Source organism: Pedobacter glucosidilyticus (genome assembly GCF_002483235.1).
Lineage (GTDB): Bacteria > Bacteroidota > Bacteroidia > Sphingobacteriales > Sphingobacteriaceae > Pseudopedobacter > Pseudopedobacter glucosidilyticum_B.
This window is the reverse complement of the sequence record NZ_DLHN01000027.1, coordinates 78,724-136,394: the sequence shown is the minus strand read 5'-3', so window position 1 is coordinate 136,394 and position 57,671 is coordinate 78,724. Positions and strand designations below refer to the sequence as shown.

The following is a 57,671-nucleotide window of genomic DNA, read 5'->3' as shown; positions in this document are numbered from 1 at the left end:
TTAATTTCAGGTCGTATAGCGGATAAGATTGGAACCCGAAAAGCTATGTTAATTTTTGTAGCTTGGTGGTCTTTAGCAAATATGTTTACAGCGGCTGCAAAAGGTGTGACCTCCTTAGGAGTTTATAGATTTATGTTAGGATTAGGAGAAGCCGGAGTTTGGCCAGCAGCGAGCAAAGCTGTATCTGAATGGTTTCCTGCAAAAGAAAGGGGAATTGCTATTGGTTTATATACCATGGGTGCTACAATTGGGGCAACAATAGCTCCATATCTCGTTATTCCATTGGCAACCCATGCCTATACGGAAACCATGCCTGTTGTAACGGGAATATTAGGCCAAGGCACAGGTTGGAAGTTAGCATTTATTTTAACGGGCTTAGCGGGATTAATTTGGTTAATACCATGGCACCTTACTTATGCAAAACCAGAGAAAAGCACCCTTATTACTTCTTCTGAATTAAATATGATTCAAGCTGCTGAAGCTAATGAGAATCCAGATGATTTGGTAGCTAAAAATGCATGGTCGTGGAAAGCAGTATTAATGTTTAGAGGAACTTGGTTATTATTAATTGGAAGATTAATTACTGACCCAGTTTGGTATTTCTATCAATTTTGGTTTCCAAAATATTTAAGTGCAGATAGAGGGTTAAGCCAAGAATCGTTAAAGATAACATGGATTATTTATGCAGCGGCGGGGATTGGCAGTTTATTAGGTGGACTGCTTTCTGGTTATATCATTAAAAAAGGAGGTAAAGCTCCAAATAGTAGAATGTGGGTAATGTTAGGTTGTGCATGCATTATGCCATTATCCCCTTTTATTGCCAATGTTACAAATCTAAATCTTTCTATAGTTTTAACGTTTTGTACCGTCTTGGCTTCTTTGGCGTGGCTTACTAATATTGGCTCTTTGGTGGTAGATGTAGTTCCTAAACATTCTTTAGGAACTGTTTTTAGTGTAGTTGCGGCTGGAAGTACTATAGGAGGTATTATCATGAATATGATGGTTGCAGCTATGGTATCTCAAGACAATTCAACTTCTGCAGGCTTTTTAGACCAAGGGCTTCATGTAATGTTTAGTCCCTTTTTAAGTTTAGTACAAGGAAATGGTTATTTACAATGGTTTATAATTATGGCTTTTTTACATCCAATAGCTTGGCTAGTTTTAAAAGTTGGAGGGGTTCACACTTTGTCAGCCTTAAAAAAGTAAAATAAAGATTTTAGGTAACTTTTAATAACTTTATATTTATACACTATTAAAAGTTACCTAAATTATCTAATGAATTAAAAAAAAACTTATTTTCAAAACATCGGTTATAAACGTATACAACAAAGCGTTTACTGGAATGTTATTAATAGTAAATATTTTACTGTATCATTTGTTATTTGGATTAAAAGGTTGACCACAACTTTTACCATCATATCTTTTTCATCGGGCTTACTTTCGGTAATCATCAGCGTTAATGCGACTAAGGCATTATCTGCTATACGCTTTGAATCATCCTCTCGGTACAGAATCTTATTTTTTTTCCAAAAACCATACAAACATGTAAGCAGCTATGGATCAAGCGTAAAAGTTGGGGAGAGACATTAAGCATATATTTTAGCTAGTCTAAAAAGGAAGAACTTCACATTTCTTACGCCTCTGAACTGCGATCGGCAGCTATTCGTTTGTTACCGTCGGAAAAGGAATGATTCTTAACTACAAAATATAATAGGTTAGCTGCTTTTTCTTCAATGGTTGGATAAAATTCAACGCCGCTAAAAGACTAATAGATAGTTCCTATTAATCCTCAGAAAGAATATCCTTGTCATTGCCGAACAACGAAATACCACCAAATTTTTCTTTCAAATCCTTGATGGCCTGCATAGCTTCTTCGTAGGGCGCTAGTAAATCTTCATTATTAATCAATTTTCCCATACAGCCTTATAAATTAAACCCAGAGGAGAAACAATAGGGGAAATTGTATTAAATTTGGTAGTAAATAATGATACAATTTGAGACCACCTTTGTCTACTTCTTCCTTCAATAAACATCGGTTTTCTTTTTGAAAACTTTTGTTTATCTTTGTTATTCATGAATGTCATCAACCGTAAGACAATTATTTATTACACGGAAAAATATCCGCAAGCTAAAACGCAGTTGTTGGTTTGGTATAATGAGATTCTAAAACAAAGTTTTGGGAATTTCAACGAATTAAAAGCGGTATATGGTAATGCCAGTTTGGTAAATAACCAACGGGTAGTTTTTAATATCAAAGGCAATGATTATAGGTTGGTGGTCTCTATTAATTTTAGGCAGAATGCTTGTTACACTATTTGGTTTGGTACACATAAGGAGTACGATAAAATAGATGTAACAACGGTTTCTTACAATCTTAATTTATAAAGCAATGAACTGGAAATTGATAAAAACAGAAGAAGAACACCAAAAGGCAGTTGATAGGGCTATGGAAATATTCCATGCGGAACAAGGTACGCCAGAAGATGATGAATTAGGTGTATTACTGCTTTTAATCAAAGATTATGAGGATAAAACTGTAACAATGCCCGAAATAGATGTCTTGGAAGTCATCAGAGATAAAATGAATGAGCAAGGCTTGAAAAATAAAGACCTTGAACCGCTTATTGGCAGTAAAGGTCATGTTTCTTCTGTGCTTTCAGGTAGAAAGGAAATTACGCTGAGAACGGCTCAAAAATTAAGGGATTTCTTCAATCTGCCAGCAGAATTATTTTTAAAAATCGGATAATTATTTGGGCTCCAAAACAAAAAATCCCACAAATTTTCATTTGCAGGATTTTAATCCGTAGCCCAAAAACTACAAAACTCGAACTCCTTTATAAATGATTTATGCCTTGTAGCGCATCTAGATGATGAGTTTAATTTAATTCTCATGTCATTAAAAGGGTGGCTATTCCAACCAGTCTTCAGGAATCAATTTTGTTCCATCTCTCCAAATTTCTAATACATGACTTGAGAATTTGTTAGTTTTTAAATAAGCATGATCTGTTACGATTACTTGAAATTTACCTTCAAGGGAAGTTGTTGAATCTATGATAAAGTCGAACATCTGACGTACTGCTATTTCATCAGCACTTTCTACAATCTCTCCTGTGTTATTTATATCTTTTTCAGGTGGAAAATATACTTGTGATGGCTGGTCAAGCATTAAAAAATGAGGAACTGGACGTTGTGCTTGTATAAAATGCTGATGCAGTGCAAAATGAACAAGCAAATGATAAGATACCCAGTTGGCCCCACTACCCATTTGAGCTAATCCAATCGGCTTGGTTGCAGTATCTGCAAAAAGCGTAAGCTTATTAATATCAAATCGAATTGGTGAATCTTTGTATTCCACATCAAGGCGTTCAACCCATTTTGTCATTTGTAAATTTATCTTGCTAAGAATTGATACTAACTTTTCATCTTTAGTCTCTTTATCAATGCCTGATAACAAGGTGTCTATTTCATTTTTTAATCCTTCAATTTTTGTATCAATGCTTTTGTCTTCAGTAAAATCTACGCTTTCTAAAAATAGACTTACACGTCCTATCACTTTTCCTCTCCTAAGATTTAAATCCCTAAGCGTCCTGGCGTTTTCACGTTCATTATATAATGCAGCAATACCTTGTTCTGTCTTAACTATTTCAGCTTTAAGAGCTTCTTGTTGTTCAGCCAATGTCTTTAAATATTTGTTCAAACGTGGTTTTTCTCTTACAGTAGATTCCAGACTCCTGTTTAGTAAATTTAGTGATTGCTGTATAGCTGATACACTTGGTATTTCTACATCAAGTGAATTATTGCATAATGGGCAGGTAGCATAATCATGATCAGTCTCCCCATAAAGACCAATTGTTTCCAATCTTATTTTATGATGCTCAACTTCATCTGAATAAGAAAAATTGTTATCTACAAAACTTTGTGTAGCGCTAATAGTATCATCAAGAGTACCCAATTCTTCTCTTAATTGACTTCTTTTGTCGATGAGTTCTTTTAAAGCAGAATTTTCACCAACTGGTTCAATTTGAACTTCATATTCCCAGTCTTTTATCCCATCTAAAGTCTTAAGTGCTTCAGGTACAGTACCTACAGTAACTGTTCTTCCTAAAATACCAATCTGCTTTGCTTCTTCGACCAATGAGTATGCTTTACTTACGCCTTCAACTTTTATTTTCTCAGCTTCGTTTTTTTCTCTAATCAGGCGATATAGATCCCTTCGTTTTTGAGTAATTTCCTGTTCGATTTTAAGACTATCTTCACGTACAGCGCCAAGAAAGTAAGGTAAGCTGTCTTTTATTGCTTGTGGTACAAATTGTTCAGTTTGATTGTAAAACAAATAATCTCGTTGAGCAATAAGCCCTTGTGGCTGATAGCAAAAAATTCTTGAATGTTTGAAATTAACTTCTAAAGCATCTCGTGTGTTACTCTCTGCTACCTGTAGATTCTCTGCGATATTTAACTTACGAGATAACAACTCTTTTAAATTAGCAATGTTGCTATTGCTTTGTATTGCATCAAAAGCAGGTGAGGTTTCAAATGGTCCTTCTTCAATATAAACTTCAGTAACCGATTGTACATCCCGGATATTAGGATTTAGTCTTGCGATGAAAAACTCTTCATTACTATCAAACACTATTGTTATTGCAAACCAATAAACATGATCCTTTATGACACCTTCTGCAACTTTACAATCTTTACTTCCAAGGCAATAGTCAACAATATCGATTAACGCAGTTTTACCTGACTTCGATTCTCCAGTAATGATATTCACCTTTCCAAGTTCAAATGGAAGTACACGAACGTGATCTGCGTCTTTGTATAATGTGATATTTTTGATTTGCATTAGGGTCTTATTTTTAAAAACATAAATATTGTTTGTGTATTCCCAGTCATACGAAGCCACTTTCCAAGTAATTCGGCTTTTTTATATATCTCGGTTATTTCTGTAACATTTTCTCCCTTTGGTGTAGCTTTTCGATAACTAGATATTTCGATAACGCCATTATTATCAACTGACATAGCATTATGTACCATTAAAAAAGATATTGCCTCTTTAGTATAGGGTAGCATTTGTTTAGCTCTATCTGCAAAACCTAAAAATAAGTATTCGTTTTCCTCAACCCAAGCATGAAAATATGTGCTTGAGCGTAGTGGCATTTTTTGCCTAGTTCTTTTGTGCAAAACGATAGGCAGCACAAGAAAAGCTAAAATAAACGGAAACTTTAGATCTTTTTCGTTATCATTATAGCTAACAATAGCCCTCCGAATAACTTCTCCGCAAAATGCCGGATTTAATAAGTTTGCCGTAATAAGTGATCGTTCTTCCCAGTTTCTAATCATTGGCTATAATTATTATAATAGATTATCAAATTCAGGATGCCAGCCAATTTTTTTTATGTCTGCGAGCATATGACAACTTCCTCTTGTTAAGTATTCTGATGTAAATCTTTCCCTGATTTTAATTGGTGGTACTTGTTCGACGTAAAATTTTTTATAAAAATCATAGCCAACTTTTTGGAGAACAGCTTTATCCATTCCTTCGCAGTCATCCTTCATAAGCGAAAAAATATTATTCCAGTGATCTTCTAATTTTCTTTCAAATGCTTCTTCGTCATTTATACTTGTCAACTCCTCTCTCAGCCATTTCGATCTTTGTTTAAATGCTCTGTGAAAATCGTTAATTGCATTTCGGAGTACATTAGACTTTACTGCCACTAATTTTAATTGAGAAACAAATAATCGATCTTGATAATTTTCAAGAGATTCTTCGTCTATTTCAATAGGATTACCAAAATCATCTGGGAGATTATCTTCTTTTAATGTATCGTTAATCCCAGCAATTTTTATCCTAACCTCCTCCTGAGATATATAATCTATGTTTCCTTGAAGCATGATGATACATTTTTGAAACCACCAACCTTCAAGACGTTCAATTAATGATTCAAGCTTTTTGGGATGAGTTGAATATTTCAATTCAGAATGAAGGGATTTTAGAGACTCATCAATTGATAAGGTCTGATCTATAACTGTAATGTTATTTATCAAATCAATTTGCTGATTTTCTGTCAGTTGATTAAAAGAAGAATAACCAGCCGCATTCGTCTGGCTGGTCGATTCCTCAGTAACCTTAAGCATTGCTTTTAGTATCTTCCCTGAATCACGGATAACTAACTCAGGTTTCAAATCTTGTATAAAGGAGTTATCGCCTATTTTAGCAGTAGTCATTAAAGTAAACAGTGTTGATTTTTCATCAACATATCCATTAATAATATTTTCGCTCCAAACTCTTATTGTTTTCCAAAAGTCAGAACTCGAATCGGTGAGATTCGCAACGGAATTAATGTGAAGCTTGGTTTGAAATAGATCCATATTATCTAAATTATCTACTACTATATCGTCAAGACTTTCAATTTTTATGATAGCATTTGATTTTTGACTTTTGAGTATCAAATACAATCCGAGTCTTAATTGATAATAATAACCTAATGAAGGTTCTTTAGCTGAAAAATTTGTATTGTTCATTTAAGATCTTAAATACATAGATATATAAGTATCTAAAGTACATAGATTTACGATAAGGCACTTCATCTCGTATAAATATTTTTAAACATTAACAAAATTAATTAACATTAACTAATAATGCTAACTATATTAGCATCGTTAAGTGTTAGCTAATTAAAGTAAGAGCTTTATTTTTAATAATGCATATCTGCACATGATGAAAAACAACCAAACCGAGGATATTTTGAATTCGATAAATCAAAATGTATTTTTTAAGGAGTTTACTTTTAGCAAAAATGACTTTATAATTCAAAATAACAAACTGGAATTTTCGGATCATTTGGTCTGGCTGGATGATATTTATTTCATCTTCGAAGTAAAAGATCGACATCCAAACGAAAAAGGGGACGACCAGAAATGGTTTAAAAAGAAGGTACTAGATAAAGCTGTCGGTCAAATTAAAAACACTATTCAGTATATAAAAGACTATCCTGAAATTACACTTAAGAATAATAAAGGGCATCAGTTAAATGTAAGCCAAGTAGAAATTCAGCATATAAAAAAAGTGATTATCTACACTCCAGGCATTGATTTTCCTGAACAAAAGCGTCAGATCAAATTTTACAATAGCCGTAGTGCAGGCTTGATTCATTTGTTTCATTCAGAAGACTATTACTGGGTCTGTAAGTATTTGATCACACCATCAGAAGTGAAGGAATATTTAGATTTCCGGGAAGATTTTTATGAAGCACAATCCAAAGTACTTGATCTTTTTCCAGAGCAATATGTACTCGCTCATTTTTTAGAGACACTCGAAGTTGATCATATCGAGCCAAGATATATCGAAAATCTAAAGATTATTGATAAGGAGTTACCAGATTTTGATATGGCTGGTATCATTAAAAATTTCACAACGCAACTAACCTTGACTAATGGTGAGACAGAGTATTACGCTATTATAAAAGAAATTGCTAAACTACAGCGTACTGATTTAATAGAGTTTAAAAAGCGTTTTATCAAGGCAACTGAGGTTTGTAAAAAAGACAATTTAGTAACACCATACCGAATTTACGTTCCACGTACAGATTGCGGTTTTATTTTCATTCCGTTGCCAAAAAGCAAATCTGCCAATTGGAGAACAGCAATAACCAATTATACACTGGCACATAAATATGACCAGAAGGCTCTAAAATGTGTAGGTATCGTTGTAATAGATCTTATAATAGAGGCCGAAACTTATTTTAATTGTTACTGGATGTACGTCGAATCACCATGGAATTATGAAGAAGAGATAGAAAAAAAACTTGCTGAAAATTTTCCTTTTAGAAAGATGAATATGAAGAAGATTGACAACCGTTATAAAATATAGCACTTATAGAATAGTAAGCAATCACTTTTGCCCCGTAAGGGGCCGCCCGGAATTTTAGAACAGCCAGATGAGATATTCATAATATATCACCTATTTATTATAATTATCCTAAAAAGGGGATTGCTCCCCTTATCCATTAATTAAGCCCTTCAATACCATGTTTAGCAAATCCCTTGCAAAGATTAAAAGCCGTCTGACTTCTTTGCAATCCTGTACCATACATGATTGATTTGAACTTTGCTTCATCATCTTTGAAGTTCCGTACATTTTGGAAATAGCCCGTAACGGCATTGTAGGCTCCATACAAAGTTCCTTTTGTTGTCACTTCCTGTTGTGTAGGGCTTGTTAATGCGTATTCCATTACACTAGTTACCATATTGTTATAGGTACTTGATAACTCGTCCAGTTTGCCAGATTGAAGATTGTTTAATACCTCCTTGCTAGGTGCCATTGCAATCTGTATTAAACGTTTAACGGCATGATCGGTGATTCTTATTCTCGACCAATTATTAAATACTTCCTCCAATTCGTCAGCCAATAAATTGGTAAGCCCTAACAATTGATGCGCTTGTTTTAACCGATCTTTTGCACTTGCTGTATGCCTGATTTTAATCGAATTACTATGATTGTTCATGGCAGCGTTTAAGGTGTTTGCGCAAACTATCCTCACCGGGGTAAAAGCTGCGGTTATACTGCCGTATCCATCATGAGAAGTAGTTAGAAATAAGAACTGTTCAATTAAATCATCTTTTCCCACACGTATATAATCAGGGAGTTTTGCGGTGATGAAAATACGTTCTCCATTTCCTAATGCGCCTGCTGTTTCATAGAGTATACCATCTTTACCACCTACAATAGCATCAAAAAACTCAAAAGCATTTACATTTTGTACAACTTCATAATCATTACCAACAACGCCCAAAACCTGTTCTGTATCAGTTCGGACGGTGGCGTAATAGTTTGGAACTTGTATTTCAGGTATAATTAAATCTGTATTCCCATGATGATTTTCACTGTCGTACGTAAACAAAGGGCGTTTTTCTACATGGTAGTCTAAGCCTGCATGTTTAATTGCTTCTGCACTGGTTGGGTAATCGCTGATAACCTGCCCTAAATTATGCCAGGCTTTTTCTTTTACACTAAAAAAGCTATGTTTACTTGTCTGCTCGTTATAATTAAGATTGTGTGCCATGGTTGATGTTTTTAACGTTTCTTACTCTGGTTAATAGTATTTCGGTTTCCAGTATTTTAACTGCCGGAGTATCAGTCAGCGAAAAGGCTGCCTGTGTTTCTACCTCGTTTACTGTGTTTGCTATGTCTTGGTGATCGGATTGTACCATTACCCGAATCATCAAATAAAGAGTTTGATATTTCATTCCTTTGTGTTTTATAAGTGTCTGTAAATGCTGTTAATTGCTGATGATAAGAAAAGGGATTATCCTCTTTAAGGGCTTCCCCGTATCCCTGCCAGTAAATCTGGTCAAGGTGTTCTATAAATACTTCTTCCATACAGTTATGATTGATAAATAGATAAATTACTCCCCGCAACAATAGCAGGGAGTATATTTAATCAGGCAGGGATTGTAATTCCCGCCTCAATTTCTGCAAGCCTGTTTACGCACATGCTGTTGACAAATTGAGCCACGGCCTGAATAATTACTGGGTTTTTAGTGCTAAACTTCCTGCGTTCATCATCTTCAATAGTCAGTACACAACCCTGAAAATGATTGCTGTCGGTTTCTTCTGCATCTTCCTGTTGTGCAATTTCAAAGGCTTCTAAAGTGTCTATGGTATCTAAAAGCCTATCACGCTGAATTTTCCTGCGGTGCAGTTCTTCCACTAGTTTTAAAGTGCTCTCCAGATTATAGGCAACTTTTACCGGTTTAATTTCTTCTTTTACATCAACTTTATCTTCCGGTTTAGTTTGTCCAGTTTGTGATTTTGCTTTTTCTAATGATAGGTGATCTGCTTTTTTCAACTCTCCCTTTTTAGTATCATCATTAAAAACTGTGCTTATTGGCATGTTGGTATGGATTGCTTTATTAGTTACGTTTGCTGTTTTTAATTCTGCTGTTTTCATGATTTTTGTTTTTTATGGATTGAATAATTAAATTTTCTATCACACGGATAGGTGCTGTATACTTTAGTTCTGCATGGCGGACTTCTTCCTCTTTTTGCCTTCATAATTCTGTTTCTAATTCAGTCGGCAGGGCCTCCTGGCTTTTTGTTAAGCAACCGCACCTGAATGCAATCCTTTTGTAAGGCAAGACTTTGCGAAAAAAAATACGCTCTGAAGCGCAGCGGAAGAGGAAGATTTTTTTTCAGCAAACCCACAGGGCCCGGTCTTGACGGCAAAAGGATTGTTCAGAAATTTCTTAACTAAAAAGCTGGGGGGATTTTTAACTGCTGTTTTACAGGAGGTGCTGTAAAATTGAAAGAAGTTTTTTCTTATTGAAAAAGGAAGTGTGAGCGAGGAACGAGCTCACTCTTCCATATTGCGGGGAAGCGGCTGAATGGAGGGACGAAATGAAGCGGCTGGGTTCTGCTGGCTTATGTGACATAAAAAACTTGAAAGATTCAACTACGTTTTATAAAAGCCGCTAAATAGTTTGAAAGAGGTTTTCCTTATGAGTGTGAGAAGTGTGAGCGAAGGAATGAGCTCACTCTTCTATATTTGCAGGGAAGCGGGCTGAATGGAGGATACGAAATGAAGCGGCTGGTTCTGCTGACCTGATTGGTATCAAACAAAAAACCCGGCCATTTTACTGCCGGGTTTTAAAGTCTTAAACAGAAGCTATTATTTAGCATTCTTTTTAGCGGTGACTTCCTGACGTACCTCCTGTGCAACTACTTTTAACTGCTGCATGGCATTTCGGATACGTGTACCCGCGGCTTTATTCCCTTTTTCATAAAAAGCTACGGCATCTTTTTCTACTGACTCTACCAGTTCTTTAATCTTCTGAATTTTTTCCATGTTAATAATGAATTTTAAATTGAATGTATAAATATTATTTAATAAACCTAAAGCTTCATTTCAGTGTTGTTACTAAGCTCTTTTTCCTTAGTTTTATCTTTGGAAAAGCTTGCTGATAGAACAGGATCTTTCAAAAATTGCTCCCGTTTTTCGGGTTTTCCGTTTTCTGCATACAGGTTAATCTGGCTATAACGTGGTACAGCTTCTATACGCAGTTTCATCTCCTGACCATCTTTTACGACAGTAATCAGCGGTCTGTTACCATTTTTTAATGATTCTTCTAACTTTCCTTTTGCCTTCGGGTCATCCAGTTCTTTAATTTGGAATTTTTCCAACGTCTTTTTCAGATCAAAACCATAACTTGGATCATGAAACTGGCGAGTTAGATAATTTTGATGGCGATCTTTAGGTTTATCAAAATCCAGAGCTATCCATGCTTTATACGGTTCTCCACCCAGGTTCAATAAATTATCCCGATGCACTGCTCTGCCCTGAATCAGGTTGGCAGCTTGCTCTGCAGTAAAACCATTTCCTTTTTCTACATATATGGTCTGTGATTTAGCAGGAGCGTAAAACGTTTTCTGGAAGTCTTTGGTCACGAAATTTACCTTGTCTTTTTCCATCGTGGCTAAAGTCGTTTTGTTTCCAGGATCTTTACCTGCTGCCAGTTCAACGTTTCCTTTTTGCTCTTTAAAATAAGTAATGGCCTCGTTGGGATTTTCAAATTTCCGGAATATGAGTTTACCCTGCTCCCCTGGAGAGATCACCAAATACTTCTGACCTTCTGCGAGTGGTTTAGCTGTGTTAAGCGATACGTCATACTTATTAAAATAGTAAAAATCAGATTGGCCCGATTGTTTAAAATGCAGTAAGAAATCCACTTGTCCTTTGTCGGCGGGCAGATGCTGGCGAAGCTGGAATTCAGGCAGATTTTTCTGCATGTTCTTTTCCATTTCTTCTGATAATTTCTTATCAAATCGAAGCTCTTTGAGTTCGTCCTTGAGGCTTTCTAAATTGTTAAGATTCATATTGTTATACTTTAATATTATATTATCCTTATTTTCCAAAGTCATTTTTGATGCCTGCTCCAATTCTTTCAGATTATAGAGCAGGTCTGCTAGTGGGACAGCCTCATGCCAGTTCCATATCTGCTGGTATTCCCTTGCATAGTCAAGCGCTTCCCACTTATCGTGAAAGCAGTGCAGACTGTGAGTTGTGGTGATCTGGTTATCAGTGTCATATACCACCCATTTGTGGCCTTTTAGAGCTTGTTGTTCCAGATACTCACGGAACTGTCTGGCCTGTTCAGGTTTTGCGATCATCTGCGGCATACAGCAAATCTGCTATCAATTCCTGAGCTGGTTGTTACACAACAAAACCGACTGTCCGGCTTTCAGTTTTACCTTGATGCGCCTGACCTTTTTATCAAATAAATCTTTAGCAGCATCGATACCGGCACCGGCAACCTGTGCAGCGATGGACTGATCTATACCGTACATCCCGATACTTCGGACTGCATCAACCGCCCCATTGCCAGCCGCATCAGCAAGCATCGCTTCAGGAGCATCTATCCCTACCATCCCGTCAAGGCTATATACCGTTAAGTCAACTGGAATGATGGAATTACCCAGGCGAATGTTTTGAATATCCAGAAGCAAACGCTGGTTAGTAATCCTACAGGTTCCGAAAATAGAATGTCCTTTGGGGATAAGCTGCCCATTAATTGTAATGGTATCCTGCAAACACAGTCTGATGGCTGCACCCTGTACCGCCTTCTGAGCATCTGCAATTACGGCCGGTATCGCCCGGAACTTACTGTCGGGTTTAACGGTATTCGCTTTGCCTGGGTGCCGGGTAATCAAATCAGGGTTTTGTATGGCCAGTATTTTATCCAGCATACCGCTCAATTGCTGCATCTCCGGGTCTTCGGTTTTATCTTCCTGCATACTGCGCATGAGTTTCTCCAAACGATCAACATCTTTACTCATAGCGGCAGTGCTTCCGGTGGATGGAGCAGAATATATTTTCGGCTGTGCGGGGCGATTGATCTCTTGGTTGATCTGGGCCAGCTTTTCATGAATTCGCTGTTCGTTCGGGTCTGGAATAGAAGTTGTTGCAGCAAAGCTTTGCCCGGCAACTGATAAAGACAGGCTATCCGGCTCTCCGGCTGATTCACTTTTGGCCTGCTCATAGATACTCCATTTATCCTGCGGCTCCTCTTTTTTAAACTGCGCATCAGGCAGGCTGGTATTAATTCCCCGATTAGCATTTAGCTCCTGTGCGGAGACGTCGCCTTTACCGCCACCCAGGGCGTAAAATGCCAGTGCCATAAATGGCAGGATCAGCAAGGGCAATACCCAAAGCAGCTTGCGCTTGTTTTTTTCATTGGTTTCCATAATATTTTTTTTATTAAATTGAATGAATGATGAGGTAAGTATTTATTGCAACAAACACCACACAGAACACCAGAAGCAAATACAAGCTTGTTTTTACTGACCAATTCCGTGTCCTGTGATTCAGGTAAGCTGCAATGCGTGTTTGCTGGCAGATGATTGCCTTTGCCATCCTTCCCGCCAGTTCGTCCTGACGGTTATTACCTGCCTTTTTACTTTTCCTGAATAAACTCATGGCTGAACATTTTTAGAATCGGCATCCTGGTTTTCCAGGGTTTCCCATCGCTGGATTAAAAAGCCATGCGGATTATTGTCCGTTTGGGTCTTGATACTTCTAACCTGACCTTGTGTAATCAATTTCCGGGTAACCGTACTGCTTGATCTGATCAGTTTTTGTGTGGCATAACAAGTGAAGAGGTAGGGATATTCGTTCATATCCAGCGTGATGCTGTCTACGTCAATCTCCTGAGAGATATTGGCAGAAATCAGATTATTATAATAGCCGGATTCACGCAAATTGTCGTATTGTTTCTTTGCAGATTCATCTGCTAAATACAAAGCTTTCGCAATTTGAGCCTGTATAGCTTTTTCATCCGGGTCAAGGTTAAAAAAGTAGTGATGGAACGTTTTGATATGATCCCTTAACTCTACCGGAAGGTTGCTTTTTCTATCAGAAGCTACAGCTTCCAACACTTTGCCATTATACAAGATGTGTACCCGGTTTTGTGCTTCATCAACCATTTGGTAACTTTTAAAAATGCAAAAGCTCATGGTCAGCATATTAGCCAGGATTAAAAAGATACTGAAGATTTTGATGTGCTTAAAAGCAGTATCGATATTTTTGAATTGTGTAAACATGTTTTTAGTATTGAGTAATGAGTATCAAGTATCAAGACTTGCCGGAAAGGCGGTCATGCTGGTGCTGTGAACCAGATGATTTTTCGGAAAAGTAATCTGCGTTTCCAGAACCGGAAAAGCTTTGCATCACTTTTCTTGCACCGTCGCCTAAGGCATCGGTAGCCATACCTCCACCTGCTATTGCTGCTCCGCTTGCCATCGAATGGGTATTGCTCACCAGGGTATTGACCCGCTGCAAAATCGTATTGCCTCCACCAGCATTCACTACATAACCTGCTACATTAGGGACAGAAAAGTAACCTACAATCCCAATCACCAGGAAGATCAAATATGCGGTATCGGTGCTGCTAAAGGTGGTATCGCCTTGCTGTCCGATTTGAGAAATATCAAGTTTTAACATATTTTCCTGAATTTTTCCCAGGATGCTGCCGAAAATATTGGCAATAGGCAACCACAGAAAAATGTTAATGTAGCGGGCTAACCACACGGTAAGTGTATGCTGAAAACCGTCAAATACGGCAAAGCCAAATACCAAAGGGCCAAGTATGGCCAGCACAATCAGAAAGAAAGTACGGATGGTATTGATACATAGGGCAGCGGCAGCATACAACACCTCTAGCACCTGACTAAGCCATTGCTTAATACCATTTCGGAAATTATAGGATTGCTTTTCCATCCAGAACTGCATGTCATTGCTTAAGCCATCCAGAAAAGATTCATCTTCTCTGTTTGGATCTTTAGGATGGGTGTATTTATACCATTTATCACTATCTCCGTTGCCGTTCTCGCCAACATACATTTGCCAATGAGTGGATTTTTTGATTGCGGCTTCTTTCTGTTTCAATAGAGCAGCAATGGTTTTATTACTGTCTTTCACCATGGCACCGGTAGCAGATACAGTTGGCTGTAATACTCCGTTCATCAGCGCAATTACTGCTGGGAAAGCAATAATGGCCAGTCCCAATGCAAAGGGGCGCAATAGCGGATAAAAATCAATGGGTTCAGCCGCTGCAATCTGCCGCCATACTCTTGAGGCGATATACCAAAGTGCACCAAAACCGGCTATGCCGCGGGCAACACCAATTAATCTGGAACATAGGGGCAGCATCTGGCTATAAACTTTGTCCAGCTCAGACTGCATGCCGTTGATCTCGCCAGCGATGCCCTGAGCATGGGAGAGAGCCGGAATGAATAACAAAAGGAATAGGCCCCCTAGCCGCCTGAAGAGGGAGCTTTCGAGCGGTTTTAATTTCTTAATCATGATAAAGCTTTTGAAGGGTTTTGATTTCAGACTTTTCTTTCGCTCGTTGCAGATTCAGGATATTGGCCTGCTGATTAAAACTTCGCAAGAATTGCAATTTATCCTGGGTGTCGGCAAAAATTCTGTCAATAGCCTGCAAGCGTTCATCATCGCTCATGCGCAGCTTAGAAGAAGTAATCACATTAGCCAGTTCATCCAGATTATTCACACTCTGATCAAACAGCTGCTCATAAACATTACCTAAATAATTGATCTCTCCTATATTAAAATTTCCCGAAGCCTGAAATCGCTGAAAAGCACTTTTGTATTCCCTAACAATATCTTTTTGAGAGGTGATGATACCGGCTACCTTGTGATACTTTCGTATTTCCGGGCTCACAATCATCAGGCCATCGATAAAAACTTCATGCAGGGAAAAATTTCCTTGGGATATGTTTTTTACTGCATTATAACCGTTACTGACAATCTGATAACCTTTCTTCATATCAGTAAGAATATTCTTGAGCTGGCTAAGCTTTTCTACATTCAGCAGCAATTGCTGTACTTCTGTAGATTGAGCTTTGGAGTGATTTGAAAAAGCGATTAAAAGCGATAGTAATCCGAAAACTCGTAATTGAACGAAAAACGATTTTAGGCTTTGCATTTTTTCTTTGACTTCATTAATTGATTTCATAGCTTAATTTTTAATTGGTCTACAGATTGCTGTTCGTTTGCTTTTTGAGCAATAAGCAGCCTGACTTCACTAATAAAGCTCTGGGTAAATGCTGATTTGCTTTTCATATTGCCATACACCAGATCAATGCGTTTCATCCGCTCGTCATCCTTCATTTCTACCTTGCCGGATGTGATGGCCAGCAGGAGTTCTTCCAGGTCTGCAGCACATTCATCCAACACTTTTTTTCTGACGGAATGGATGTACTGCTGATTTTCAGTGGATAATGAAACGCTATTCCTAATCCCGTTGAAGCTTTTGCTCATAGCCAATTGCAAGGCGATTATTTCAGCAACCTTACTGCTATTGCGGATGGCAGGCTTAACGCTTTTTAGTGAACTGATAAAATTTTGATGCAAACTGAACTCACCGTTTTTGAGGTCTTTTACTGTACTGATACCTTGCCCTGCTATATCATAACCCTTTTTTAAATAACCGGCGTAGACTTTTAAAGCAACAAGTTGTTGAAAAAGATATTTTTGCTGTGTTTTCTTCTGTTTAAAGAATTCGTCCCAGGTTTGAGCTTGCGCTTTATCAGGAACAAAGAATAAGGAGTGTAGACATACCACCAATAGGAGTTTCCATCTTGATAGAGTCTTTATTCTTTGCTCTTTAATCCTTCTACACAGATTATTCAATTCCATAGATCTCTTTTAAAGTGGCTACTTCATCCAAGGACTTGGAGCGTTGTATACTCAACGATATATTTTGAGCATTGAAAGCTTTCAAGTCTGCATAATTAGTGTCCATCTGGTCTGCGGCAGCATTAATGATTTCCATTCGCCTAGCATCATTCATTTGGGTTTTAAAGCTGTTTACTACCAGCAGGATCTGATCGAGGTTTTTAATACTGGCATCCAAGATGCCCGAATAAACACTTTCCATGTACTTTAATTCGTCCGGGTTGAAGTGCTTATCTTTATTAAACAGCCCCCAGGCCCAGCGGTATTCATCTACTATAGCTACCTGTTTTTCCGTAAGGTCTTTAATTCGTTTATAATAGGCGATAGCGGATTTGATCTGCCACAATTCATTATAGTAGCCTGCATAAAGTTCTTTTTGCTTTTCTGTCCAGTCGGCTATTTCTGTAAGTTTAAGTTTGGACAATTGATTTTCCAGCACTTTTTGTGCATTTTGAAGCCAGATCGTTTCATTCTGCAAACGCTGTACTTTCAGGTCTACCGCTTTGATTACTTTTTTTACTCCCGCTTTAATCACCTCCACGACCGCTATTTGTGCATTCGCCCCCTGGGGCAGCGAAACAAACAGGGTCATGGCGCTCATAGGCAGAATCACCATATATTTTTTCATAATTTTTATTAATTTCATGATTACACTGATTAATTTGATTACACCGATTATTGATTAATCTTCTTGTACTCCCGCTTACCAACCATAAGTTTGTTGGCTTCGGGGTAAAAAGTAAGGAGCTTCCCTTTACGCGTCTCCGTAAGGGATTTGGTTCCTTCATCATAAATTGCTTGCCATTCTTCGGTTTCATATTCACGTTTACCTTTTTTGCCATCGGTGATGATGCTAAAGCCGGTCTTACGGTGAATGAGATAATTGTTGCTTTCAGTAGCTTCAATCACCAGGGTATCGTTAGCGATGCTGAATTCACTTTCCGCTGCATTTACATAGGTGCCAGGGATAAATTCTCTTGTTTTGTCTACTGTACAGGCAGTCATCAGCCATACTGCCATTGCACATAAAATGATTAGATTTTTCATATTACTTGTTTTGGGTTTTTAATTCTTCTACCAGTACCGCTATGCCTTTTTGCATACTTCCGTAGCGTTTAGCATATTCCTGTACCTTCATCTTTTCGCTTTCTTCTGTGGTATAAACATAATATTCCTGCATACTCACTTCTGTGCGATACACTTTGGATAAAGTTCCGCCCAGCGAAATGAAAACTTCTTTGTATTTCCGTTTAGGATCGTTTGCTTTGTTCATGCTCAGGATCTGAGCTTTCTCTTTTTCAGTCAATCCCAGAAGTTCCTGTATTGCATCAAATTTGTTTTGGTATTTGGATTGGTCAAGCAGAATTTTACAGTCGCTGTTATTAATGATAGCTTGTTTTACAATAGGCGAACTGATAATATCTTCTACTTCCTGGGTAACTACTATTGCTTCTCCAAAATGCTTACGGACGGTTTTGAATAAGTATTTTACGTATTCGGCCATACCTTCTTTGGCAATTGCCTTCCAGGCTTCTTCCAGTAGGATTGCTTTACGGACACCTTTCAGCTTCCGCATTTTGGAAATGAATACTTCCATGATGATAATGGTCACAACCGGGAAAAGAATGGGATGATCTTTCAGCGCATCGAGCTCAAAAACAATAAACCGTTCATGCAGCAGATCCAGGTTTTCAGTGGCATTCAGCAAATAATCATACTCGCCGCCTTTATAATACGGATTGAGTACGTAAAGAAAATTACCAATGTCAAAATCCTTTTCTTTGACTTTGCCATCTTCCAGCACTTGCATGTACTCCTGTAATAGAAATTCATAGAAAGAATTGAAACATGGAAAAACTTCCTGATGCTGATCTAAATAAGCAAAGTAGAGTGTGAGCGCATTGGATAGTGCTACATATTCTGACCTGCGAAATGTCTCATCATCTTTTTTCCATAGCGCCAGCAGCAAGGTTTTGATACTTTCTTTTTTCTCTGTATCCAATACATCACCGTCAGTTAAATAAAAGGGATTAAATCTGATGGGATCACTTTCTGAATAAGTGAAATAATAACCGCCCACCAGATCACATAAGCCTTTATAGCTATGGCCAACATCAACCAACACGACATGTGCGCCCTGCTCGTAATAGCTTCGTACCATGTGATTAGTGAAAAAGCTTTTCCCGCTTCCACTTGGACCCAGGATAAATTTGTTCCGGTTGGTCGTATAACCAAGTTTAATAGGTTCATCAGATATATCTACATGAACCGGCCTGCCGGATAGCCGGTCGCCCATACGAATACCGAAGGGACTGACCGACGAACGATAATTGGTCTCTAAATTTAGAAAGCAGGTGGACTGTTCCAGGAAGGTATCAAAGGTATCGTTCATCGGGAAATCAGCTTCGTTTCCGGGCAAACCTGCCCACCAGATCTGCGGGGCCCCATCCGTTTCTTCTTTCGGGCTGGCATCAAGCTGCGCCAAAGCAGAACTCACTTTGTTTTTCAGGTCTTTAATCTCGCTTTCATCTTCTGACCAGGCCAGTATATTGTAATGTGCTTTAACCGATAAGCGCTGTTGCCCGATGGCTTCATTCAAAAAATCGTTGGTAGCATCTCTTGCTATGGCGTTTTCCCTGCTGTATGCTGAGAGGGATTGCAGGCGTAGCTTTTTTGCCTCCAAACGTTTGAGCGTTTTCTGCGCATCGCCAATGAATATGTATTGATTGTAAATGTGGTTGCAGGGCAATAGCTGGCCTAAAGGTGAGGCGAAACCGATACTGAACTTGGTACGATCGGTACTGTATTTATCATAATTAATCCGTGATCCGCACATGGCAGGCAAATCTTCGGCATCTGCCAGTGTAAAGAGTTTGCAATGCGCTTCACCAATTCGAATTCCATCTTTTACTTGAATGTCGCGAATGGTTTTCTCGCCTTCTTTTTGCAAGAAGCAATACTTTTCAATGATTCCCGGGCGGTTACCTGTACCGGCAAGTTCTTCATCTGTCAGACGTTTAAGCTGCACAAAGCCGCTGTCTTTTAGAATGCGTTCAAACTGGCCTGCGCTATCCATAAAATCATTAAACAAAACAGCGTTTAGGGTTTGCTGTGGTACGATAGCCTTGCGGAGGATATTGGAATAAACTGAACTTGACAATTTCCTGCCAGCAGGTTTTTTAGTTAGGAAGATGTAGCAGCGATGATCTAAATAGGGCCTTTCATGGAAAAACTGTTCGCTGGAACGGCTTAGAAAGCTGGAATCTTCCTTTCCAAAATCGGCTTTGTACTTTCTTTCCGTAAACCAGTCCTGTTTATGAAATATACTGTGCTGAGGCAGTAAGCGGATGGCTTTGATTAGTGTTTGATGATAAGCTTCATAATCACGGTCCGAAAGGCTGAATATCTCCGGTAGTGTAGCTTCATAAGCAATCGTAATATCACCTTGTGCAGAGACTATGGCATTATGCTCAATTGATCCTTTGATTTTATGGATAGGAAATATTTTAGCGGCTTCCATGTGTTTGCTTTTTTAAGTGGGTAAATAGTTTCCTCGATCTGAAAGTGAGGCAATCGGGTAATTGATTTTTAGCAAAGTATTTCATCAGGCCGTGTTCCCCATACCGGTGGCTTAATCTGAATACGGTAAAAAACAATGCTGTTCCCAAACCAATGATCACCGGAAGAATAATAAACAGGCTTAGACCGGAGATGTACAATGCTGCAAAACCAATGAGTAGCAAAATCAATCCTACTGCCAGGTAAGCAATGTATTGTGCCTTTAACCCTTTAAATTCTATGGGTTTATTGATGCCTTTATTGATATGATATACTGAACTCATAGCCTCCTGATGCTTTCGACTTAATATTAGATTCCAAAAAATGATTGTAAAACGGTAGCCACTACAACTAAGAAAATACAGCTGCCGAACCAAGCTGCGGCAACTTTATTGGTATCAGGCTCGCCTGCATTCCATTTATTGAATACTTTAATGGCACCGATAATGCCTACTACTGCGCCAATGGCGTACATCAGGTCGCAGCCAGTATCAAAATAGCCTTTCACTTTATTGGTAGCTTCGGCGATTCCTGCATTGCCATCCTGTGCAAAAAGGGAGATGGAACAAATCATGCTGTACATGCCAAGCAGGAGAGTGAGTAACAATGATTTAGCAACGATTTGATTTTTACATTTACTGATTTGATTTTTCATACGACAATATTTTTAATGTTGATCAATGATCTTTAGAAACTTTATAATTTGATTAATGGAGATTATACTAGCTATTTTAGTCCCACAAGTTTTCCAGTTCTTCCTGGTTAAGCTGAAAAGGTAAATGATCCAATATATGCTCGTTAATCTGTTCGATATTCGAGTTGGAACCTATATCAGGGTATTTCCCTTTAACCAGTTGCAACAGCGAAAAGAAATCTGTTTTGTCACCGTTTTCCTTTTCCAGGATGTTGAATATGGTTTTCAGCTCTTCCAGCACATCAGGTATTAAACCTAACTCTTCGTCTTTCTCTGAAGACTTTGCTGCAAAACGAATCGAATCCATAGGTAAACTGCTGGCTCCTTCGGGTTCAGCAGGTTTGCCCATCATGTTTTCTACTTCTTCGTCTTCCAGCTCTTCTTCCCATTCTTTGCGTATCCTTTCCGGCTGCTCTGGCTTTCCATCTCCAGATAAAAAGCTAGCAACACTGTGGCGGTAATACAATAGGATGATAGCCAAATACCAGATTAGTGTGAGGATGAGTGCGGCAATCAAAAATTGTTGCCAGGTGAATTGATGTAACATAATTTTACTTTTTTATCCTGTCACTCCATTGTGGCAGAATTTCAAAGGCAAAGGTTGGCAGACCTCCAAAATTCATTTCACACGCCGGACATACGGTAAGTAATTTTTGTTATTCCCGGTTTATTCCGGCTTATTCCGTAATGCAATACCGCGGTTGGGTTTATACTCCAAATCTTCCTCTATACGCTGAAGAATGGCTTCACGCATCTTATCCAGGTAGGCCGTTGGACTGATGCATTTTCTCCTGCGGATATTACCAAAGGTGTGATAAGGAGATTTGAGTTTAACCTGAAAGATAGTTTCTATGACTTCGATAATATCTTTCACTTCTACATTACCATGGTTAAGCTGCCCGGTGTAGTAAATGCCATAGATCAGTTCGATGAGATTTACCTGTTCACCTGTCCACTTTAATGGCAGTTGTTCCTCTTTGGTGTCGGGTAAAGTAATATTAGCAGGGTCTATTCGATTAATTGCTTTTACCAGATAGGTTTGCAACAACTCATAGGCTATAAATTTGGAAAACAGATAATCGCAGCTCGTTGAAAATTCAGGATGTAATTCGGGAACTTCAGGTAGTAATATGTTTTGAATGGTGGCTGTTCTTTTAAAATACAGGTTGTCCAGCTCCACCATTTCATTGCGATAGTACTCATATAAAAATTGATTTTGCCGAAAAAAGCGACGAATGATATTGAGTTCTTCTTCATAATATTCACGGATGGTTTCTACTGTACCATAAGGTTTGGCATCTTCAATTTTATATAACTCAATATGGTAAATTTGCTTTGCGTAAAATTTAGGTTTGATATTCTTAAAGAAATGAATTTCTTCGGTATCCGTAGCAAAGGGGTGCTTGCTTAGATACTCTTTCAGGTTTTGCAATGCTGACCGGACCTTGCTTACAGTAGCCGTCATTCGCTTTAAAGGATTAGGTTCATTTGATAAGATAGCTTGTAATTCCTCATCAAGTTGTTGGTACATTTTTTTACTTAAAAGATGTAACATAAAATGAAATTTAAATGATTCCTGCTCTGCCTGTTAACTGGCTACAATTATCACATGGAGCAGGATGATCGTAGAGGTTTATCCATATGGCTTTCAATTTCTTAGGTCAAAATTGATGAAATGAGGGGCTGTTGTAAATACGCCAAAGGGAGTATTTAGCTACTTCGAAAGGAGTATTTTATGCTTTTTAGAGATACAGGTGGTGGAATTTATTACTTTTCCAGCTTATGAATCAACTCTACTTTATTAGTAGCACCAACTTTTTCAAATATGTTTCGGGCATGTTTTTTTACGGTCAGTTCAGAAATAAAGAGCTCATCAGCAATAGTCTGATACCGGTAACCTTGCCTCAATAATTGCACAATCTCAACTTCCCGATTGGTTAATTTGTATAGTTCACAATTTGCCTGAAATGACGAAGGTCGAATGCCGTTAATTGTTAGATCAGTAAGTTGTTGATATTCAATCCTTGCCTGTGATACAGACTTGTATATAAAGATGATGGTGATTACCACAAATCCACCATTGGTGCAAATAACTTCAACAGCCTGGCCTAAATTATAATAGGCAATAACAGTCATAGAAACCCAGGGGATAACGGCCAGGTAAACGGCAATTACCTCCAAAAAATTCCCACGGCTTTTATTGCCCTGGTATTTCGTTCTTATAGCCCGCATAATTGCCCACAACAGGACTATAGAGTAAAAGAATGGAATAATGATACCGTATTTGATAGCAAAATCAAGATGATGATTGATGGAGTAACCTATAACAAAGAATAAAATGTAAGGCAAGATGAGGAACAGCAAAACACCGTAAATAGCATGGAAACGTAGTCGTTGTAAATCAAATCCTTTATAGAAATAGTAGGGGAAATAGGAGGCCATGATAAAGCCGCTGCCATAAGCGATGATATTTTGCACTACAATGGGAATATCAATTTTCGGATCGGGAAAAAGACCGCCGGTGATATTGTAGACAATAAGTAGGCACAATAGTATCAGGTAGTATAATCGTTGTTTTTCCTGTGGTCTTGACAGGTAATGTATAAACTGATAAAAGAACATTAAAATTTCAAGCATCGCGAATACAAACGTAATCACAAGCATTTCAGAACCGAATACTTTCATGGATTGCTTACGATGCTAAATTTCTTTTTAGAAAATAAAGCTTGTAGCTTAATTCCAGTTCATTATAAACTTCAAAGCCGAACTTTTTATACCATGGCAGGTTCTTCAAAGTTGAAGTTTCCAGATAGATTGGCCGTTTTAGCTCTTCACTATGTGCTATCAGCTCTGTCATTAATTGATGGCCAATGCCCGAGCCCTGATATTCGGGATCAACGCCTATAAACCACAGATAATACATCAATTCCTTGGGCTGCAACTTCTTGATTTTAGACTCTCTGCCCAAAGCTTTACTTATATTTTCAATACCAATACTTTTAAACATAAGTTTAACATCCAGCAATATGGATTTCAATGTAGTTTTCTTTTGGTCGGGATACAAAACCAAAGCGCAAGCTTTTCTGTCGTCGGATAAGAAAACTTCTCCAAAGAGGTAACATACTTCGAAAGAATAATTCATTAGGATCTTTATTCTTTGTTCCCGTTTTGAATCTTGTTTTACAATGTAATTTACGCTTTGGTTGGCATCAAATGATTGGGTGAGAATGTTGATTATTGTAGTTTTATTCTGGTAGTTAGCTTTTTTCATCGTATAATTTATAAAAATTACTTTAATATGTGTCTTATTTCTGGTGAAATTTATGTAATCATTGTATATTCGTGATTGATTATTTTATAGCTATACTTAAGTTAATTTGTATAAGACATTAACTTTATATTTAATTATTATTTTTATAGATATTTACACTATTATAAAGTTATCAGCATACAATCATCACTTAATGATTTTAAAATTCGATAATATATGCCAATCTATTATTCAAGTCATTTTCTTTAAATCTTCATATTTCTTATTACTTACTTAACTGCAAAACAAGTGATATATTATAAAATTTCTTTCTGTATAACTGTTATGAATAGAGTACAACATTTACAGCAAACATTACCTATTAATATATTAAGCAATCAAGATTATGAAAATTGTGAATTTGTTGTGCTCGATTATAACTCTTCAGATAAAGTTGAAGAATACATAAAAGAAGAACTATACGATTATATACAAAACAAGAAACTTGTATATTATAAAACTATTGAACCATCTTATTTTAAGAGAAGCCATTCTAGAAATTTGGCCTTTAAATTAGCTAAGGGTGATCTAGTATGTAATTTGGATGCTGATAACTACACTGGACAAGGATTTGCTACTTATTTAAATTCTATTTTTAACATACACAAAGATTTCTTTTTAACAGGGATGATGTTTAATAATTCAGAATTTTCTAAGGATGTATTGGGTCGTGTATGTCTAACCAAAAATAAATTTAATGAGCTGAAAGGATATGATGAAAGAATGGAGGGATATGGATTTGAAGATATCGATCTTTATTCTAGACTAGAATTAGCTGGATTAAAAAGAAAAGCAATAGATAGAAAATATTTAACATCTATAAAACATGGAAATAAGTGTAGAATTTTAAACGAATTTGCACATAATTTTTTAGAGGAAGTCTTGGTAAGTTATTTAACACCTCATGCAACAGAATTTATTATTTTTTATAGCAATTTTTGTTACAATAAGTTTACTTTAATCGATAATAAAAGAAATCATTGTATTGAAGGATATAATGAAAATTTGTATTCTTGCCCTTCAATATATAAATATGATTTTTCTTTCAAGGATGATAAAGTAGAAGAAGGTACTTGGATGAGGTCTAGATCAGGTATTGATATTTACAGTGAGAAACTTGAAAAACTTAAATATGACAATTCCCACACTCAGTATATTTTTATTAATGGTGACAAGAAGCAGCGTTTTTTTGAATTAAAAAACTCAGATTTGATTGATGCAATAATAATGTGTTTTAATCAGATAAAAAATAGAGTAATTATGGACGAAAATCAACTAAATAATCGCATTGTAGTTAATGAACATGGATATGGAAACGGGAAAGTATATAAAAACTTCCAGCCAGAATCATTTATTATTTAAGTAAAAAATTATTTAGATTCCATTACTTTGGCGTTAAAAAAAATATCTACTATAATTTTAATATCAAACTCACTTTTTGCTACTCCAAATAGTCGAGCCTTAAAAAAGAAGGATAAGCTGCCCCTGTAAAAAGGAACTGGTAAAGATGATTTCCATTTATTCAATATCCTTTTAAAGTTAAAAACTGCTGCTGCAAGCATAATATTGATGTTATCGCCAGTATTCCCTTGTAAAACTTACGATTAAGTCTGTTATTTTGTTTGAAATGTCCGGTAATTGGTCCTATAGATGCCCTTTTGTAATCTTTCTCTATTTCCAGGTCAATCAAAGTAGAATTTCCTCTTTAAATTTTCAGCAGCAAATCTGCGGGTATTTTAAAGTTTAGTGTCTTGTGTGGACGGTGGTTATTGTAATCCAGCATCCATTCTTCGGCTTTCTCCCTCACTTCATTCAGTGTCCTGAATACATAAGCGTTTAGAAGTTCTCGTCTGAAAGTTCCATTGCATCGTTCAACGTAAGCGTTCTGAGTTGGCTTTCCAGGTTGAATAAAAATCAGATTGATGTTGTTACACTTGCACCATGCATCCAGTTTTTCTGATATGACTTCAGGGCCTTCTCTTAGAGATGCAACAGGTTTCCGGATCATGTAGCGAGTAAATCTTATCCTTATCTTCTCTTTTTTGAGCCAGCACCTTTTTGTACAATGCCAGACTCGCAAGATATTTAAAGCCAGTCAGTAAATTTCTTTCTAGTTTTGTTACCAATCTGTCTGTCTTTCTTGCCTTAATTTGTTTTAAGGATGCTTTCTGAACCTTTAGTCGCGGCTTACTGTTTTCAGAGTACGGGTATAATTTTGGCAAACAGGAAAATGATGCTCGGATGCTATTTACTGACATTTGATGATAATCTTCTTGTGCAGTTTTGCATCAGTAGGATAGGTCATGTTTTTTTCTTTTACCGTGGTATCTAGGTTCACTGAATTATCATGACCGTATTTTCCGTTAACCATGATGCTTTCCTGTAAAATTAGTTCAACTCCTTTTTTCCAATAAAATGTCTAAAATAAACCAGCTCTGATGCCTCACAGAGTAAGCCACATACAAAAGTAGACTTTCCACAAAAGTATTGATAATAATTGTTTTCGCTCCATTGTTCCACTACGCTTTCATCTGATACATTACGGATGTGTTTCAACATCAGTAAACCAATCATTAAGCGTTAAGGCTTGGCCGGACGGCTGAGCTCCTTATAATAAAGTAGGGCATGGATCTTAAGAAACAGTCCAATCTATTTTGAAGAAAAGCAAAAATAAAGGATGACGACGATTTAAGGTGTACTCTAAAGTGAAAAAATGATTTGGTTTGATTATCTGGTTTATTGGGAAGCATTAGAAATATTTGCAAGTTTTATGTTATAAATATAACAAAGCTTGCAAATATTTCTCAAAAAAATCAACATAAATAACTAATTAGCAATCGTTTATGCTATTTTCAAAGACTGACTAAATAATTATGTGTATGATTCTAATAAAAAATACACGATTATTAAATCAATAATTATTAATATGAATCAATTAATGCCTTTATTTGTAAAAATTTACTATTAACAGATTAAACACTTATTATTAATAAGTCATTTATTACAATATTAATAATTGCATTTCTTCATTATTTAACCAAAAATTATTAACAAATTACTGCTAAATGTTTTGGTTTCTTAAATGTGCTAAAAAAATCGTCAACACCCCCATTAATATCATAAAAATCCAGGCACAAGTCTCTGTTGCTTTTGTAATATTGTATTTTGGTAAATCTCTACCATCTTTGTGAATTTTGTAAATATTATATAATAGATAATAAATAAAAACAGATGGAATAATTAAAAATATAATAAAAAAGAGAGGACTCCCAAGATGGAAGATTCTCAATTTTAGATCCAAAAAAAATTCTAAACTAAAAGCAATACTTATATTAATAAACATGGAAGTAGCGCAAACTTGAAGAAAAACGTATCGCCAAGCTGGGTTATCATCGCCATAATTGTTAGATTTGTTTTTTATACTAAATAAAGCAAAATAGTATTTTAATAAAATTTGTTTTAACATTATACATTATTATGGAGCATAATAAGGAGAATTAGGGTCGGTTACCATTTCATATAATTCGCTTGCAGCAAGCAATGCCCCGCCAGCAATTAAAAAACCGCCACCTGCCCCTAAAAGCATTAGTCCTGCCCCAGCTTGAGCATAATCTAAGGCATCTCCATCGCCACTAGCTATTTCGTATATATTTTGTCCGACACTTAAAACTCCAAAAGCAGTACCTGTGATTTGTATACCCTTGGACGTTATACCTGCATAAGCTGCAGCAACCTGAGCGTGGTCAGCAGCTAAACCTAGTGAGGACAACATCAAAGAAATTGCATCATATACAGAAGAGCTATTACTAGAGCTTCCTGTTACTATAACTTCTGCAAGAGGCAATGGATTGTTTGGGGCTCCGTAACCTCCATAATTACCCCAAGGATCTTGAGAATAATAATTTGTATCATACCAATTATCTACAAAAGCACCAGAATAAGTACCTTCACCATGAGTATTATAAAAGTTATATAACCAATCATAACCACCTTTGATCGTTTTTAACTCTTTATTTTCAATAACTTCACTAATTAATTCTAATTCTGCTAAATTAAGTTTGAGTTTTTTCATATTAAAATGATATAAATTTAATTTTAGTATTTGAGTCTAAATATATACCTTTTTTTTAAATTTTAAAAACAATTTTCATGTTAGTATTTTTTTAAATATATGAGTATAATATTTAAGGCTATGTTACAGGGCTGTAAAATATTAAGTTTTGTTAATTTTAGTCTTAGTTTATTAATCTTAAAATAAAGTTGAAACAAAATATAATTAATTGGAAAGGTTTTTAATCATTATAAAAAGATGTCATTTTTAGATTTATCATCTATTAGAGTAGTTTTAATATTAAATACCTATTTTAAAATCATAGCTTTGATAAAAAACGTTAGTTCGGTTTAAGCAGTTAAAAGGAGTTGTCTATCGTAATCTTTAAAAATAGTATTAATAGAAGGTTTTCTAGAGAAGAAATGATAAGCACAAAGAAAACCCATAGTATTAATCAAGAAGTTATTAATTGAATGATGACGAGTATGCTAGAGCTTGCAGATATTTTTTTAGTTTATTTACACATTCTATAATAGCCTTCTACGAAGCATTATTCTGTAGGCCTGAGAGATATTGAAGTCTTTCATATTTTTACAAGGTTTAGTAATCATTTGGATTCCGTTACTCCAGAGTAAAGCAGCCAAGCTATAGATATGTAGACCTTATCACCGAATAATATACCCAAACTATCTTGAGTCATAGCGGTTATTAATTTAATATTTCGATTGTCCATATTACCCCTTTGTAAGAAAAAAAGACAATATTTGGTCGAATCTTAAAAGTCAAATTTAATTTTTCAAGGTATAATTTATTGGGATGATCTTGCAGATTTTTTTTGTCAGTTTATAAACACCCACACTAGAAGGAGCTGCCATTGTAAAAAGAAGCTACAAAAGATAATTTCCATTTATTCATCATCCTTTTGAAGTTAAAAGCAGATGCAGCAAGCATGATATTGATGTTATTGCCCACTATTCCCTTGTAAAAGTTGCGGTTTAACCTATAGTCTTGTTTAACATGTCCGATAATAGGTTCAAACCTGCCTGCAATGGTTCTTATCTTTTTATCTGCCTTTCTTGCCTTTGCTTTGTTTCTGGGATGATTTTTGAACCTTTGGTCTCTACTTAATTTCTTCAAAGTCTGTGTATAACTTTGACGAACAGTAAGCTGCAGATCTGAGGCAATCTGCTGACATTTGGTGATAATCTTTTTGTGCAGTTTTGCATCAGTGGGATAGGTGATGTTCTTTTCCTGTACCGTGGTGTCTATACTCACGGTATCATCATGACCGTCTTTGCCGTTAACCCTGATGCTTTCCTGCAAAATCAGTTCAACTCCTTTTCCCCAATAGGATGTCTAAAATGAAACAGTTCTGAGGCCTCACAGGGAACTCCACAAACAAAAGTAGATTCTCCACAAAAGTATTGGTAATAATTGTTCTCGCTCCATTGCTCCACAACGCTTTCATCTGATACGTTACGGATATGTTTTAACATCAGTAAACCCACCATTAAACTATGGGCTTGGCCGGACAACCGTTATCCTTACAATAGAGTGGGGCAAAGGCCTTTTCAAAAACACTCCAATCTATCTATTGGCAAGTAAAAATAAGGTATGGTGGCGATTTAGGATGTGCTCAAAAGTGAAAAATAAGCTGGTTTGATGCTTTGGTGTTTAGTTGGAGGCATTAGAATATTTGCAACGTTTACGATAAGAATATAACAAATCTTGCAACTATTTCACATTAAAATCATACACAAAGTATTGACAATCATAAATATATATACTTTTTAAGTACCGACTATTTCGCCTTTATCGTTAATATCAGATGTAGTTTGAATCCATAAAACCAACTAATATAACATTGCCCCCATTCTACTACAGCAGCAAATACCTTGTGGTTGTGGACTCGCCGATTATGACAAACTTTAATATGTGTGGAATCAATAAAATTTATTCCTCTGGAACGTCATAAACAGTGGGTTTTTAAGAATAATATCATAGGTACTGCTACACATTGTTGTAGTTCTACAAATCGGTTATAGGAGAAGACTACATCAGCAAGGGATGCCTTCCTGATTTCTAACCTTATGATTACCAGCATCTAATTGATGTTTATATATTTCAGCTTCAAATTCTTTGCAGAAATCATCAACTTTTACAAAAATTTCAATAGTTTTATCAGAAGTAAGTATGGATTGTAGTTCCTAAATATAATATAATAAATATTCTTACTGTTTGATATACAGATTATTATGTTTTAAATAATCTAAATTAATCTACTCTTTCTTATCTTGCACTCACGTTAAATATTATGATACTAAAAAAGTTTCCACATGAACGACAACTAGATATGATGGACTGTGGTCCAGCTTGTCTAAAAATTATTGCAAAATTTTATGGTAAATATTATTCTTTACAACATTTTAGAGATAAATGCGGGATTACGAAAGAGGGAGTTTCTTTTTTAGATTTAAGTTATGCAGCAGAAGATATTGGTTTGCGTACATTATCTATTAAATCTTCTTTTTTAGATTTATACTCAAAAGTACCTTTACCTTGTATTATACATTGGGCTAATAGCCATTTTATTATTGTTTATAAAATTACAAAAAAAAGAGTTTATGTTTCTGATCCTGCAAAAGGACTTTTAGATTACTCACATGATGATTTCCAAAAAAAATGGCACCAACCTGGAGAAAGCAAAGGAGTTTTATTAGCGGTAGAGCCTCAAGCAGATTTTTTAATAAGAGAAGGTAGTGAAAATGCTGCTAAGAAAAAAAGTCTTCAGCATATCATCGGTTATTTTGTTCCTTACAAAGCAAGTTTTGCAAACCTATTTATTGTAATGTTGATTGTAACAGCGCTACAAGCACTCCTTCCATTCATTTCAAAAGCTGTTATAGATGTTGGTATTCAAACGCATGATTTAGATTTTATCAATATTGTTCTTATTGCGAATATTGTTATTTTAGTTAGTATTACATTTTCAAATGCCGTTCGAGATTGGATTTTACTTCATGTAACTGCTAGATTAAATATTGCTTTGATTTCTGATTACTTAATCAAACTAATGAAATTGCCTATAACATTTTTTGAAACAAAAATGACGGGAGATCTTCTACAACGAGCAAATGACCATGAGCGAATAAGGAATTTTATAATGAATAATTCCTTAAACTTAATTTTTTCAAGTATTACATTCATTGTTTTTGGAATAATTTTATTGATATATAATAATTTTATTTTTTATACTTTTTTAATTGGAAGTATTTTTTATGTAGTATGGATACTTGCCTTTTTAAGTGTTCGGAAAAAGCTAGATTGGGAATATTTTGAACTTGTAGCAAAAAATCAAAGTTATTGGGTAGAAACAATAGAAAGTATTCAAGACATAAAAATAAATAATTATGAGAAGTATAAGCGTTGGAAATGGGAAGGCATACAAGCAAAACTTTATAAAGTAAATTTAAATGTTCTATCGGTTAATAACGCTCAAAATTTAGGAGCGCAATTTATTGATAGTTTAAAAAACTTGCTAATTACTTTTTTTTGTGCAAAAGCAGTAATAGCTGGAGAAATCACCTTTGGAGTAATGATTTCTACACAGTTTATAATTGGTATGTTGAATGGACCAGTTCAGCAATTTATTCAATTTATAATATCTGCTCAGTTTGCACAAATAAGTTTACTTCGTTTAAATGAAATTCATGAGCTAGAAGATGAGGATTTAAATGTGGTTAATAACAGTATACAACTTCCAGCAAAGAAAGATATTATTTTGAATAATGTATCATTTCAGTATGGTCCTAATACTAATTTTGTACTAAAAGGTTTAAGGTTAATTATACCTCAAGGAAAAGTCACTGCTATTGTTGGAGATAGCGGAAGTGGTAAGTCTACTTTACTAAAACTACTATTAAGACTGTATAAACCATCATTTGGGGAAATTTCGATTGGAGGCATGAATATAAATAATATTAGTTTGAAACAATGGAGAAGTAAATGTGGTGTAGTTATGCAAGATGGCAAAATTTTCAATGATAATATTTTGAATAATATCGTTTTAGATGATGAACAGATTGATTACAATAGATTAAAATATGCTGTCGAAACTGCTAATATTGCTGGTGATATTGAACGCCTTTCATTAGGTTATAAAACTATAATGGGCGAGACAGGAAGAGGACTTAGTGGTGGGCAAAAACAACGTATTCTAATAGCAAGAGCCTTATATAAAAACCCTGACTATTTATTTTTTGATGAAGCCACAAACTCTTTAGATAGTATTAATGAACAAAAAATTGTTACGGCTTTAGAAGATGTTTTTAAAGATAAAACAGTGGTGATCATAGCACATAGGCTAAGTACAATCAGAAAAGCTCATCAAATAGTAGTAATGCAAGGGGGGATGATAGTAGAAATTGGAAATCATGAGGAATTGATGAAAAAACAAGGACGATATTATAATCTAGCAAGAGCACAAGTAGATTTAGGCTCACTTGAAGAAGAAATAAAAGTAAATAATAACTTATTATCCGAAAAAGCATAAATGAGCAAAAAAATATTTGAGTCAAAGAATTTCGAGAGAACAGAAGAAATACAAACTATTATTGAGAGAATTCCAACAAAATTTGGGACTGTCGTCACTATTTTCGTATCAATATTAATGGCTGTATTATTCATTTTTGGATGGATAATTAGATATCCAGATATTATTTCGGGAGAAATTACAATTAATTCTAATGTTGCGCCAATTAAATTAGTTGCTAATTCATCAGGTAAACTCTATTTAAATAATATTAAGTCTATGGATATTGTAAAAGAAGGTGATTATCTAGCAGTTATAGAAAATTCAGCTAACTTAAGTGATATAAGGAAATTATATAATATAATAAAAAAATTTAACATAAATATAATAAATGATAACAGTGATTTAGTTTATCCGAGAAATTTGGCAATAGGAGATCTAAATCTAAAATATTATGCATTTATAGAAGCTCTCAATCAATACTTGAAACAACATAAAACAAACTTACTTATAAAACAAGAAGAAGTTCTTAGAAAAGTTCTTGTAGAGCAAGAGAATATTTTAAAAGTGTCTAATCAGAAGCTGATAATAAGTGATGAAAATGTTCGATTAATTAAAAAATTTCATAAAAGAGATTCTGTTTTATATAGTCAGAAAGTATTAACAGAAGCTGAAATTGATAAATCAGATATGAATCTATTATCAGCAAAAGACGCTTATCATACTATGCATAACAATTTAACAACTATTCGTGAAAAAATCCAAGAATCAAATAGTAAAATTCAACAAATTAAAATTCAAAAAAATGAAGAAGAAGAAAAAATAAGATTGAATCTTTTGAGAACTTATACTGATCTTGCTGATAATTTTAAAGTTTGGGAACAAAAGTTTGCGTTGAAAGCACCTATAGACGGACGAGTACAGTTTTCTAAATTCTGGACTAACAATCAATTTATTCAAGCAGGTGAAAATGTACTAACTGTGGTGCCTAAAAGTGGTAAAATCATAGGTCAAATGATGTTACCTGCTCTGGGAGCTGGAAAAGTTAAAGCTGGTCAAGAAGTCATAATAAAACTAGATAACTATCCTTATAAAGAATATGGCAGTATAAAAGGGAAAGTTCTATCTATTTCATTAACTACAAATAGTTTCAAAACTGAAAACGGAGAGATAAGTATTTATCTTGTATCAATAGAGTTGCCAGATAAACTAAAAACTAACTATGGGACTAGTTTAGATTTTAAATTTGAAATTAAAGGCAGTGCTGAAATAATTACAAATGATAGAAAGTTAGTTGAACGACTTTTTGACAATTTAAAGTATTCGTTAGTTAAATAATACTTTTAAACTTTCAAACTATTTCTATTTTTAGTTTAAAAATTTCATTAATTTTAAACTAAAATATCTTTAACTAAAATAAATAGATATACAAATCTCATAACTAGTGCTTTAAGTATTAGTTTATTTATTGTATCTCTGCCTTTATTAGTAAAATCTAAATGGTCAAATATTATACTATTAATTATTGTAAAAGATAAATTTATATTATTATTTTTTTTTATAAATCTATTACAATAATATACCCAGTCACCTAACCACTCAAAATCCTCATTAAAATTATCTCTTAACCAAATGTCGTCTACAATTTCAGATAGAGTTTGAAAATTGTTTTTGAAAAAATATTGAAAAAATCTTCTTTCTTTTTCTATTTCAAGATTATCTTTATATGAGTTATAAATTGTTTTTTTTGATCGATTAATAAATTGTTCAAAAAAAATATAAGCTTCATTTATATCTGATTTCACAGCTTTTAAAACACTAGTTTGTAGATAAATCATCAAAGTAAATAAATCATCATCATTAATAATTTCATTTCCTAAAGAAAAAGTTATTACTTTAGAAATTACTTGTTTTAATTCTATTTCATCATTAGTGTATTTTACTGAAGTAATTGTAGATTCTTTTTCAAACCAGTAGCTATTATTTGGGTAATTTATAAAAAATGTATTGATAGGGAGATTTATTGGATCTGTTTTAGACGGGTATTTGGAAATAAAAAGTTCTAGCGCTTTTGAAAGATTTTTTTCCAGTATATTAGAGTCTGCATTTTTAATTATAGTCAACAATATATGGTCTCCTCTATCTTTGCTGAAATTTATAAACCAATTCTTTATGAAGTTATTATTGTTAGACATATCTTCTATGAGATGGGATTTAATGAAATTACTCAAGAAAAAATGCCAAGAAGTTCGATTTAAAAAAATTCTTATTTTGATTTGTACATTCTCATTTTTCATGAAAATTTTTAAATTAATATTTATATTTTATTCAAATTAATATACAATATTAAGATATTTGGGCCATTTGATGGCTATGATTTTATAGGTAAAAACATTGAAATTTATATAATGCCTTGTTTTCATTGGGGCTAAATTGATCTAAAAGTAAATTAATGAAACCTATTGCACATTTAGTAATTTAAAAAGCCCTTCAAATTTTACTCTGTATACACGAATATGGAAAACTGGCATAACTCTGTTGATTTTTCCAGCATTAGGTCTAAAATGAGAGTAAGGCAGTTAATTTATTAAACTTATGCTAGTTTAATTGTGAAAAATAACTTATTAAATATGTTATAATGATGAAATTTGATCTAAAATATAATATAAACAATATTACATTTGGTGAACATAGAAGTGGATTTAAATTTATTATGGAATTATTGCAACAGTTTGAATGTGCTGATGGAATATTATTAGATGGTTATTTAGATTACAGCTTTGGATGGAAACTGAATATCTTAAAATCTAAAAATTTACTTCCTTATAAACGTTCTTGGATTGGTTTTGTCCATAATCCCCCTAATATACCTCCTTGGGTAAAGACTTTGTCAACAGAAGAACTCGTAGACTGTAAGGACTTTAAAGAAAATTTAATTCTCTGTAAAGGTATTTTTACATTTTCAAATTACTTAACAAATAAATTAAAAGAGCGACTTGATGTTCCTATTATAACATTAAGACATCCAACAGAGTTTCCAGATAAGGTATTTAATTTAAATTCTTTTCTAAAAGAAAAAAAAATTATTCAAATGGGAAGTTGGTTAAGATGCAGATCAATATTTCATGAATTAAAAGCAACCGACTACATGAAGATTCAAATAATACGTAGAAATTCTATTAAAGTTTTCCTAGATGAATTAAAATATTTCAATATTACTTTTAAAGACATAAAAAATAGTGATACTTCAATTGTTGATTTTGTTGATAATAATCTATATGACAATTTATTAAGCTCTAGTGTTGTATTTGATAATATATTCGATAGTAGTGCAAATAATACTGTAATTGAATGTATTTCTCGAAATACTCCTATCTTCATAAACAAACTTGAATCAATAGTTGAATATTTAGGTGATAATTATCCATTATACTATGAAGATATAAATGAAGTATCAGAAATGCTTAAGGATGATTTGTTAATTGCTAAAGCAAGTCTATACTTACAAAATCTTCCTATTAGATATGAACTAAAAGGTGAGTATTTTCTTAAAAAATTATCCGATTCTTTGATATTTTTATAATTACATTATTATCTTCTATCAAGAATTTCTTTGATGATAAAATATATAGTTCTGTTAGTTTGTAAAAATATGTTTTTAGTGAAGCCCAATTGATTAATAAATATTAAGCATAAATTAGTATAAGATTCTATGAAGTTTGAATGATTTATATTTGCCCTGCAAAACATATACCACTCGTACATCCATTTTAGCTCTTCTTCTTTTGGGTCTAAGTAGAATACATCATTTAAAATTTCCTGAAAAATTTCATTTGATTTAATGCTCTCTAATTGTATTTTTATGTTGTTTTTATTTTGTTCTTCTACATCAATTTCATCACATATAAACTTATTAAGTTGTTCAAGTTTCAGGTCGAAAGCTTTTAAAGTGCAAAGCTGCAAATAAAAAATTAACGTAATAATTCTTGCTTTATTAATTGTTTCCTTACTAAAACTATTAACTATTATTTTAGATATAATATTTTTAGGATTTAATGATTTAAATAGAACAGGTAACACTTCTTTTTTATTAAACCAGATGGAATTATTAGGGAAATTAATAAAATAGCGATTCTCCAGAATGGATTTTTCTTTTGTGATAGACTGATGATTTTCTAAAAAAACTATACATTCTTTATATAATTGGCTTTTTAATTTTTTAATATCTCCAGTTGTTATTATTTCTAATATAATATGCTCTCCTAAATTCTGGCTAAAAGAAATACTCCAATCTTTCATAAGGAAAGCTTCTTTATTTTTATTTATATAATGAGCTAAAAAATCAGTAATAAGAATATTCCATTCTAATTGATTATAATAAATTCTGGCTATAAGGGTTTTACTTTGAAATAGATACATAAATTCAAATTTAGTATCTTTCAAAGAATTTTATTATTTTTATACTATACTTATCATTAATTAATGTCTACAAATATTCCTAAAGCAGTTATTATAACTCCCACAATAGGGACGAAAAAATTAAAAATGGCTGTAGAGAGTGTAATAAATCAAACTTTTGAAGATCTAATTCATCTGATTATAATTGATGGGGAACAATTTAAAGAAGAAGCCTACTCAATACTACAGAATTTTAATTCATCAAAGCACAAAATAATTGTCCTTCCCTATAACACGGGTCAAAATGGATTCAATGGACATAGAATTTATGCCGCTTGTTCTTACCTAGTTGATTCTCCCTATGTATTTTTCCTTGATGAAGATAATTGGTATGATCCTAATCATGTTGAGTCTTTAATTGATATAATAGAATCTGAAAATTTAGATTGGGCATATAGTCTTAGAAAAATATTCTCAAAAGAAGCTAAATTTATCACCAATGATAATTGTGAGAGTTTAGGTAGATGGCCATCTTATTGGTATAAGCAAAGTTTACCTCCATATTCTACCTACCCTAATGTTGTTGACACAAGTTGCTATGCATTAAAAAGTGATATATTAAAAAAGATAGGTCATGCATGGAATTATCCATTAGGAGCAGATCGTATTTTTTTTAGTGCAATAAGTTCATTATATCCTTACTTTACTTCATCGTCCTTATACACACTTAATTATAGATTAAAAAAAAGATCACCTAATGGAATACTTCTAGGAAACAAGGCTGTAGAGAAATTTTATAAAGGTGAATACCCGTGGCTAATAGTTTAATAGTTTCTTTTGAAATTTAAAACGTAAATCAAAATTGTTAAGAAAGAACTTTAACTAAAATAAATTTAAAAAATGAAAGGTCTTTTTGTGCCATTTTTCTATGCTAATCCATATCAGTCCGAATTAAAAAAAAAATTATTTTACGAGGGTGTTTTTATTGAAAGTTCAAAGCACTTAGAATCCTTGTCTGTATTAAAAAATATAAAATACTATAGGCAATTTGATTTTGTACATATTCACTGGACACATACTTTTATGATAGATGAAAAGCAAATTAAGACTATTTTTAAATCTTTAAAATTTATTCTAAATGTTTTATTTCTGAAAATACTAAAAGTAAAATTATTTTGGACAATACATAATATAAGTAATCATGAAAATAAAAACACATCAATAGAAATATTTTTTTTAAGAATTTTAGCTAAGTATTTAGTAGATAAAATTATTGTACATAGTAAATATATTAAGCCTGATGTAATAAAATCATATAAATTATCTCCGTCAAACTTTGATAAAGTTGTAGTAATTAAACACGGAAATTATTGTGATTTCTATAAAAATGATATTTCAAAACAAGAGGCTAGGAAATTATTGGAATTAGATAATAGTGATTTTATATACCTTTTTTTTGGAATGATAAGAGAATATAAAGGTATAGCAGAGCTAATTTCTATATTTAACAAAATATCTGATAATAAAGTCAAATTACTTATTGTGGGTAAAGTTTCACTAACAACTGGATTGAAAGATTTTATAGAATTAATAAATGCTTCAAATAATAAAATTCTGGGAGCTTTTGATTATATTCCCAATGATCATGTTCAATATTATATTAATGCCGCAGATGTTATGGTTTTGCCTTATAAAAATATTTCTACATCAGGAAGTTTACTTCTTGCGATGAGCTTTGGAAAGGCTGTAATCATACCTGATTTTGGTTTTGTTTCAGAGTATATAGATTCAAAAGGCATTTTGACTTATACTCCTTCATCATTAAATGGACTAATAAATTCTATGCATAATATCCGAGGGCTGAACTTTAGTAAAATGGGAGAACTAAATAAGGCGTTTGTAAAAGCTCGATATAACTGGGATGTTATTGCGAAAGAGACAAGCGAACTTTACCGTTCAGTAGAAAAAAAACAGACTAAAAGAAAACATTATTATAGATGGCAGACGAAAATAAAGCTTTCGAAGCTATAGTCAAAAAGCAAATTTTATTAACTGGTTGCTATTTCTCAAAAAAAGAAAACAGAATTTCACATCTAGCTGACTCACTTAATTATTACGTAAGCCTATTTAAAATTACAGGTAAAAGACACCATTGGTCTAGAGCTTTTGAGATAGGAGATTTATTAGTCAACCATCTTTTATCAAAAGATTATAAGTCAAATTGTAAAAATATAATAGAGGATTTAAACTCGCTTATACAATTATATTTAATAACAGAAAATGATAAGTTCTTAATACATTTAAAGGTTATTAAGAAATTTAATGAGGGTTTAATATATAGGGAAATTTCTAAAAATGAAGCTGATTTGAAGAAATTTAATCTGCTTTTATTAAAGTTAAGCTTTTTTGATTTAACTGGAAATAGAACTTTACTTTATCAGATAAATCAAGATATATCAAATTTTTTAAGGAGTTGCTTTTTCTACAAAAGAAACATAAAGTCAACCTATAGATTATTTTATGATGAAAAAGATAGGTATAAAGCTTCCGTATTATTCAAGCGTTCACTTATTGAAACTGGTGCTTATTTTCAGAATAATTCTCTGCTTGAACTTGCAAACATATTTTTTTTAGAAAAAACAAAATGTATTAAAAAAAAATACAAACTCTCTGCTATAAGTTTAAAATCTTTATTAGAATGTGAAATTTCTGTATTGGAAAGTGAATTGAAGTTAGAGTTTTTAATGAATAATAAAATTAATCCTTTATACATCCAAAAAAAGAAAAAAGAATATAAACTCAAATATTCTAATTGTATTGACTTAACATTTATTTATACTTATTTATCTGCTGTAATATTCCTTAAATTATCTGAATACACAAATATACTTAGCTATAAAAGAAAATGTGTTATATATACAAAAAAAATTATTTCTTTAATTTCACAAAAGAGTGTTTATAAGAAAGTATTTAAATATACGAATATAAATAATCTCTTATTTAAAGTAATAAGTTTTAATAAAATACATAATAAGTCATTATCAGGTCAAAAAAAAGAGATCTCCTATGAAGTAAGATCATATTTCCCCTCTATCGATGTTGATGACAAAAATCTTAAAATGAGCCTTCTTTATAACTCTTTTCCTAAGACCATCTCAATACTTGGTAATCTAAAATTTAATCTTTATTTTTACTTGAGTCATGATATAAGGTTAAAAAAAACGCTGTTAACTTTTTTTGATGCTATAAAAGATATAATTGAAAATAATGCTTTTCATGTGTTAAAAAGTACTTTTAAATCTGAATTGACTAAATTCAAACAGCTATCCAAATTTGAATTAGGAGATGAATATAGAAATAGAGAAAATCATTTTTTATCAAACTCTGTACTCATAGAGAACGGAGATATTTTCTTATTTAAAAAGATTTCGATTCATCCTTCTCTAAAATATCTGAGCGTAAAGCAGCATTCAATCTCAAAGGCTATTGATTTTACTTTTAAGGGCTTCATTTGTAATTTAAGTGAGTATGAATTTATTGTGAAATTTAACTTGAAGAATATTGAATTTGAGGAAATTATAGTTAATGCTGTTGATAAAATTATAGTCAAATCTTTAGTTAATAAGCATTTTTTAGAAGATTGTGTGATTAAAATACTTAACCAAATAAAATACAATGACAATCAATATGAATCATTTAAAAAAATAATTATCAATAGAATTTTTATTTTATTAAAAAGGGGGGCTTTAGTAATCTGGAATTAAATTATGAAAAAAATTTCATTCTGTATAACCTGCAAAAACAGATTTCATCAAATATCTCAAACTCTTACTAAAAATCTATCCGACAATAGGCATAATAAGGACATTGTAGAATTTGTTCTTATTAATTTTAATAGCAATGATGGGCTTCATGAGTGGATTGTCCAGAATTTTAAAGATGAATTAAAAAGTGGTTATTTAAAATATTTACTTTCTAAGACTTTAATAGAATGGCATGCATCAACAGCTAAAAATATTGCTCATTATTATGCTACAGGGGAAATTCTAGTTAACTTAGATTGTGATAATTTTACCGGAGTAGACGGTGCTAGCTTTGTTATAAAGCTATTTGAAAATAATTCAAAAATTATACTTCATCAGGCGAGTAATAACCCTTTAGACGGTTCTTTTGGACGAATTTCAATTCTTAAAAAATATTTCATTGGAATTGGAGGATATAATGAGAATTTTAATCCAATGGCATATCAAGATACAGATCTTATACTACGTGCAGTAGAATTTGGATTATTATATACATTAAAAAATGATGCAAAATATAATGAAGCTATACCAAATTCTAAGAAAGAAGGATTAAAATACACAAATTCTAAAAAATCATATTTGACAATGTTAAGTGAAAATAAATTGATATCGCATATTAATATATTTAAAGGAGATATTTTAGTCAATATTGATTCTCTGGGTAGTATATCATAGGTTTGTAAGTGAGGCTATCTCAAAATAATTAAGGCAGTCTTTTATAATTATAGAATATTTTACGACTATTTTTCACCCTGTATTAGTATTGCACCTTTATCTGTCTTACTATAATTGTTGTGCTCTGCTAAGAATAGTTTCCTGCTGCTCGTACTTTTTGATGTGTGATATACCAAACTTTAAGTAATATAATATCACATAGAAATCGCTCTGCCTTCAAGGCCCTCCTCATCTTCTTGTTTCGGAGGTATCTCTCCCGGCTCAGATAATTTATTCTTTGCATCAAGCAATAACAGCTCCGCATTAATCAAATCTTCAACTTCCTGCTTTACACGCTTGTAATTTTCAATCACATCTGTGGTACTTACTTTTTCAATCACAGGAATAGGCTTGTAATGTTCTTCTTCCTTTTTAATTGCTGCATGATCGTTCTGTATTTCGCTATGGAACACCTTAAGTTGAATTTTGCAATCAGGATTATCAGCCACAATGCCTACAAACTCACCGGATGAAAGAGCTGCGATTTTAGCAGCCGGTATGGCATAATCTAATTGTGTGGCTTTGGTGGTAGATGTATCGCTGCTATTAATGGTCATGCTGTTTTTATCCTGAACAATCTTGCCGAAACTTTCAGATAATTTTTTAGCAGTATCACCCGTAACCTGCCCGCTGATGATGTTTCCAACTATACCGGTGATTACATCCGCCTGCTCTGCTCCGTAATCTTTCTTTAGCTGGCTAAAGTCCTGCACTGCTAAAGTTGTGGCAACTTTATTACTTCTGGCGGTAGCAATCAGGCTATCCATGTTGTTGAAATAAATCGTGGGGAACTCATCAAACACCAGGCTGCATTTCTGCTGGTTCTTCCGATTAACCAGCTTGATCATCCTGGATATGTATAGCGATAATACCGCTCCATAGATCTGCAATTTCTGAGGATTATTGCCTACGCTGACTATCTTGGGTTCTTCAGGATTATTCACATCCAATGTAAAATCGTTCCCACTCAATACATAATATAATTGCGGGGAGGATAAACGAGCCAGGCCAATCTTTGCACTGGCAATCTGACCTTCCAGTTGCGCCATTGCCTTGTTATGATAAGCAGATATAAATGGGTTGATCAGTACTTTAATTTCTTCCTGTTGCTCTAAAATGGCGAACAATTTATCGTAATCTGCCTGCATCAGTTCAATTACGTGAGGCAAAGTACAATATTTCCCATCCTCGTATTTACGCAAATACCAGATGATGGCTGTTAAAAAATTAATGGGGGATTCAACAAAAAAGTCGCCCTGTTTCTTGATCCATTCCCTGTTAAGACCAAACATGATGGTACGGCTGGCTTCCGTTGCATCTGTAATATCTTCCATGCCTGCCGGATCTAAAGGATTACAACGATGTGTTCTGGATAGATCATCAAAGTTGATCACATAAAATGATGGCTTGATTTTATAGTTCTTCTGGTATTTGAGTAGCTTATTATAGGCTATCTTTGTGAGGTCATCATATTTGAAGTCGTAAAGAAACATGGTAAAACCTTTCCTGATATGCTGGTCGATAATATGACGGATGACAAAATAAGACTTACCCGCACCCGGAGAGCCAGCAATCAGCAATCCCCTAAACATATTGATAAAGTTGATCCAGCTTTTTAGCTGCTTTCCTTTTAAGTTATATACAGCTGGCAGATTCACAGAATATTCGTTTTCCAACAGCCGTTCCTCCTGCGGAAAGCTTTCATTATCCCGGTTAAAAATGTCCTGCTGCATCACTGATTTGAGCAACCTGGATAATCTGACACCGCCTGTTAAGATTAATAAGTAACCCAAGCTGGTTAAGCCGATATAGCTGAACGCAATAACATTCCTTTCAGCATCCAGATAGAAAGCCAAAGAACTCATAGAATAGAACAGCAATCCGGTTAGGATATAAATCACAATACTGTCTTTCCTGATCTGCTCATCTTTTTTGCCCTTAGCACCAATCAGGGAAATCAATAAGAAAATTAAGGCTGCAATCTTAGCTTTAACTATTCCGATGAACAGCCCCGTTTTGGCAATATTCATCACCATGCGATAAGTAATCTCTGCTGTATAGCCCCATTGAGAAAATGCTGAATAACAACTGATATAAAAATGAATACTTAAAATCACCAGACTGATCAGCCTGGTGAAATCTATAATTTTTCGTAATCCTTGAGTGTCTTCTCCTGTTTGCATATGGTTTTTTATTGGTTAAAAAGATTGTTGCTGTTCCGGCTCTTGTCCTTTTTTCTTTCTTTTCCTTTTTCGAGACATGCTGCTCCCGTAATCTGTAATAGATTTATCAAGTAGGCTCTTTAAGTAAATGGTTGGCTCAGGTGCTTTAAGATAGCTATTACCCGTTCGTTCACGTTTGAAATAGTTGTTAGACGCGGTCGGCTTGAGGTACGTTTTCTGTTCCGGTTTTAGTAATTGGTCATTTGTACCTAATCTGTCCACAATTGCTTTAGCACTGTATGCTTTACCCAGATCACTACCGTTGAAAACGGTTTTATTATTGTTATCCACAAAGGTAATTCCATAAGTAAAGCCTTGTTTATTGGTGCGGAACGTGACACTGATCTTCTGTTTTGCCAGTTCTGCTATAAAGGTGGACTTACTTAGGGATGTATACTTCTGAAATACATGTTTAATCGCTTGTTTTAATGGTTCTTTAAATACCTTCCGTTTTTCAAGATTTTGCTCAAATTTCTTCTCCAGATTTAATAAAGTCGGTTTGCCGTATATTACACTTGCTTTGATGGGTACACCCACCTGTTCGCCTTTCTGATTGATGATGCTATACATCAAGCCATTTTTTTGAAACATCATGGTATTTTCCCTTCCAGGGTCGGCAAGCATATTAAACTGCTTTAAAACAGCATTCATCTCAGCCAGAGAGGTAAACTTATAGTTATTGATCACTGCATTCACGATATTGGTAATGGTGCGTTTAGTTGGTGTCTTTCCATAGATTGCTTTTTCTATGTCTGCTGCTTTGATGCCTAAGCCATTACTTTGCTTTCTACCTTCCGCTTGGATAAGTTTAAATTCTTTTTCTATAGCTTTCCTTGCTACTTCCGATAATGTTCTGCCTATACCATGAATGTCTATGCGTTTGCCATCTGCTTTGATATTGGTGGTAGCAATATGCACATGTGGATGTGCAGCATCCTGGTGTTTGTATGCCAGGTAGGGCTGATCGCCAAAGCCAATTCCATTCATATAGGTACTGATAATCCGCTGTAAAAGCTCATCATTCAATTTATCCTGCGTATCGAAATTAAGGGTGATATGTATGGCATTGGTTTTCACTTTTCTGTTCAGCATGGTAAGATGTTCAAAGCGATGAAGCTTCTGGTTTACGCTCATCTCATTTACCTCTGTGGCAAAGCCACTGGCCAGGATGAGCTTTGCCTCCTTAACCGCTACTTTGTTTTCATTGTAATGGAGTATTCCACGGATACTTTTACCGCTTACGATTTTGGCAACCATTTTTCCGCCAGTTTTGAAATGATGATTAATAACTCTTCTACTTTGTTCCCTACCTTCTCATACAGGTCTGCAGTTTTAAGAACATAAAATGCCCGCTGTGCCTCGTTCTCACTGGTATGAAAACGGTGGGTTTGCTGATTAATATTGATACCTATCGCTTTGAGCTCTTTACGGATTAAAGCCATTTCTTCCATTGGAGCATTTAGTGATACATCCCGGTAAAAGCAGTTGATCTTTTTATTGGAGAGAATTTTACGGGCAACTTCTCCTACGCTTTGGCAGTCGCTTTCCAGACAAATCTTTTCCAGTCTTTTAAATACTTTTTCCGTCACCCTGATGATAATTGGATGGCTTAAAATTTCATCAGGATTAGCAAGTTTCTTTCTTGGCATTTGGATACATCTTTAAAAAGTTTCAGACTTCACGAGTTGCGAGTGAAGTCCCGGCCTTAAGGACGGCAAGATGTTTTCGTATACGAAAATACATCTTGCTGCACACCCACGTGGGCCAACGTTGACCTTCCGAAAGTGCTTTTGAACTTTGGTTTGTACTCTGTTAATTGTTTAAAAGTGTCTATAAAATACTTTCAGTCAAGGCTGGCTTTTTTGACCGGTTTGGGCTTCGTTTTCCGGTTGGTTCAGTGGGATAAACGAACGCAAAAGCTGCCGGATTTTATGACCTAATTCCTTACTGACATGTTTGATCTTGGCGTAGGGCGTACCGTTGAAATCACGACCTTTTAAACTAGATATTCTTTTGTTACTGTTCATAGCTCTTTAAATATGAATTAGCCAAAGTTTGGAAAGAATATAAGAAGAGCTTGTTACGCCAGACTTACGGTAAGCAATTTATTTTTGTCCTTAGTTTAAATTATTACTTTACAAAAAAGTATGGAATATGAAAAGTTTTAATCGTGTAAGAAAATATAACAAACTGCTTGAACTATGAACTCGAGTGATTCATATTTTATGTGGAAGTAAATTCATAAGCGGTTTTAGAAAGTTGTTTTCAGAAACCAAACGACTTTTATCTAAAAAGGAGATGCAAACACAGAAAAATGGCTTGAAAATGAATATCTTTGATAAAAGTGAACGAGAATTGATTTAACAGGCGAATATGATTTGAATAAATCTAGTGACTCTTATTTGATTTTGCAGCTTTTTTCTTCACTAAATAGTCTTTCTTTCAAAGCTGATAGTTAATTAAATAAAGCGACTTAAATGCCTTTCACGATTTTTCGAGCAATTCCGTCCATGGCGCGTCTACATCCACTTCAATGAATAATGTCCAATATCGTAGGCGGTTGCTGATAATCAGTATCATTCATCTTCTCTATTTGGTATAGCATGAATTTCCTAAACACTTGAAAAATGGTACTAGTCTTGTTTTCGAAAAATTATCTTTTCTGCCCGTTTAGGTGCCCCGAACCAAAATACTTAAACTTTCCTAAACCTTTCAACTCTATAAACACTGACCAGAAGTCATCTGTCATATACCTTAGACTACCCGGATACATGATAAAAGAATCCATATAAAATTCATTTCCAGCCAAGCTCCAATTAAATGTTATATCCATTTTTTCTGATTTCAGGAGCAAGTTTTGCCCTGAGTAATTCAGATTACATTTTGAAGTATCCCACTTATCCTTAAATTTTCCGTAAACAAAAAAGCTAGATGCTATATCTATTAATAACTCGTTGGTCTGAAAAAATATCCGTTCGTGTTCTTTTTTATTTATATCGTTAGGATTATATTGGGCAAAAAATATTCTTCCAACTGCTTGTCCCACACATCAAAATTTGTGTTGCCTGATTTAAATATTTTTTGATTGACATAGTTATTAGTTTATCAGCTGTTATGTTCTAAAGAACTTATTTTTTAATTCTTCCGATGCTGACTCCATTTTGTACCATCCCAGATCATTAACATTTGCTTCTACGATACCTGTTCGATATAAATTATCGAGGAACACCTTTTTACCTCTGATTTGAACGTGAACGATAAGTGCTTCTTCAAATTGCAAATGTTCATCTACTGTTTTAGGCAACAATGCGACGTTACTACCCTCGTAATCAGTTTTCACACTTGGATAAATAATGCCTTGAATACTTCCAGTTTTAAATGCGCTTTCAGCGTAAGCAGCACTGATCTTGTAATCAGAATCAGTAACAATATCTGCTTTCGCGAATTCCTCCGAGTAGAACTCCAAAATTGAAATCAACATTTGCACCTCCTCTTCTTGCATATTTTCACGAAATACTTTTAAATGGAACTGATATGCTTTTTCAATTTCCGGAGTTGTGACTATTCGGTCCTTTTTAAATACCATTTCAGCGAGCCGCATATTCTTTGTGATCTTCCACTTGCTTACAGTCGTGAAAATATCCTTATCAACTTTACCTTTTTCTTGGCTTCTTAACAATTCATCTGTTTCTGCTAAGGCAACGATTCTTGATAATTGGATCGGACTGCTGATTACTGTACCATAAAATATAGAAAAACCGGGTGAGTTGGCCCTACCAAAGGTCTTGATATTTTCAAAATCAGTACGATAAGACAACTCCTGTTTAGAGGTAAATATTTCGTCCTCCTTATTAATCCGTATCCGTTCAATATAGTTACCAGCACGAACTTCTGTCACGAGGATGGGTAATACGATCTCTTTATTCATAATATCGATGATCTCTGGGTAAGAGATAATAGACAAATCCAACTTTCTAAGCCTGTCTAAGCATTTTTTTAGATTATTGAGGTTTATTTTTGGAAGCATATCAAATCATATTTTTTAGCCTTATTTTTCAGATAGAGTATGCTTTTTTGATAAGGTAGCGTTGATTCTGTACCAGAGTTTCATTATGTGTTATAACCTTTTCAATGAGATCGTTTTTGTCGTTTAATCCAATCAATACCCAACAATGATCTGCATATCGTGCAAGTCCAAAGTTAAACCCTGACAGATAGCAGAAGTTTCCCTCATTGAGTAATTTCATACTTTAAATTTATATTCTACTGCCCGATAAAATGGTGCCCATTTTCTGGTTTGTGCTCTTTTTCGGTCCGTATCCCAATTTCCATCGATAGGATAATAGTCCCGCTCACCCCAAACGATCTGGAACAGGGTCAATTCATTATCCTGGAGATATTTATTTAATAGATCTTTTCTCAGGTAGGTGAAAGTTTCCTGGTCAACATATTCTACTTCATAGGTATAGTTGAAGCTGGCCAGTTCACCATTCCGGTCATTTAGATCAGCGATCCCGTAGGGGCTTGACAATTCCAGTTCATCTATCATGTTTTTACACAGGTAAACCTTGTCTTTATGATAGCGAACAGGTATAAAAACATCAATGGTTTTATCTATTTCGCGTGGCTCCTGTTTGGTGAATTTCTCTTCTTCCAATTCAATATTCAAACGCTTGAATGCATCCTCCAAACTCTCATCTTCATCGGATTCAGGTGCCTTAAACCGGATCATGGGCATGGAAAATCCTGATATGTTCGTCCTGGGGTGATTTAAAAAATGTAATTGCCTTATAATCATGTCCCAAAGCTGGTCTGATTCCTTTTCCATCAATCGCTTACCATTTTCAATCAGAACGATCTTGGTATATTCCCTGTCAATAATTTCAGATTCCAAACTATAGTTCCACTCTGTAAATTCATTGTACGGGATGCTATCTGCGTCGGGGATCTCGGATTCATGTATGTTATTTGTATAGGGAATGCTGTTATTGGCGCGCCCTAATTCTGTTTTATCGCTGAAAGCCAGCCTTGCTTCCGCCAAATCTTTATTCCGCACAAAAACAGTGTCTACTTTGAAATAGAACTGCCTTTCCTTAAGCTTTTTATGTTGGTGTACCAATCCGTGCAGTAAAACCCAATTTCCAGTTTTTTCCTGAAAGGCCGTCCTTTCAAGAAATTCCGAGACATCAGGTGCGGAATGATCAGCACACCATTTAGATAACGAGATATTGGCATCAATAAAATCCCTTTCAACAAATCTCGTCGATGGTAAGGGCTCGTCGATATCGCTCGGATCATGTTTAAGTTTAAATGTGCGCAGGTAGCCTATATCATCATAGGATTCCAAATCATCCAGGCCGTCAAGATACCCGCAATATTCAAGAAAGGCGATCTCGATATATTTATCAGCATATCGTTCAGTGCTGGCAAATGATTCGCCCCAGTGCTTATATTTAGCAATTTGTATATCAGGTTCGCCAAACAGTTCAAATTTGTAGCCCAACTGATAAGCGCGCCAACGCAACTTTGCCTGAACAGCAAGGTATTCCGGTGTTCGATTATATTCATTGCCACGGCCACGCGAGATGTAGGGCATTTTTTCTTTATTGAAATAGTAGTCAATAAGAGCATTGCCATCCCGATATTCTCCTTCATTCAGGTCTTCGGCCTCCTCCCAGATTATGGTGCCTATATCCTTAAAGTTTTTTCTGATGTCCTTAATATCTACCGCTGCTTCAGGGAACTTGCGGGATAACAATTTTAGAATGCTATAAGCGTAGTTCCTGGTAACCAGATGGTTAGTTGCATGAGTTCCTCCTATACCGAGTACCTCTTTTTGGAGAAATACAGAAAGTTTGAGCAAGTCATTTTTATGATTTTCTTTATTGCTTTTTACTAGATAGATACAGGTATTATAAAGAATAACCATCATCCATTCAAATACGGATGGGTCATTTATTTTCGCCGAACTGTAGAATTCTGTGAGAAAAACTGAGGGGAACTTTATCGCGAACTGATATAACGCATCTCCGGCTTTACCTTTAAGATTCTTATTGGTTGAAGTAAATGTCCATTTAAGATAGTCGGCAACCAGATATATCTTTTCATTTTGTTCCTGTGTAAGTGAAGCGCTAGTTTGTAAGGCTTCAAATTCTGTGATCAGGTCATCTAAAAAACCCTCTCTCAAACTTCTCAGGTATTCAGACCATACAGTATCCCTTTCATTCATAGGTAGTCCAGCGAGCTTTACTGACCAAAACTTAAAATTAAAGGGGTGGTTAGAAACAAAAAGCACGTCCTCACTTAGGCCAATCAGTCTGATCAGATTTTTAGAGTGCCCAGATAATGCATTAAAATATATCACCTGTTCAGGTGTAATATATTCCGGCGAAAGTAAAATAGTAGCAGCAATCGACCGTTCGAATAACCTCTTTTCTATAGGGGACTGGGCTTGGTCTTTTCCCGGCTTGGTAATCAGGTCGTGTACGAAGATGCCTTTCTTGATCGGCAACAAACTACATAAACCATCGATTATGTCTTCGTGGTTAGGATGGAGTTTATGATAATCATCACCGATCAGCGACTCAACTTGCTCATCTTTAAAAAATGTGGTAAAGTCCGTAACGGTATCCACTAAGTGCTTGGCGATAAAATAACCCGCCATCAGATCGTACGTCAAAAAAACATGCTCCTGCCCATTGTGCCAGTTACGGATAAACAACAACTCTTCATCCAGTAAGGCTTTGGTCACCGAATCCTTGTAGTCGGGTTTTGTTTGACCATCAGCAATAGCCATTAGATCATCCAACAATAATGCGCGCTGATGTTGTTGCCATAATATTGCAGCGATCTCGGCCATCACTTTTGAAGCCAGCTTTTTATTGGCAGCGGTAGGTGCTATCCTGCCTGCCTTTTGTATTCTTTTGAAAATATTGTCATCACAGAGACTGACAAAATTATCAAAAATTGAATAGATGGAGTCAAAGCCTAGTGTAACCTGTTTAATTTCCTTTCTTTCGCTATTGACAGATTCACAAAAAAGTTTCAAGTATAAAGGCTTGGTGAACCGCTCCAATGAGAGGAAAGATAGGTCTGCCTGTATCTTATACTGGCTGAAGTAATTCCTGACCAGCTTCTTTTTGTCCTCTTGATTTGTAAAACCATATAGTGAATGAAATCTCTTGTCATCATGCTTTATATCGCCCCATATCGCATCTTTATAGGAAGTTCGGCAAGTGGTCAATAGTACCAAATTTTTTCGATGCAGGAAATCAGCTTCCATTTGTGGCAGGTCCAAGTTAAGCCGCTCATTTAGAAATCCTTGCGCATTGATGGCTTCATTTAATCCATCAATAACTATAGGGATGCGTTTGTTATGAATTTTTCCAAGTTCATCCAGGCAATCCAGTAAATCACTAAAACTGTAATCCGATTTGATGTCAAGCATCATTAGTATCTGGTCACTTAAAGGATTAGGTCCAGTAAATTGAATTGCAGGAATGTAAATAGCAGGAATTTTTGATGATAGGTATTCCTTAACTAATGCTACAGAGAAGTTTGTTTTTCCGTCGCCGCCATTTCCCAAATAATGAGCAGAACGCCATCCAACAGGTATTCTGCTATGTGAAACATAATATTTAAGTTCTTCTATAAATTCTTCATAAACATTTTCTACCGGCCATATCTTTTTTAATTGCTCTAAATTGCTTTTCTTTTGATCTTCAGTAAGTTCTTGGGCGTTATTTTGCTGCCAGTTCCTGCGGAACTCTTCAAGACCGTTTTTGATCGATTCAAAATATGCGATCTCATTTTCATATTCGTCACCGATCAATTTTTCAAAATTATTCGGTGTGATATTTCCCAACCGGGCTTTCAACACCGGTAGTAAATTTTCGGCCGCCAGATTGAATTCAGTATAACGATCTATATACTTTCTCAATAATGGCCGCCAAAGATCGGTCGTGTAATGCAGGCTTTCCAGTTTTTCCTTTGCATCACCCAGCAGTTCTTCTAGTTTTCTCGGATAATAAGCGATCCTCTGTTCGACGAACTTATCATTACAAAGAATAGGATTTACATAATAATATTCAAACTCTCCATTAGGTACATACAGCAGGTCATCAAACTTGTTCTTTACAATGCTGAACGACTTTTCGAATGTTCTTGAAAACCAATCTACTGGCAATTCCAGTTTGTTAAAAAACGATTGCTTTAATCCGTTGAAAGCAGGTTGATTTATTTTTTCATGTAAAAAACTCTCATTCCAAACTTCTATTTTGCCAGGATGACTAACCGGGACATGGTTTTTAAGCTCTGTATTTACCCAGGTTTGTTCATCTGGCGTAAGATTAGTGGTCAAGCATAAAAACCATATTTCCATTTTAGGATGGTTGTTTACTGCTCGTTGAAGTGAAGAAATGATCGCTGCCTTTCTACCACTGACGCTTAATCTTGCCGAACCTTCGTAATATTTCGCTTGCCATCCCCATTCCATGCCATTGGGCATGGTTAAATAAAATTCAACGCCATCCCCACCGCCGCTATCGTCGACTGGTGTGAAAGTACCTTTGTCAGAATATAGCTTTGAAGCTATTTGATAACAGAGCTGCTCAAAACTCTTGGATTTAGTTGTTTTATAGGGTTGTAATTTGTTCCAATCGATAATCATCAAGTATATAGGCTTAGAGATAAATTCAAATATACGTGCAGTTACAAGCTATTGAAAATACTGTTAATCTTTTTTTGACAATAATTTATGCTTTATTAGTGTTACTTGACCTCTATATACTGGATAATTATTGGGTATTCTTCTAATGATACTCATGGCTTTAGATTTGAATAGCCAAAAGTTGCAGAAAGAAATTATTGTGTTACACACATAGCACAACATACGGTATGTGATTTTTTGAAAATCTACCAGAACTAAATTTAACATACCGTATGTCTGGCGGTTGAGATGGCTTTATCGAAGCTTTGCAAATTGCTCTTTTTGAAAGGAGCGTAAATGAAATCAGAAAATAACAAAGACATTATTAACCCAGAAATCGTAATAGAAATTCTCAAAAAGAATGGCATCATTATTACCATAGAAGAAGCTAAAAACATCTTGGAAACCATGGATTTTTTGGTTAACTTGTCAATAGATCAATTAGTTACAGAATGAAGACGGCAGATTTATATATCAGGGTAAGTACAGATGAACAGGCAGACAGAGGATACTCCCAACGCGATCAGGAGGAACGTTTAAGAAAGTACTGCGAGATCAATGCTATTGCCATTCATAAAGTAATTTATGAAGATCATTCTGCAAAAACTTTTCTTCGCCCATCCTGGATTAAGCTGTTAGCTGAGCTCAAAAAGACTAAAGGAAAACGAAATATTATCCTGTTTACCAAATGGGATCGTTTCAGCCGAAACACAGGTGATGCTTATGCAATGATCAATACCTTAAGAAAGCTGGGTGTTGAACCGCAGGCAGTAGAACAACCCTTAGACCTGTCTGTACCTGAAAATAAAATGATGCTTGCCTTTTATCTGGCGGCTCCAGAAGTAGAAAATGACCGGAGAGCATTAAACACTTTTAATGGTATGCGAAGGGCAAGAAAAGAAGGCCGTTGGATGAGTACTGCACCATTAGGTTATACCAACAAAATTACCTCACAAGGTAAAAAATATATAGAACCTAAACAGCCCGAAGCGGAGCTGATGAAATGGGTGTTTTCTGAAATTGCTAAAGGAGTATATGCAGCCGATCAAATTAGAAAAATGGCGAATGAAAAAGGATTAAAATGCCAGCGAATGAACTTCTGGCGTTTAATCAGGAATCCGGTCTACTGTGGTAAAATTATTGTACCCGCATATAAAGATGAAGATTTAAAATATGTAGACGGACAACATGAACCGATAATCTCTGAAAGCCTTTTTTATGATGTACAGGATATTTTAAATGGAAAGAAACGTAAGACCGCAGTAAAAGCTGTTTCGGTTGATCTCTTGCCCTTAAGAGGATTTATCAATTGTCCAAAATGTCATCGGATGCTTACAGGCAGTGCTTCTAAAGGAAAATACAATCATTATTACTATTACCATTGTACCTCAGCCTGCGGTGTGAGGTATAATGCAGTGGAAGCCAATGAAATTTTTATTAAACAGTTGCGTGATTTCGTTATTAATCCTGCTGCTGTAGAAATATTCAGGCTTGTAATCAGATCAGTTTACAAAAGTCGAACTAAAAATGAGTTTAATGATAAAAGCTCAATCTTAAAAGATATTACAAAACATAACGAAAAACTTAGCAAAGCCAGGAATCTACTCTTGGAAGGAGATATTGATCCCACCGATTATAAATTAATAAAAGCAGAGTGTGAAGATCTGATCAATCGCTTAGAGGCGAAACTCTCAAATACCGTCATTAATCCATTAGCAAAATTCAACATAGACGAACTCCTTGAAAAAGTTATTGATAGCTTTTCTAAACTGGATGAATTGTACCGGAATGCAGATGTAAAAAGGAAAAGAAAGCTAATAAGTTCGATCTACCCCGGAAAATTGGATTTTGACGGAATTCGATATCGAACTCTTCAGACCAATGTTTTTACCGATACTATCTTGTTGATAAACAAGAATTTAGAAGGCATAAAAAAAGGGAAAGATTCTGATTTTAAGAACCTTTCCCTTATGGTAGCCCGTAGGGGAATCGAACCCCTGTTTCCAGAATGAAAATCTGGCGTCCTAACCCCTAGACGAACGGGCCAAATCTCTTTGGGTGTGCAAATATAGAAAACAGCCTAAAACTCACAAAAAAAATTAAATATTTTTTATCACACACATTAGGTAAATTCGCTGAAATTTCTGAGAGCATATATGAGGGTAGCCATTAATGGTTTTGGGCGTATTGGACGCACCGTTTTAAAATTACTATTACAAAAGCAAGATATTGAGGTTGTTGCCATTAACGATTTAACAGACACAGCAACCTTAGCGCACCTGTTTAAATACGATTCTGTGCATGGTAATTACAAAGGAACCGTAATTCATCATCAACAAGAAATTGTTGTGAACGGAAAAAGTATCCAAACTTATGCAGAGAAAAGTCCAGAAAACTTACCATGGAAGGCCTTAGGAGTTGATTTAGTGATAGAGTCGACAGGTAAATTCTTATCCAGAGCTTTAGCAAATAAACATCTAGAAGCAGGGGCTAAAAAAGTATTATTATCAGCTCCAGCTGTAGATAAAGATATCCCAACTGTGGTACTTGGCGTAAATGATGAACAGATAGATTGGTCTTCAAAAATCATCTCGAATGCATCTTGTACCACTAACAATGTGGCTGCAATGGTTAAAGTTTTAAATGATAACTGGAAAATCAAAGAAGGTTATATCACCACAGTACATTCTATGACAGGCGATCAAAACCTACATGATGCCCCACATCGTGATTTACGTAGGGCAAGAGCGGCATCATCTTCCATCATTCCAACTACAACAGGTGCTGCAAAAGCTATCACCAGTATCTTCCCTCAATTAGAAGGGAAACTGGGCGGGGCAGGTATCCGGGTACCTGTATTAAATGGTTCTTTAACGGATTTTACCTGTATTTTAGAGCAACAACCAGCATCTGTAGCACAAATAAACGAAGCTTTTAAAGCAGCAGCAGAGGGCTCACTTCAAAATATTTTATATTATACAGAAGACCCAATTGTTTCTGTAGATATTATTGATAACCCACATTCCTGTGTATTTGATGCACAGCTAACTTCTATAGTAGGTGGCATGGTAAAAGTGGTGGGCTGGTACGATAACGAGTTTGGTTACGCTAGCCGGTTGGTGGATGTTGCCCAAAAAATGGCGAAAAAATAAAGCTTATGATCAAGTTTATTTCAGCACAAGATGTTTTGCCTTTGCGTAATAAAGTTTTAAGAGAAGGGAAACTTCAAAACGATGAATGCGCATTACCTCTAGATAAAGAAGAAGAAAGCTTCCACTTAGGCTATTTCGTGGCAAATGAATTGGTTTCCATTGCCACCTTTCATATCGTCCCAAAAGAAGGATTTACAGGTTTAGGCTACCAATTAAGAGGCATGGCTACAGATGAGGGTTTTAGAGCTAAAGGTTATGGTAATATGCTGATTAATTTTGCAATCGTATATTTGCGAGGCAAAAAGGCCAACTATTTGTGGTGTAACGCCAGAAAAGTAGCTTATAAGTTTTATTTAGGCTTAGGTTTCGAGTTCATTTCTGATGAATTTGAGATTCCCGGTATAGGGCCTCATAAATGCATGTATTTAAAAATTCAATAACAATCCAACACAATAATAAATATGAATACCGTAGACAAATTAAATTTCGCAAACAAGAAAGCTTTAGTAAGGGTAGATTTTAATGTCCCTCTGGATGCTGATTTCAATATAACCGATGATAAGCGTATCACCGCTGCCTTGCCAACTATCCAAAAGATTTTGAATGATGGAGGTGCAGTCATCTTAATGTCGCACTTAGGCCGCCCAAAAGATGGTCCTACCAACAAATATTCTTTACAGCATGTGGTTAAGCATTTATCTAGTTTATTAGGTAAAGAAGTGGCTTTCGCAGATGATTGTATAGGCGCAGAAGCAAAAGCTAAAGCCGATGCTTTACAAGCAGGAGAGGTGTTACTGATAGAAAATTTACGTTTCTATAAAGAAGAAGAAAAAGGTGATGAAGCCTTTGCAGAGAAATTAGCTCAATTGGGTGATGTTTATGTAAACGATGCCTTTGGTGCAGCACACAGGGCACATGCTTCTACCGCTGTAATCGCTAAATTTTTCCCAACAGCTAAATATTTTGGTTATTTAATGGCTTCTGAGCTAGAAAATGCAGAAAAAGTATTAAATAAAGCCGAAAGACCATTTACCGCTATTATGGGTGGTTCTAAAGTATCTGATAAAATTCAATTGATAGAAAGATTATTAGATAAAGTAGATAATTTAATTATTGGTGGCGGCATGACTTATACTTTTGTGAAAGCTTTAGGCGGTGAAATTGGTAAATCTATTGTAGAGTTAGACAAACAAGAACTAGCGTTAGAGATTTTAAAGAAAGCAGAAGCAAAAGGTGTAAAAATTTATATCCCTACCGACTCTTTAATTGCGGATGATTTTGCAGAAACAGCCAATACGCAATATGTAGAAACCAAAAATATACCTTCAGATTGGGAAGGATTAGACATTGGTTTAGAAACCCGTAAAAAATATGCAGACATCGTGATGAATTCTAAAACTATTCTTTGGAATGGTCCAATGGGTGTTTTTGAAATGAAAAAATTTGAAGAAGGCACTAGGGCTGTAGCAGACGCTATAGTAGCTGCTACTAAAAATGGTGCATTCTCTTTAATTGGAGGTGGCGATTCTGCGGCAGCTATCGCTAAATTTGGCTTAGAAAACGAAGTAAGCTACGTTTCTACAGGTGGTGGCGCTTTATTAGAATATATGGAAGGCAAAGAACTTCCAGGTGTAAAAGCTATACAAGGCTAAGACTTTTATGAATCACAAAAAATAAGACTATAACATCATTTCATGTCAGGCTGAGCGAAGTCGAAGCTTTTTTATCCTTCAACTTCGCTCAGGATGACAATAATCCTATTCCCTATTGACCAATAACTATT

At 34.8% G+C, this 57,671-nt stretch carries 55 protein-coding genes, 1 tRNA gene and 3 pseudogenes (1 of these 59 running past the window's edge); 17 read left to right on the top strand and 42 right to left on the bottom strand.

What is annotated here, in order from left to right:
- Nucleotides 1–1,206 carry the 3' portion of an MFS transporter gene (locus B2745_RS12135; protein WP_304066957.1) on the top strand. Its footprint begins 183 nt before the window's first position, so 1,206 of the gene's 1,389 nt are visible here — the last part of the coding sequence; the start codon falls outside the window, past its left edge; its stop codon occupies nt 1,204–1,206.
- Between the two features lie 427 nt (nt 1,207–1,633).
- On the opposite strand, the gene B2745_RS17005 is transcribed toward B2745_RS12135, so the two are convergent.
- Entirely contained in the window at nt 1,634–1,735 is a 102-nt protein-coding gene (locus tag B2745_RS17005; protein ID WP_414691933.1) for a Fic family protein, read from the bottom strand.
- Between the two features lie 47 nt (nt 1,736–1,782).
- The gene (locus B2745_RS12130) at nt 1,783–1,917 is read right to left on the bottom strand and encodes a hypothetical protein (RefSeq protein WP_304066954.1); all 135 of its coding nucleotides are present in this window, start codon (nt 1,915–1,917) and stop codon (nt 1,783–1,785) included.
- Between the two features lie 156 nt (nt 1,918–2,073).
- Between B2745_RS12130 and B2745_RS12125 the strand changes: the two genes are divergently transcribed.
- Together B2745_RS12125 and B2745_RS12120 are read left to right on the top strand one after the other, a co-directional pair.
- Nucleotides 2,074–2,385 carry a type II toxin-antitoxin system HigB family toxin gene (locus B2745_RS12125; RefSeq protein WP_304066952.1) on the top strand — a complete coding sequence of 104 codons (312 nt, stop codon included), beginning with the start codon at nt 2,074–2,076 and terminating at the stop codon, nt 2,383–2,385.
- Between the two features lie 4 nt (nt 2,386–2,389).
- On the top strand, nt 2,390–2,746 hold the full coding sequence (locus B2745_RS12120; protein ID WP_149074778.1) for a helix-turn-helix domain-containing protein: 357 nt from the start codon (nt 2,390–2,392) through the stop codon (nt 2,744–2,746).
- A gap of 162 nt (nt 2,747–2,908) precedes the next feature.
- Here the strand turns inward: B2745_RS12120 and B2745_RS12115 are convergent, their stop codons facing one another.
- The 3 genes from B2745_RS12115 to B2745_RS12105 are packed head-to-tail and all read right to left on the bottom strand — an operon-like array spanning nt 2,909 to nt 6,519.
- On the bottom strand, nt 2,909–4,840 hold the full coding sequence (locus B2745_RS12115; RefSeq protein ID WP_304066949.1) for a DUF3732 domain-containing protein: 1,932 nt from the start codon (nt 4,838–4,840) through the stop codon (nt 2,909–2,911).
- Nucleotides 4,840–5,337: a three component ABC system middle component gene (locus B2745_RS12110; RefSeq protein ID WP_304066947.1), complete on the bottom strand. Its 498-nt coding sequence runs from the start codon at nt 5,335–5,337 to the stop codon at nt 4,840–4,842. Before B2745_RS12110 ends, B2745_RS12115 begins: the two co-directional genes overlap by 1 nt.
- Before the next feature lie 12 nt (nt 5,338–5,349).
- Nucleotides 5,350–6,519, bottom strand: coding sequence for an ABC-three component system protein (locus B2745_RS12105; protein WP_304066944.1), 1,170 nt, complete (start codon nt 6,517–6,519; stop codon nt 5,350–5,352).
- A gap of 193 nt (nt 6,520–6,712) precedes the next feature.
- Between B2745_RS12105 and B2745_RS12100 the strand changes: the two genes are divergently transcribed.
- Nucleotides 6,713–7,867, top strand: a complete 1,155-nt coding sequence (locus tag B2745_RS12100) for a hypothetical protein (protein WP_304066941.1) — start codon at nt 6,713–6,715, stop codon at nt 7,865–7,867.
- Nucleotides 7,868–8,003: 136 nt separating this feature from the next.
- Here the strand turns inward: B2745_RS12100 and B2745_RS12095 are convergent, their stop codons facing one another.
- The 20 genes from B2745_RS12095 to B2745_RS12000 form a co-directional block, all read right to left on the bottom strand.
- Complete coding sequence (locus tag B2745_RS12095; RefSeq protein ID WP_304066939.1) at nt 8,004–9,059, bottom strand: DUF932 domain-containing protein; 1,056 nt, start codon at nt 9,057–9,059, stop codon at nt 8,004–8,006.
- Nucleotides 9,043–9,243 carry a hypothetical protein gene (locus tag B2745_RS12090; protein WP_304066937.1) on the bottom strand — a complete coding sequence of 67 codons (201 nt, stop codon included), beginning with the start codon at nt 9,241–9,243 and terminating at the stop codon, nt 9,043–9,045. The genes B2745_RS12095 and B2745_RS12090 overlap by 17 nt, the downstream gene beginning before the upstream one ends.
- A 194-nt stretch (nt 9,244–9,437) precedes the next feature.
- Nucleotides 9,438–9,947, bottom strand: coding sequence for a hypothetical protein (locus B2745_RS12085; protein ID WP_304066934.1), 510 nt, complete (start codon nt 9,945–9,947; stop codon nt 9,438–9,440).
- Nucleotides 9,948–10,664: 717 nt separating this feature from the next.
- A complete protein-coding gene (locus tag B2745_RS12080) occupies nt 10,665–10,841 on the bottom strand; it encodes a histone H1 (protein ID WP_304066931.1) in 177 nt (58 codons plus the stop codon).
- A 47-nt stretch (nt 10,842–10,888) separates the two neighbouring features.
- Nucleotides 10,889–12,172: a hypothetical protein gene (locus B2745_RS12075; protein WP_304066928.1), complete on the bottom strand. Its 1,284-nt coding sequence runs from the start codon at nt 12,170–12,172 to the stop codon at nt 10,889–10,891.
- 15 nt (nt 12,173–12,187) lie between these two features.
- A complete protein-coding gene (traM, locus tag B2745_RS12070; RefSeq protein ID WP_304066925.1) occupies nt 12,188–13,237 on the bottom strand; it encodes a conjugative transposon protein TraM in 1,050 nt (349 codons plus the stop codon).
- 13 nt (nt 13,238–13,250) lie between these two features.
- On the bottom strand, nt 13,251–13,469 hold the full coding sequence (locus tag B2745_RS12065) for a hypothetical protein (RefSeq protein WP_304066923.1): 219 nt from the start codon (nt 13,467–13,469) through the stop codon (nt 13,251–13,253).
- On the bottom strand, nt 13,466–14,092 hold the full coding sequence (gene traK, locus B2745_RS12060) for a conjugative transposon protein TraK (protein ID WP_304066920.1): 627 nt from the start codon (nt 14,090–14,092) through the stop codon (nt 13,466–13,468). The genes B2745_RS12065 and traK overlap by 4 nt, the downstream gene beginning before the upstream one ends.
- Nucleotides 14,093–14,123: 31 nt before the next feature.
- Nucleotides 14,124–15,353 carry a conjugative transposon protein TraJ gene (gene traJ / locus B2745_RS12055; RefSeq protein ID WP_304066917.1) on the bottom strand — a complete coding sequence of 410 codons (1,230 nt, stop codon included), beginning with the start codon at nt 15,351–15,353 and terminating at the stop codon, nt 14,124–14,126.
- Nucleotides 15,346–16,026 (bottom strand): TerB family tellurite resistance protein, encoded by a 681-nt coding sequence (locus tag B2745_RS12050; RefSeq protein ID WP_304066914.1) that lies wholly within the window; start codon nt 16,024–16,026, stop codon nt 15,346–15,348. Before B2745_RS12050 ends, traJ begins: the two co-directional genes overlap by 8 nt.
- The gene (locus B2745_RS12045) at nt 16,023–16,709 is read right to left on the bottom strand and encodes a hypothetical protein (RefSeq protein ID WP_304066911.1); all 687 of its coding nucleotides are present in this window, start codon (nt 16,707–16,709) and stop codon (nt 16,023–16,025) included. The genes B2745_RS12050 and B2745_RS12045 overlap by 4 nt, the downstream gene beginning before the upstream one ends.
- Nucleotides 16,696–17,394 (bottom strand): conjugal transfer protein TraI, encoded by a 699-nt coding sequence (locus B2745_RS12040; RefSeq protein ID WP_304066908.1) that lies wholly within the window; start codon nt 17,392–17,394, stop codon nt 16,696–16,698. The genes B2745_RS12045 and B2745_RS12040 overlap by 14 nt, the downstream gene beginning before the upstream one ends.
- Before the next feature lie 29 nt (nt 17,395–17,423).
- Nucleotides 17,424–17,795 (bottom strand): hypothetical protein, encoded by a 372-nt coding sequence (locus tag B2745_RS12035; protein ID WP_304066906.1) that lies wholly within the window; start codon nt 17,793–17,795, stop codon nt 17,424–17,426.
- Nucleotide 17,796: 1 nt separating this feature from the next.
- Nucleotides 17,797–20,268, bottom strand: a complete 2,472-nt coding sequence (locus B2745_RS12030; protein WP_304066904.1) for a TraG family conjugative transposon ATPase — start codon at nt 20,266–20,268, stop codon at nt 17,797–17,799.
- Nucleotides 20,255–20,590, bottom strand: a complete 336-nt coding sequence (locus tag B2745_RS12025) for a DUF4133 domain-containing protein (RefSeq protein ID WP_304066902.1) — start codon at nt 20,588–20,590, stop codon at nt 20,255–20,257. Before B2745_RS12025 ends, B2745_RS12030 begins: the two co-directional genes overlap by 14 nt.
- Nucleotides 20,591–20,616: 26 nt before the next feature.
- Nucleotides 20,617–20,961: a DUF4134 domain-containing protein gene (locus tag B2745_RS12020; protein WP_304066899.1), complete on the bottom strand. Its 345-nt coding sequence runs from the start codon at nt 20,959–20,961 to the stop codon at nt 20,617–20,619.
- 76 nt (nt 20,962–21,037) lie between these two features.
- Nucleotides 21,038–21,547 carry a hypothetical protein gene (locus B2745_RS12015; protein WP_304066896.1) on the bottom strand — a complete coding sequence of 170 codons (510 nt, stop codon included), beginning with the start codon at nt 21,545–21,547 and terminating at the stop codon, nt 21,038–21,040.
- A 120-nt stretch (nt 21,548–21,667) separates the two neighbouring features.
- Nucleotides 21,668–22,555 (bottom strand): RteC domain-containing protein, encoded by an 888-nt coding sequence (locus B2745_RS12010; protein ID WP_304066893.1) that lies wholly within the window; start codon nt 22,553–22,555, stop codon nt 21,668–21,670.
- A gap of 212 nt (nt 22,556–22,767) precedes the next feature.
- Nucleotides 22,768–23,685 carry a response regulator transcription factor gene (locus B2745_RS12005; protein WP_304066890.1) on the bottom strand — a complete coding sequence of 306 codons (918 nt, stop codon included), beginning with the start codon at nt 23,683–23,685 and terminating at the stop codon, nt 22,768–22,770.
- Nucleotides 23,686–23,692: 7 nt separating this feature from the next.
- Nucleotides 23,693–24,271, bottom strand: coding sequence for a GNAT family N-acetyltransferase (locus tag B2745_RS12000; RefSeq protein ID WP_304066888.1), 579 nt, complete (start codon nt 24,269–24,271; stop codon nt 23,693–23,695).
- A 288-nt stretch (nt 24,272–24,559) separates the two neighbouring features.
- Here B2745_RS12000 and B2745_RS11995 point away from each other — a divergent pair, with 288 nt between their 5' ends.
- Nucleotides 24,560–25,672, top strand: a complete 1,113-nt coding sequence (locus B2745_RS11995) for a glycosyltransferase family 2 protein (protein ID WP_304066885.1) — start codon at nt 24,560–24,562, stop codon at nt 25,670–25,672.
- Between the two features lie 343 nt (nt 25,673–26,015).
- Here B2745_RS11995 and B2745_RS11990 read toward each other — a convergent pair whose 3' ends face one another.
- The 7 genes and pseudogenes from B2745_RS11990 to B2745_RS17035 form a co-directional block, all read right to left on the bottom strand.
- Nucleotides 26,016–26,318 (bottom strand): integrase core domain-containing protein, encoded by a 303-nt coding sequence (locus B2745_RS11990; RefSeq protein WP_414691932.1) that lies wholly within the window; start codon nt 26,316–26,318, stop codon nt 26,016–26,018.
- A 380-nt stretch (nt 26,319–26,698) separates the two neighbouring features.
- The gene (locus B2745_RS11985; protein WP_304066882.1) at nt 26,699–26,884 is read right to left on the bottom strand and encodes a transposase; all 186 of its coding nucleotides are present in this window, start codon (nt 26,882–26,884) and stop codon (nt 26,699–26,701) included.
- A gap of 487 nt (nt 26,885–27,371) precedes the next feature.
- Complete coding sequence (locus B2745_RS11980; protein WP_304066879.1) at nt 27,372–27,776, bottom strand: hypothetical protein; 405 nt, start codon at nt 27,774–27,776, stop codon at nt 27,372–27,374.
- A 9-nt stretch (nt 27,777–27,785) separates the two neighbouring features.
- Nucleotides 27,786–28,382, bottom strand: coding sequence for a hypothetical protein (locus B2745_RS11975; protein WP_304066877.1), 597 nt, complete (start codon nt 28,380–28,382; stop codon nt 27,786–27,788).
- A 329-nt stretch (nt 28,383–28,711) separates the two neighbouring features.
- Nucleotides 28,712–29,128 (bottom strand): annotated as a pseudogene (locus B2745_RS17040) (transposase); the annotation flags it as partial.
- A gap of 91 nt (nt 29,129–29,219) precedes the next feature.
- A pseudogene (locus B2745_RS11970) lies at nt 29,220–29,993 on the bottom strand (transposase).
- A 167-nt stretch (nt 29,994–30,160) separates the two neighbouring features.
- Nucleotides 30,161–30,556 (bottom strand): annotated as a pseudogene (locus tag B2745_RS17035) (transposase); the annotation flags it as partial.
- 119 nt (nt 30,557–30,675) lie between these two features.
- Here B2745_RS17035 and B2745_RS11960 point away from each other — a divergent pair.
- Nucleotides 30,676–32,913: a peptidase domain-containing ABC transporter gene (locus B2745_RS11960; protein ID WP_304066874.1), complete on the top strand. Its 2,238-nt coding sequence runs from the start codon at nt 30,676–30,678 to the stop codon at nt 32,911–32,913.
- Nucleotides 32,914–34,230, top strand: coding sequence for an HlyD family secretion protein (locus tag B2745_RS11955; RefSeq protein WP_304066871.1), 1,317 nt, complete (start codon nt 32,914–32,916; stop codon nt 34,228–34,230).
- A 53-nt stretch (nt 34,231–34,283) separates the two neighbouring features.
- Here B2745_RS11955 and B2745_RS11950 read toward each other — a convergent pair whose 3' ends face one another.
- Nucleotides 34,284–35,189, bottom strand: a complete 906-nt coding sequence (locus B2745_RS11950; protein WP_304066869.1) for a hypothetical protein — start codon at nt 35,187–35,189, stop codon at nt 34,284–34,286.
- 341 nt (nt 35,190–35,530) lie between these two features.
- On the opposite strand from B2745_RS11950, the gene B2745_RS11945 reads away from it, so the two are divergent.
- Complete coding sequence (locus B2745_RS11945; RefSeq protein WP_304066866.1) at nt 35,531–36,475, top strand: hypothetical protein; 945 nt, start codon at nt 35,531–35,533, stop codon at nt 36,473–36,475.
- An 8-nt stretch (nt 36,476–36,483) separates the two neighbouring features.
- Here the strand turns inward: B2745_RS11945 and B2745_RS11940 are convergent, their stop codons facing one another.
- Complete coding sequence (locus B2745_RS11940; RefSeq protein ID WP_304066864.1) at nt 36,484–37,335, bottom strand: hypothetical protein; 852 nt, start codon at nt 37,333–37,335, stop codon at nt 36,484–36,486.
- Nucleotides 37,336–37,374: 39 nt separating this feature from the next.
- Here B2745_RS11940 and B2745_RS11935 point away from each other — a divergent pair, with 39 nt between their 5' ends.
- The 4 genes from B2745_RS11935 to B2745_RS11920 all read left to right on the top strand — a co-directional run bounded on the left by B2745_RS11935 (nt 37,375) and on the right by B2745_RS11920 (nt 41,768).
- On the top strand, nt 37,375–38,118 hold the full coding sequence (locus tag B2745_RS11935) for a glycosyltransferase family A protein (RefSeq protein ID WP_304066861.1): 744 nt from the start codon (nt 37,375–37,377) through the stop codon (nt 38,116–38,118).
- A gap of 72 nt (nt 38,119–38,190) precedes the next feature.
- A complete protein-coding gene (locus tag B2745_RS11930) occupies nt 38,191–39,321 on the top strand; it encodes a glycosyltransferase (RefSeq protein WP_304066857.1) in 1,131 nt (376 codons plus the stop codon).
- A complete protein-coding gene (locus B2745_RS11925; protein WP_304066854.1) occupies nt 39,288–41,054 on the top strand; it encodes a hypothetical protein in 1,767 nt (588 codons plus the stop codon). The genes B2745_RS11930 and B2745_RS11925 overlap by 34 nt, the downstream gene beginning before the upstream one ends.
- A gap of 3 nt (nt 41,055–41,057) precedes the next feature.
- Complete coding sequence (locus B2745_RS11920) at nt 41,058–41,768, top strand: glycosyltransferase family A protein (protein WP_304066849.1); 711 nt, start codon at nt 41,058–41,060, stop codon at nt 41,766–41,768.
- Between the two features lie 194 nt (nt 41,769–41,962).
- On the opposite strand, the gene mobC is transcribed toward B2745_RS11920, so the two are convergent.
- From mobC to B2745_RS11885, 7 genes are all read right to left on the bottom strand, one after another.
- Entirely contained in the window at nt 41,963–43,990 is a 2,028-nt protein-coding gene (mobC, locus tag B2745_RS11915) for a conjugal transfer protein MobC (protein WP_304066847.1), read from the bottom strand.
- Between the two features lie 15 nt (nt 43,991–44,005).
- Nucleotides 44,006–45,286 carry a relaxase/mobilization nuclease domain-containing protein gene (locus tag B2745_RS11910; RefSeq protein WP_304066843.1) on the bottom strand — a complete coding sequence of 427 codons (1,281 nt, stop codon included), beginning with the start codon at nt 45,284–45,286 and terminating at the stop codon, nt 44,006–44,008.
- Nucleotides 45,268–45,678: a mobilization protein gene (locus B2745_RS11905; RefSeq protein WP_304066840.1), complete on the bottom strand. Its 411-nt coding sequence runs from the start codon at nt 45,676–45,678 to the stop codon at nt 45,268–45,270. The genes B2745_RS11910 and B2745_RS11905 overlap by 19 nt, the downstream gene beginning before the upstream one ends.
- 198 nt (nt 45,679–45,876) lie before the next feature.
- Complete coding sequence (locus tag B2745_RS11900; protein WP_304066838.1) at nt 45,877–46,056, bottom strand: hypothetical protein; 180 nt, start codon at nt 46,054–46,056, stop codon at nt 45,877–45,879.
- 626 nt (nt 46,057–46,682) lie between these two features.
- Complete coding sequence (locus B2745_RS11895; RefSeq protein WP_304066835.1) at nt 46,683–47,075, bottom strand: hypothetical protein; 393 nt, start codon at nt 47,073–47,075, stop codon at nt 46,683–46,685.
- A gap of 66 nt (nt 47,076–47,141) precedes the next feature.
- Nucleotides 47,142–48,056 carry an RES domain-containing protein gene (locus B2745_RS11890; RefSeq protein WP_304066833.1) on the bottom strand — a complete coding sequence of 305 codons (915 nt, stop codon included), beginning with the start codon at nt 48,054–48,056 and terminating at the stop codon, nt 47,142–47,144.
- Nucleotides 48,057–48,272: 216 nt separating this feature from the next.
- A complete protein-coding gene (locus B2745_RS11885; protein ID WP_304066831.1) occupies nt 48,273–52,697 on the bottom strand; it encodes a hypothetical protein in 4,425 nt (1,474 codons plus the stop codon).
- 336 nt (nt 52,698–53,033) lie between these two features.
- Between B2745_RS11885 and B2745_RS11880 the strand changes: the two genes are divergently transcribed.
- A complete protein-coding gene (locus tag B2745_RS11880) occupies nt 53,034–53,192 on the top strand; it encodes a hypothetical protein (protein WP_304066829.1) in 159 nt (52 codons plus the stop codon).
- Complete coding sequence (locus B2745_RS11875) at nt 53,189–54,748, top strand: recombinase family protein (protein ID WP_304067081.1); 1,560 nt, start codon at nt 53,189–53,191, stop codon at nt 54,746–54,748. Before B2745_RS11880 ends, B2745_RS11875 begins: the two co-directional genes overlap by 4 nt.
- Here B2745_RS11875 and B2745_RS11870 read toward each other — a convergent pair.
- Nucleotides 54,708–54,782 (bottom strand) — tRNA-Glu (locus tag B2745_RS11870). The two genes, B2745_RS11875 and B2745_RS11870, sit on opposite strands and share 41 nt — an antisense overlap.
- Before the next feature lie 110 nt (nt 54,783–54,892).
- Here B2745_RS11870 and gap point away from each other — a divergent pair.
- From gap to B2745_RS11855, 3 genes are read left to right on the top strand one after another with little or no spacing between them, the layout of a single operon-like run.
- On the top strand, nt 54,893–55,888 hold the full coding sequence (gene gap, locus B2745_RS11865) for a type I glyceraldehyde-3-phosphate dehydrogenase (protein ID WP_304066827.1): 996 nt from the start codon (nt 54,893–54,895) through the stop codon (nt 55,886–55,888).
- Nucleotides 55,889–55,893: 5 nt separating this feature from the next.
- Nucleotides 55,894–56,328 carry a GNAT family N-acetyltransferase gene (locus B2745_RS11860; RefSeq protein WP_304066825.1) on the top strand — a complete coding sequence of 145 codons (435 nt, stop codon included), beginning with the start codon at nt 55,894–55,896 and terminating at the stop codon, nt 56,326–56,328.
- 21 nt (nt 56,329–56,349) lie between these two features.
- On the top strand, nt 56,350–57,540 hold the full coding sequence (locus B2745_RS11855; protein WP_304066823.1) for a phosphoglycerate kinase: 1,191 nt from the start codon (nt 56,350–56,352) through the stop codon (nt 57,538–57,540).
- Nucleotides 57,541–57,671: the final 131 nt, after the last annotated feature.

What these genes read in the sequence shown, in the direction of transcription:
- B2745_RS12130 (WP_304066954.1), bottom strand. Translation starts at nt 1,917, where the DNA reads ATGGGAAAATTGATTAATAATGAAGATTTACTAGCGCCCTACGAAGAA.
- B2745_RS12125 (WP_304066952.1), top strand. Translation starts at nt 2,074, where the DNA reads ATGAATGTCATCAACCGTAAGACAATTATTTATTACACGGAAAAATAT.
- B2745_RS12120 (WP_149074778.1), top strand. Translation starts at nt 2,390, where the DNA reads ATGAACTGGAAATTGATAAAAACAGAAGAAGAACACCAAAAGGCAGTT.
- B2745_RS12115 (WP_304066949.1), bottom strand. Translation starts at nt 4,840, where the DNA reads ATGCAAATCAAAAATATCACATTATACAAAGACGCAGATCACGTTCGT.
- B2745_RS12110 (WP_304066947.1), bottom strand. Translation starts at nt 5,337, where the DNA reads ATGATTAGAAACTGGGAAGAACGATCACTTATTACGGCAAACTTATTA.
- B2745_RS12105 (WP_304066944.1), bottom strand. Translation starts at nt 6,519, where the DNA reads ATGAACAATACAAATTTTTCAGCTAAAGAACCTTCATTAGGTTATTAT.
- B2745_RS12100 (WP_304066941.1), top strand. Translation starts at nt 6,713, where the DNA reads ATGATGAAAAACAACCAAACCGAGGATATTTTGAATTCGATAAATCAA.
- B2745_RS12095 (WP_304066939.1), bottom strand. Translation starts at nt 9,059, where the DNA reads ATGGCACACAATCTTAATTATAACGAGCAGACAAGTAAACATAGCTTT.
- B2745_RS12090 (WP_304066937.1), bottom strand. Translation starts at nt 9,243, where the DNA reads ATGAAATATCAAACTCTTTATTTGATGATTCGGGTAATGGTACAATCC.
- B2745_RS12085 (WP_304066934.1), bottom strand. Translation starts at nt 9,947, where the DNA reads ATGAAAACAGCAGAATTAAAAACAGCAAACGTAACTAATAAAGCAATC.
- B2745_RS12080 (WP_304066931.1), bottom strand. Translation starts at nt 10,841, where the DNA reads ATGGAAAAAATTCAGAAGATTAAAGAACTGGTAGAGTCAGTAGAAAAA.
- B2745_RS12075 (WP_304066928.1), bottom strand. Translation starts at nt 12,172, where the DNA reads ATGCCGCAGATGATCGCAAAACCTGAACAGGCCAGACAGTTCCGTGAG.
- traM (WP_304066925.1), bottom strand. Translation starts at nt 13,237, where the DNA reads ATGGAAACCAATGAAAAAAACAAGCGCAAGCTGCTTTGGGTATTGCCC.
- B2745_RS12065 (WP_304066923.1), bottom strand. Translation starts at nt 13,469, where the DNA reads ATGAGTTTATTCAGGAAAAGTAAAAAGGCAGGTAATAACCGTCAGGAC.
- traK (WP_304066920.1), bottom strand. Translation starts at nt 14,092, where the DNA reads ATGTTTACACAATTCAAAAATATCGATACTGCTTTTAAGCACATCAAA.
- traJ (WP_304066917.1), bottom strand. Translation starts at nt 15,353, where the DNA reads ATGATTAAGAAATTAAAACCGCTCGAAAGCTCCCTCTTCAGGCGGCTA.
- B2745_RS12050 (WP_304066914.1), bottom strand. Translation starts at nt 16,026, where the DNA reads ATGAAATCAATTAATGAAGTCAAAGAAAAAATGCAAAGCCTAAAATCG.
- B2745_RS12045 (WP_304066911.1), bottom strand. Translation starts at nt 16,709, where the DNA reads ATGGAATTGAATAATCTGTGTAGAAGGATTAAAGAGCAAAGAATAAAG.
- B2745_RS12040 (WP_304066908.1), bottom strand. Translation starts at nt 17,394, where the DNA reads ATGAAATTAATAAAAATTATGAAAAAATATATGGTGATTCTGCCTATG.
- B2745_RS12035 (WP_304066906.1), bottom strand. Translation starts at nt 17,795, where the DNA reads ATGAAAAATCTAATCATTTTATGTGCAATGGCAGTATGGCTGATGACT.
- B2745_RS12030 (WP_304066904.1), bottom strand. Translation starts at nt 20,268, where the DNA reads ATGGAAGCCGCTAAAATATTTCCTATCCATAAAATCAAAGGATCAATT.
- B2745_RS12025 (WP_304066902.1), bottom strand. Translation starts at nt 20,590, where the DNA reads ATGAGTTCAGTATATCATATCAATAAAGGCATCAATAAACCCATAGAA.
- B2745_RS12020 (WP_304066899.1), bottom strand. Translation starts at nt 20,961, where the DNA reads ATGAAAAATCAAATCAGTAAATGTAAAAATCAAATCGTTGCTAAATCA.
- B2745_RS12015 (WP_304066896.1), bottom strand. Translation starts at nt 21,547, where the DNA reads ATGTTACATCAATTCACCTGGCAACAATTTTTGATTGCCGCACTCATC.
- B2745_RS12010 (WP_304066893.1), bottom strand. Translation starts at nt 22,555, where the DNA reads ATGTTACATCTTTTAAGTAAAAAAATGTACCAACAACTTGATGAGGAA.
- B2745_RS12005 (WP_304066890.1), bottom strand. Translation starts at nt 23,685, where the DNA reads ATGAAAGTATTCGGTTCTGAAATGCTTGTGATTACGTTTGTATTCGCG.
- B2745_RS12000 (WP_304066888.1), bottom strand. Translation starts at nt 24,271, where the DNA reads ATGAAAAAAGCTAACTACCAGAATAAAACTACAATAATCAACATTCTC.
- B2745_RS11990 (WP_414691932.1), bottom strand. Translation starts at nt 26,318, where the DNA reads ATGATCCGGAAACCTGTTGCATCTCTAAGAGAAGGCCCTGAAGTCATA.
- B2745_RS11985 (WP_304066882.1), bottom strand. Translation starts at nt 26,884, where the DNA reads ATGATTGGTTTACTGATGTTGAAACACATCCGTAATGTATCAGATGAA.
- B2745_RS11980 (WP_304066879.1), bottom strand. Translation starts at nt 27,776, where the DNA reads ATGTTAAAACAAATTTTATTAAAATACTATTTTGCTTTATTTAGTATA.
- B2745_RS11975 (WP_304066877.1), bottom strand. Translation starts at nt 28,382, where the DNA reads ATGAAAAAACTCAAACTTAATTTAGCAGAATTAGAATTAATTAGTGAA.
- B2745_RS11960 (WP_304066874.1), top strand. Translation starts at nt 30,676, where the DNA reads ATGATACTAAAAAAGTTTCCACATGAACGACAACTAGATATGATGGAC.
- B2745_RS11955 (WP_304066871.1), top strand. Translation starts at nt 32,914, where the DNA reads ATGAGCAAAAAAATATTTGAGTCAAAGAATTTCGAGAGAACAGAAGAA.
- B2745_RS11950 (WP_304066869.1), bottom strand. Translation starts at nt 35,189, where the DNA reads ATGAAAAATGAGAATGTACAAATCAAAATAAGAATTTTTTTAAATCGA.
- B2745_RS11945 (WP_304066866.1), top strand. Translation starts at nt 35,531, where the DNA reads ATGATGAAATTTGATCTAAAATATAATATAAACAATATTACATTTGGT.
- B2745_RS11935 (WP_304066861.1), top strand. Translation starts at nt 37,375, where the DNA reads ATGTCTACAAATATTCCTAAAGCAGTTATTATAACTCCCACAATAGGG.
- B2745_RS11930 (WP_304066857.1), top strand. Translation starts at nt 38,191, where the DNA reads ATGAAAGGTCTTTTTGTGCCATTTTTCTATGCTAATCCATATCAGTCC.
- B2745_RS11925 (WP_304066854.1), top strand. Translation starts at nt 39,288, where the DNA reads ATGGCAGACGAAAATAAAGCTTTCGAAGCTATAGTCAAAAAGCAAATT.
- B2745_RS11920 (WP_304066849.1), top strand. Translation starts at nt 41,058, where the DNA reads ATGAAAAAAATTTCATTCTGTATAACCTGCAAAAACAGATTTCATCAA.
- mobC (WP_304066847.1), bottom strand. Translation starts at nt 43,990, where the DNA reads ATGCAAACAGGAGAAGACACTCAAGGATTACGAAAAATTATAGATTTC.
- B2745_RS11910 (WP_304066843.1), bottom strand. Translation starts at nt 45,286, where the DNA reads ATGGTTGCCAAAATCGTAAGCGGTAAAAGTATCCGTGGAATACTCCAT.
- B2745_RS11905 (WP_304066840.1), bottom strand. Translation starts at nt 45,678, where the DNA reads ATGCCAAGAAAGAAACTTGCTAATCCTGATGAAATTTTAAGCCATCCA.
- B2745_RS11900 (WP_304066838.1), bottom strand. Translation starts at nt 46,056, where the DNA reads ATGAACAGTAACAAAAGAATATCTAGTTTAAAAGGTCGTGATTTCAAC.
- B2745_RS11890 (WP_304066833.1), bottom strand. Translation starts at nt 48,056, where the DNA reads ATGCTTCCAAAAATAAACCTCAATAATCTAAAAAAATGCTTAGACAGG.
- B2745_RS11885 (WP_304066831.1), bottom strand. Translation starts at nt 52,697, where the DNA reads ATGATTATCGATTGGAACAAATTACAACCCTATAAAACAACTAAATCC.
- B2745_RS11880 (WP_304066829.1), top strand. Translation starts at nt 53,034, where the DNA reads ATGAAATCAGAAAATAACAAAGACATTATTAACCCAGAAATCGTAATA.
- B2745_RS11875 (WP_304067081.1), top strand. Translation starts at nt 53,189, where the DNA reads ATGAAGACGGCAGATTTATATATCAGGGTAAGTACAGATGAACAGGCA.
- gap (WP_304066827.1), top strand. Translation starts at nt 54,893, where the DNA reads ATGAGGGTAGCCATTAATGGTTTTGGGCGTATTGGACGCACCGTTTTA.
- B2745_RS11860 (WP_304066825.1), top strand. Translation starts at nt 55,894, where the DNA reads ATGATCAAGTTTATTTCAGCACAAGATGTTTTGCCTTTGCGTAATAAA.
- B2745_RS11855 (WP_304066823.1), top strand. Translation starts at nt 56,350, where the DNA reads ATGAATACCGTAGACAAATTAAATTTCGCAAACAAGAAAGCTTTAGTA.